This window comes from Bradyrhizobium sp. LVM 105, assembly GCF_003957705.1.
Lineage (GTDB): Bacteria > Pseudomonadota > Alphaproteobacteria > Rhizobiales > Xanthobacteraceae > Bradyrhizobium > Bradyrhizobium frederickii.
This window is the reverse complement of the sequence record NZ_QZMV01000014.1, coordinates 57,672-115,342: the sequence shown is the minus strand read 5'-3', so window position 1 is coordinate 115,342 and position 57,671 is coordinate 57,672. Positions and strand designations below refer to the sequence as shown.

Here is a 57,671-nt window from a genome sequence, read left to right as displayed (position 1 = left end):
AACTGAAGCCGATGCTCGATACGCTGATGGTGTCAATCGACCTTTCCGACTTCCGATTCGGCTGAGGCAGCGGCTACTTTGCAGCCTCGTCCAGCACTTCGCGTGCGGCCTTCAGGTCGGCCGTTTCGAAGCCTTCTGTGAAGCGGGCGTAGGTTTCGGCCAGTCCGTCCAGCGGCTTCCCCTTACGTTGCTTGCGCTGAAAGCGCGCCAGCGACGTTTCCGTTCGCAGCCGCCATGACAACGCACCCTGCTTTTCGGACAGCGCGATCGAGGCCGCAAAGCTTGCTTCCGCCGCCTTCAGGTCTCCGCCGCGCGCCTCGAGTTCACCGCGCAGGCGCAGAAGCTCCGGTCCGTCGAAAGCTTCGCCGGCGGGCTCAATGCGGGCGATTGCCTCGTGCAAGACGCGCAGCCCCGCCGCCAATTGACCGAGGCTAGCCAACCCCTGCGACAGGTCGGAAATGAAAGCGGAGGCATACAGTTCGTAACGGTCCGCGTGCAGCCTTGGCAGCGCGGCCTGAAGCAATTCGATACCTTCCTTGACCTCTCCACGCGCGATCATGGTCTGTGCGCGGAAGCCAGCGGCCACGGCCTGATAGGGCGCCAGCGCGTGGTTCGCCGCGTGAGCCGACAGACGACCGGCCATCTGTTCGACCGTGGACCAGTCACCGATCCAACCATAGAGCGACGCAGACCAGCACAGAGCAATGCAGTGCATCACGGCATCCCGCGGCGCAGCCGACCCCGTCAGGGGCCGTGCGCATTCAACCGCCTGATCCGGGAATCCTCGTAACCAAAGCACGCGAGCGAGCGGGATTTGCGGCGTGCGTGCATAAGCAAAATGGCCCGGCTGCATGCGGCGCAGAGCTTCACCGCCCGCAACTCCTTCCTCAAGATGCAGCTGCGCCGCGCGTTGGTCTCCCATCAGGTGATAGGAAACCCCGACCAAGCCTTTGCCGCCGGCAATCCCTGCCGGATCACCGATCGCCTGCGCGGTCCGTTCGGCTTCGAGGGCCAGCGGCAACAAAAGCCTATAGTCGCCAGTCCTGCGATAGAACATGTTCAGCCGCGCCAGCAGCTTGAATCGGCTCGCGCCGTCGCCGATGGCTTCAGCGATCTCGAGACCACGCCGCAGCGCCGTTTCGGCCTGATCGCTGTTGCGCTCGGTGAACATGAAAGCGTGTCCGAGGGTCGCCTGCAGCTCCAGCTCCCATGCACTGCAGCGGCTCGAATCGTCGAGCATCGTAAGCGCGCGGCTCGACCACAAGCGTGCTTCGTCCAGTAAGTTGAGCTCGACAAACAGCTTGGAGCACGCTGCGGCCAGCGGCACGCGCAGTCCAGCGCCCTCATCATTGGCGAAAGCCCACTTCAACGCGGCACGCGCGTCGGAAAACAGCAGCGTCCGAGCTCGCGAACGTAAGGCCTGGTCGCCGCTGTCAGAATCTGCCGCCGTCGTCTCCAGCGCGTGCTGGACATAATGGGCATGCCGGCGCGCCGTACCTGTCGCTTCACCGCTATCGGCGAGTTTTTGCGTCGCATAGGTCCTGGTGGTATCGAGAAGCCGATAGCGTGTCACCGCGCCGTCAGGCCGCACCGCGATCAGCGATTTGGCGACGAGTTGCTCCAACGAATCCACAATGCGCTCTGCCGGACCCTCCTCCTCGCCTGCGACCATGGCCGCGCCCTGCAACGTGAAGGGGGCAGCAAAGATGGCAAGGCGACGGAGAAGGATCCGCTCGCTCTCGCTGATCAGACCATAGCTCCAGTCCAGCGTTGCACCGAGGGTTTGCTGTCGCGGAGGCGCGGTCCGCCGGCCACGCCACTCCAGCTTGAGCCGGCCGTCGAGCAGCGTCACCATCTCGCGCAGCCCATGTGTGCCGACCCGTACGGCGGCGAGCTCGATCGCCAGCGCAATACCATCGAGTTTGCTGCATATCTCAGCGAGGACCTCTGCGTCTTCGTCGGCAATTTCCGAGCGATGGCCCGCCGCGGCAGCCCGTTCAGTAAACAGGCGCGCAGCCGGATAGGCCAACATCTCGCTTGCGCTCAGCCCCGCGCCCTGCGGTGGCCCCTCAAGCGGACCGAGCTCGAAGATCTGCTCGCCTTCCACAAGCAGCGACTCTCGGCTGGTAACCAGTACGCTGACCCCGGGCGCCTGCTGGTGAATACGCTCCGCCATCCCGGCAATTACCTCGACGACATGCTCACAGCTGTCGAGCACCAGCAGCAGGCGACGGTTGCGCAGGTAGCCGACGATGCTGTCGGTCGGATCAGAATGGTGCACCACGAGCCCGAGAGCCCAGGCGATCGTGCCGGCGACAAGCGCCGCATCCTTGACCATGCTGAAGTCGAGAAAGCGAACCTGACCGTCGAATTGCGCCGAGAGCTCGTGGGCCAGCGCGATCGCAACTGTGGTCTTGCCGATTCCACCCGGCCCCCTGAGGGTGATGAAGCGTTCGCGCAGCAAACGCTGCGACACTTCCCGCACAACGTCATCCCGTCCGATCATCCGCTCCAGGCGGTGAGGCAGCACAGGCGAAGGCGTCTCAGGAACGCCCGGGGCCTGCACGGGAAGCGAAACCGCCGGAGGCGCGTCTGCGATGCGCTGCACCGGCGCGACGAAACAATAACCGCGGCTTGGTATGTTCGTGATGTACCGTGCGCCCTCCTTGCCGTCACCGAGTGCCTTGCGGACCTCGGCGATGTGAACCCGCAAATTGATCTCTTCGACGACAAGGCCCGGCCACGCGTGAGCCAGCAGCTCATTCTTCGATACGACATCGCCAGCACGGCTGACCAACAGCCAAAGGATATCCAGCGCGCGGCTACCTAGCTTGACTGGAACTCCATCCCGTTCAAGCAGCCGCGCCTTGTCGTGAAGGGAAAACGGTCCGAAGGAAGCGATGTCTGCATCGTGCGGTGCCCTCAGCTGGCTCGCGCGAGAACCGTTTGATGTTTCAAGTTCGGTCACCTGCGTGCACCCTTATCGATGCTGGCCGACGAAACTGCTGTACCGCGTTTTCCGCCAAAAGGCTCTGCAATGCGAGAAGTAGCCGCACTTATTGCGGCCTGTAAAGTCGGTAGTGGAGGATTAGAGGGCTGTGAAAAGGGCGAAATTGCTACGTTCGACTAAGCTCAATTTCGCTGCCCGGTCCGATCCCGCATCCTGCTTTCGCAGGTACGTTGCTGGCGCGCGGCGAATTTCTCCAGCGTAAGCAATCGGTAACAGCGCTTAACAACACCTAACGAGCATTTTTTAGGCTGTCAGGCGACATTCAAGCCACAGGCGGTGCGCGAACCAGATTGGTCGGTGCCCGCTCAGGCAAGGGAGAGCCAAATGCACGGGCCGCAGGTTTCCGAATTTATCGACCAGGATCGGCGCGCTCTGCTGGGCAGCGTCGCGATGGGCATCGCGATCGCCGGCACGGCTGGCCTGTTTCCTCTTCACCGCGCTCTGGCTGGCCCGAATGACGCAATTCGGCCGTTTCGTATCGACTTCCCAAAGGAGGCGCTGGTCGACCTTCGCCGGCGCGTCGCTACAACGCGCTTGCCCGACCGGGAGACGGTCGATGATGGATCGCAAGGCCTGCAGCTCGCCACGTTTAGCGAACTTCTGCGACACTGGGCCACGGGCTACGACTGGCGCAAGGCTGAAGCCAGGCTCAACGCCCTGCCGCAGTTCACAACGACGATAGACGGCATCGACATCCACTTCATCCACGTTCGCTCACGTCATGCCAACGCCCTGCCGCTGATCATGACGCACGGCTGGCCGGGCTCGGTGTTCGAGTTGCTCAAGACCGTCGGTCCTCTGACCGATCCGACAGACCACGGTGGACGCGCAGAAGACGCATTCGATCTTGTTCTGCCGTCGATCCCCGGCTTCGGCTTTTCCGGCAAGCCCGCAGGCACCGGATGGGGGCCGGAGCGCATCGCACGAGCCTGGGCCGAACTGATGAACCGCCTCGGCTACAGCCGCTACGTGGCTCAAGGCGGCGACTGGGGCTCGCCAATCTCCAGTGCAATGGCGCGACAGGCTCCGGCAGGATTGCTCGGTATTCACATCAACCTCCCCGCGGCTGTGCCGTCCGAGATCGCGTCGCTGCTCGCCACCGGCGCGCCGGCTCCGCAGGATCTTTCGCCAAAGGAACGTGCAGCGTTCGACGCGCTTTCCACCTTCTACAAGAGGTACCGGGCCTACGCCGCAATGATGGGCACCCGGCCCCAGACCATCGGATACGCTTTGACTGACTCCCCAGCCGGGCTCGCGGCCTGGATGTTCGATTACAACAACGCCGAGCCGCTGCGCCTGCTTACCCGCGATGAGATGCTGGACGATGTCACCCTGTACTGGCTAACGAACACCGCCACTTCCTCGGGCCGCATATATTGGGAAACCAGCGGCCAGAGCGTCATTCTCTCCGCCGCGCAGAAGACCGCGGAAATCTCGCTTCCCGTCGCGATCTCCGTCTTCCCGGACGAAGTGTATCGCGCTCCGGAGAGCTGGGCGCGCCGCGCTTATCGCAACCTCAGCTACTTCAACGAGGTCGAGAAGGGTGGGCACTTCGCAGCCTGGGAACAGCCCGAACTTTTCTCCCGGGAAGTCGCTGCGGCGTTTCGGCCGCTACGTCAACACTGACCTGAACCAGACACATCAATCGCTGCAAATTCAAACCTGAAGAAGGACAAGACTCAAATGAAAACGCTCCGCATTATCGCCGCAGCTGCGGCATTTCTCATCGCCACCGGCTCGACCTTGCCTGTGGCACAGGCCCACGAAGTCAGCCTGGGCGATATCAAACGAACCAATCTGCTTCGCAACGATCTCAGTGCCGCCGGACGCGAGGTTATCCAGGTACTCGTTGAGTTCGGTCCGGGCGTCAGCGCCGTCAGGCACTCGCATCCCGGTGAAGAGCTCGTCTACGTCACTGAAGGCGCGCTGGAGTATCACCTCGACGGCAGGCCGCCGCGGACCGTCAAAGCTGGCGAAGTGCTCTTCATTCCGCATGGAACGCCGCATGCGGTGAAGAACGTCGGCTCTGTCAAGGCCGCCGAGATTGCGACCTACATCGTCGAGAAAGGCAAACCTCTCCTGGTGCTGGGCGAGTAAGCAGCATCGAGAACGCCACGCAAGCGGCATCACAAATGAAAGAACGCGACTTTCGAGTTCGGGAGATTAGTCATGAGCAATAGCTCGGATAAAATCAAGGTTCGGCGCCGATGTCACGGCGGCGTGGCGATCGCAATCGCCGCTGCCACGGTACTCGCCGCGCCGGTATCCGGATCTTTCAGTGGGCCGGCACACGGCCAAACGCTATCGGCACAAGAGCACAACGCCGAAGTCAGCTTCCTTGAGATCGATAAGGACATAACGCTCCGGAGAATGGTGGTCCGCAATGCGAACCCGAAGGGGACCGTTCTCTTCCTGCACGGATTTCCGGAGACGATGTACGCCTGGAAAGATATCGCTCTTACTCTCGCCGGCGACTACGAAGTCCACGCTTTCGACTGGCCGGGCTTCGGGCTTTCGTCGCGGCCGACAGTCGCAATGTTCTCCTACGCTCCCAAAGACTACGCACGCGTTCTGTACGACTACATACGCAAAGCGGGCATCGACACGTCGAAGCTCACCATCTACGCAACCGACATCGGCGCTCTGCCGGCCCTTCTTCTGGCCCAGGAGAAGCCCGGCATCGCGACGTCGATCATCGTCGGCGATTTCGCCCCCTTCGACAGGCCTCAGCATATGTACGAGAGCCTGCAGAGATTGAAAGCCGGGCCTTCGATGGAACAGGCCCGCGACCAGCTGAACAAGAATCGCGATGACATCCTGGAAAACGCGTTCAGAAGAGGATTGCCCAAGGAAGCACAATTCGATGTGCCGCGCCCGCTCAAGGACGACATGTCACGCGCTTGGAGTCACGGCGCAATAACGACGGCGGATGCCTTTTCGCACTACTACGCGCACTTTACGCGGGACCAGAACCACTTCGAATCGAATCTGGAGCGGCTGGCAATCCCGGTGACGGTCGTGTGGGGCGAGAAAGATCTCTACATCAAAAAGGAAATGGGGATCGAATTCGCCGATAGAATTGGCGCCGAGCTAACGCTACTTCCCGGTATCGGGCACTACCCTCACCTACAGAATCCCCAGCAGATCATCGACGAGGTTCGCGCTGCATTTCGGTGACCAGGCAAAAGTATCCACCCCCGCGCCAATGGCGCAAGAAAAGGAGAAGTGCAATGTCCGTCTCTCACAAAGGTGTCGCAGTCATCACAGGTGCCTCTGCCGGAATCGGTGCGGTTTACGCTGACCGGCTGGCTCGCCGTGGCTACGACCTCATCCTCGTCGCACGCAACCAGGCCCGGCTCGACCAACTGGCGGCACGCATCGCCGGCGCCACGGGCCGCATGGTCAAGACTGTTGCCGCGGACCTGAACAACAAGGGTGACCTGAAGCGGATCGAGGCGATCGTGGCCACGGACCCCGGCGTCACACTGCTGGTTAACAACGCAGGCGTCGGCGGCCTGGAGCCGCTGTTGCAGTCCGATGTGGATGCCATGGAGGAGATGGTCAATCTCAACGTGACGGCGCTGATGCGACTTACCTACGCCGCGGCTCCTGCGCTCGTCGCCCGTGGAGGCGGGGCGATCATCAACATTGCCTCGGTGGTCGCCATCGCGCCGGAAGTCCTGAACGGCGTCTATGGCGGAACCAAAGCCTTCGTGCTCGCCCTGGGCCAGTCGCTTCACAAGGAATTGGCAGACAAGAACGTGCGTATCCAGACCGTCCTGCCCGGCGCAACGGCGACCAACTTCTGGGACGCAGCCGGTGGCGCCGTCGAGAATCTGCCGTCCAATATCGTCATGAGGTCGGATGACCTCGTTGACGCGGCCCTCGCCGGCTTCGATCAGGGTGAAGTAATCACGATCCCCTCGCTTCCAGATGCAGCGGACTGGGCCGACTACGAATTGGCGCGACAGAAGCTCATGCCAAACCTTTCCCTCAGCTCAGTGCCGGCGCGATACCGAAGTGCAGCTGCAGCGTAGCACATTTCCAACCGTACGGAGGCTACCATGTCACTCTTCATTATTCCGACCTCTACGCCGGTTCTCGCGCCGGTCGCCACTGCCGATTGGCGCGATCACGTGAGGTATGTGCTCGTCTACGCCGAGCCACTCAGCCGGTTCTGGCTCTACGCCTCGCTCGCGATCATCTACGCTTGGTTCGGTGGCATGAAATTCACCGAGTACGAGGCACAAGGCCTGGTGCCGCTGGTGGAGAACAGTCCGCTGCTGAGCTGGTTCTACACTCTGTTTTCGGTGCGCGGCTTCTCGACCTTCCTTGGCTTCGTCGAACTCAGCATCGCGCTGCTGATTGCCCTTAGATTAGCTAGCCCGATCTTCTCTTCAGCCGGTGGACTTCTCTCGGCCGGACTCTTCGTTACGACACTCAGCTTCATGATCTCGACGCCGGGCGTCGTCGTGCCGGAGCTCGGGGCGCCCGCGATCACCGTCGCGCCGGGCCAGTTCCTCCTCAAGGATGTCGGCCTGTTCGCCGCCTCCTTCTGGGTGTTCGTCGACTCGTTGAAGACTGTGGTTCGCCGGTGAGCAAGCCATTTTCGGACAACAGCATCAGCATCCCATGCAACCAAAGCCGAACACGATCATGAAAATGCAATCTGAACGTTGCAGACGTTAGCTGCTATTGGGCTTCCGACCAGGCCGGGACAGGCCTTAGGTCCGGCATGTCCGGGCAAGGGTCATTCGCCGATCCAATGTTATGGAATAACTAGATCTTTGAGTGTATCGCCGAGGCCTTGTAAATCGCGCGTGTGAGCGCGCGGCGTCCGCTTGACCTCGGAAAGCAATGTCAGCGCCGCTTACGATGGATCGGCTTCAGCAATGTGCAGCGTACCCTCTCAGTGACAGGGGGCGGCTCATTGCATCTGCTCTACAAAACTGCTCAGAACTCGTCATCTGACAAGGTGTACGTCTGCATGTTGCCGTTCCGTACCTTGTACAGCGTCAACGACAAATCGCTGTAGCGTACCCCCTCATAAGTGCGCGTTTCGGTCAGGGAGAACTGCTCAGATCGGGCCCCTCGGATCACGCTTGTTCATTGTCGTGCCCTCCGCCGTCTAGCGTCGGACCTTTGCCGCGACCATCCTGACGCCGCAGCAAAACCGGGGAATCCCAATCTGATTGGGCCTATGTTCGCAGGTTCGAGAATCCGATAAATTGCGACGGTGGTCGCAGAAGGTTGTCATAAGGCAGGAGGACGCCAATGCAAGGCTCCGATACTATGAAGATATTTTTTCGCAACCCTGGGACAAGCGCAAGTGGTCTATCTCTGCGGATTGTTCGGCAGCTTTCTCACGTCGTGAGACCGATCCATCAACAATCGGATCGTTGCGCCATTGGCTGTCGCATTCTCTGCTCCTGAAGCCACCCGCTCCGGGGTGCACATCGTCGATGGCGGGTTTCCGCATTGACGAGCGAGCGCTTCCCAGCCGACACACTTTCCCGTCTGATTGCGATAGCCCGGACCGCCATTGTCGCCGCAGGCTGCGTGAGCGGAAGCGCTCAATAGCGCGAGGAGAAATGATAGTCCTATGACATTATGGGCCGACATAGGCTCGCCGCTCCTTCATCGCGGGCGCTCAACTCGAGATCCCACAAATTGAACAATCTCTTGGGCGGAGTAGACGCCTTGAGGCGTGGGACCGGGTGGCAGTTTAAGCACGCGCACATAGACGTCTTGTCCGGGCCTGATCACCGTATCGACGCTGCCGGGTGAGGTGGTCGTGAAAGCTTGATTGCCAACGAACGTTGTATTGCTCGTTCCAGGAGTCACGATTGTCGAGGCCCGACTCGCATCGGATGCACTGATAATCTGAAAGTGCGTACCGCCGGCGGCTTGAGTAGTTTCTGCGGCCTTTAGGAGGACGTAGTCCTGTACTGTGGCAGAGTTCGTGTAGGCATTGCCTCGCGACTGAATGCGCCATGTGTCCGCAGTCATCTGCTGCGCGGCGACACCGCCTGTAAATCCCATTTCTTGATATTTTGTGCCGCAGCCGCCCAACGCAAGGCAGACCCCAGCGATAACAATCCAACGCATTTCCGCGCCCCCTCCTGTTATCCAAGCGCAACTAGGAGGAGAGATCAATGCGACGTTCGCCGAACCAGTAGAAATACGGACGAGAGGTCAAGGGCGCGCCGCAATAAGCGATGAAATGACACCGTTGATCCTTTGGCCCGCGCGACTCCAGAGCGGCCCCACGAGCGTTTCTGTTTTGAGCAAGGAGGACAAGTTTAATCTCAGGAGCAAACACCGTCGCGTGTGCCCTTGTGGTACGCCACGTCCATTTAAGGGGGTGCAGCGCTGGCCTTTCAGGTCGGCAGCCCCACGGGTAGCTAACATGCCATTAAGCCTAACGTAGACCCGGGTACAATGCTGCCGGCTACGCAGTTCAGATGTTATGGAAGAAGCCGGCCAAAGGCCGGCGTTTTGATGCGCTTAGCGGATCGCTATCAATCTGGGTAAGAACGTCAGCGATGGGCCACAAGCCTCAGCGGGCATGGCCGTGACAGTCCGCTAGGGGCCATAAGCTGCCCTTCACTTGCAATCAGCCCGTGGTGTTTCCCGGTGCCCTCCCGGCCATTTTGCAGTAGGCTTGAGCACGTGGTGCTCTGAACACGAGAGCCGGGAGGAGCCCATGGACGTCGCGGCCTGGCTGTGTGGTCTGGGGCTGGGACAGTACCAACAGGCGTTCCGGGAGAACGACATCGACGCCGAGGTCCTCATCGATCTTACGGCCGAGGATTTGATTGGGCTCGGCGTCGCCTCGATCGGCCATCGCCGCAAACTGCTCGCCGCCATTGCCGCCCTGCGCGCCGGCTCAATGTCGGCGACCACCCCTGCCACGGCCGCACCCGCCGCTATCCTGGAGAAAACCTCGCTCGCACCCGAGGCCGAGCGCCGCCAGCTCACCGTGATGTTTGTCGACCTGGTCGACTCGACCGCGCTCGCAGCACGGCTCGATCCGGAGGAGATGGCCCAAGTCCTGCGGATCTATCAGAACGCAGTGGCGGGCGCGATCGCGCGGTTCGAAGGGCACGTGGCGAAGTACATGGGGGATGGTGTGCTGGCCTATTTCGGCTATCCGCGCGCCCATGAGGATGAGGCCGAACGCGCGGTACGGGCCGGCCTCGCCGCGGTCGCGGCGGTTCGCAGCCTGGGATCGGCGCATGGCGAGACGTTAGCGGCCCGTGTCGGCATTGCGACCGGCCCGGTGGTTGTCGGCGAGTTGATCGGCGAAGGCGCGGCGCGCGAGGAAACTGTGGTCGGCGACACGCCGAACCTCGCGGCGCGGCTGCAAAGCCTGGCCGAGCCGGGCACGGCGGTGATCTCCGCCCGCACCCGGGAGCTCATTGGCGGGCTGTTCGAACTCGCCGAGCTCGGCATGCAGATCTTGAAGGGATTTCCCGTTCCGGTGCGGGCGTGGCGCGTGATCGGGGAAGGCGCGGCCGAGAGCCGTTTCGAGGCGTTGCACGGGGCAGGCCTGACACCGCTGGTCGGTCGCGAGAATGAGATGGGCCTGCTGCTCGAGCACTGGGAGCGAGCCAAGGAGGGTGATGGCCAGGTGGTGCTGCTGGCGGGCGAGCCTGGCATCGGCAAGTCGCGCCTCGTGCGGGCGCTCCGCGGGCGACTTGAAAATGAGCCGCATACGGCCCTGAGCCACTACTGCTCACCGCACCATCAGACCAGCCCGCTTTATCCGGTGATCGGCCTGCTGGAGCGGGCAGCAGGCTTCACCGCGGACGATTCTGCCGCAACGAGGCTCGACAAGCTCGAGGAACTGCTTGCGCTCTCGACCGATCACGTTGCAGTGGTAGCCCCGCTGCTCGCGGCATTGCTGTCGCTCGAGACGGCCGCGCGCTATCCACCGCTCGACATGAGCCCGCATCGGCAGAAGGAACGGACGCTCGAGGAGCTGGTGGATCAGGTCCTAGGGCTCGCAAGACGCCGGCCCGTCCTCGTCCTGTACGAGGACGTGCACTGGGCAGATCCCACCTCGCTCGAGCTGCTCGATCTTCTGGTCGACCGGGTGCAAGGCGCCCCCGTGCTCGTCCTCATCACCTTCCGACCCGAGTTCGAACCGCCCTGGATGCGCCACGCCTACGTTGCCGCGCTGACCCTCAGCCGGTTAAGCCGCCGACAAGGTGCGGCCATGGTCGCGCGGCTGAGCGGCGGCAAGGCATTGCCTGCGGCGGTGCTCGACCAGATCGTCGCCAAGACGGACGGCGTGCCGCTTTTCGTCGAGGAGCTGACGCGGACCGTGCTGGAGACCAATCTGCTCCGCGATGAGGGCGACCACTACGCGCTCGCGGGGCCGCTGCCGCCCATGGCGATCCCGACGACGCTCCAGGAGTCGCTGTTGGCCCGGCTCGATCGACTGGCCCCAGCCCGTGAGATAGCCCAGGTCGCGGCCGCGATTGGCCGGGAATTCTCGCACGAACTGCTCGCTCTCACGACGGCGCTGCCGGAGAGCGAACTGCACATGGCGTTAGACGACCTCGTCGGCTCGGGCTTGGTGTTCCGGCGCGGGACGCCACCTCAAGCGACTTACAGTTTCAAGCATGCGCTCGTGCAGGATGCGGCCTATGCGACCCTGGTCCGCGCGAAGCGGCAGCGCTTGCACGCCCGGATCGCCGCCGCGCTCGAACAGCATTTTCCGGAGACAGTGCAGGCACAGCCCGAGCTTCTGGCCCATCATTTGACGGCGGCCGGGCTGGCCGAACCGGCGATCGATTATTGGCTGAGGGCCGGACAAGCAGAGATCGCGCGCTCGGCCACAGCAGAGGCGATCACGCAATTGACCAAAGGGCTCGAGCTGATTCCTGCCCTCCCAGACGACGTCGCTCGATGGCGGCAGGAACTCGAACTGCAAGTCGCCCTCGGTGTCGCCCTGATGGCTGCGAAGGGCTGGGCGGCGCCGGAGGTCGGCCGGGCCAACGCACGGGCCCGAGACTTGTGCGAGCGCCTCGGCGACACGTCGCGGCTGTTCCCCGTTCTCTATGGGGAGTGGGTTTTTCACGTCGTCAGGGCGGAGCTCGACGCCGGTCGAACTGCAGGCGAGGATTTACTCCGCCGTGCCCAGGAGCAGAACGATGCTGCTGCCGAAACCATTGGCAACCGCATCGTCGGAACCGCTGAATTGCTTCGCGGCGAGTTAGTGGCTGCTCGCGCCCATCTGGAGCGGACGCTCGCTCTCTACGATCCGGCCGCCCATCGGTCGCTTGCCTTCCTGTTTGCGCAGGATCCAAGCGTGGCGGGACTGTCCGTTCTATCCTGGGGACTGTTCGCCCTCGGCTATCCCGAGCAGGCCCAGGCGAGAAGCGAAGAGGCATTGACAGACGCGAAGGAATTGTCCCATCGCAACACCCTCGGCTATGCCCTGCTTTACGGCTGCATCCTGTCGCAGCTCCGTCAGGACCAAGACGAGGCGCGAGATCGGGCGAATGCGCTGATCGCACTTGCAGCCGAGCAGGACTCCCCGCACTTCCTCGGAGCCGGCATCATCATTCGCGGCTGGACGTTGGGTGAGGCTGGGGATTTTGGGGCTGGTATGGCGCAGATTCGAGATGGGCTGACGAGATGGCAGGCCACGGGAGCGGGTTTCCTGGTGCCCTATTTCCTAAGCCTGCTCGCTGAGCTTCACGGCGATGCCGGCGCGGTGAGCGAAGGCTTGGATCTTCTCACCGAGGCGCTGGACCGAGTGGAAGAAACCGGCGAGCGGTGGTTCGAGGCCGAGCTCCATCGGATGATCGGCGAGCTGATGCTTCGGCTGCCAAGGCCCGACGCGGCCGCCGCAGAAGCACGGTTTGCCCATGCCGTTGCGACGGCGCGCCAGCAAGGCGCCAAGCTGTGGGAGTTACGCGCGGCGGCACGCCTTGCACGATTGTGGGGAGAACAGAGTCGGCGCAGCGAGGCACACGACCTGCTCGCCCCGCTCTATGGCCAGTTCACTGAGGGCTTTGGGGCACCTGATCTGCAGGCTGCCGACGCAATACTTCAAGGGACTACCTCGAGCTCCGGGCCGAAGATGGTTCCCACCAGTAGTGGATGCGGCATACGAGCATGGCAGGTCTCTTGACCACGTCGCCTGGATGGATCTCGCCGGCTTTCAGTAGTGGCATGAAGCCGCCCGCATCTGAATGGCGGCTCAGGGTCACGAGCGCCGCTTGGAGGAACAGTCGGTTGCTTCCGGTGTAGCTTGATGAGCCGACAATTGAAGGCCCCACCCTAACTTCGCATTTGGGCCAACAGTTGACATCGGAAGAGCGAAAAAGCGTATGACGATTGGATGATGTAAGGATTGCAGCGAGCCGGGCACTGTCAGCGGCCGGTGCCCCAGGTTTTTTCCAGAAACGCGAAGATTCGTCGCCGCGCCTCGTGGGTTGCGCTTGGGTCGTATCGGTAGATCACTTTCGTGCCACGAAAATCGGTCTTTGAGAACCCGTTCAGGTGCTGACAGTCCCAACAATGCGTAGCATTCGGGAAGGTGTACCACTCAACGGGTGCACCTGCGTTCTTGGCCGCTTGAAGTTTGGGAATACATTCTTCAGGCGGCGTTTCGGTATCCTTATCGCCCATCAAGACCAGAGTAGGACGGTCAATCTTAGTCTGAACGATTTCATATGGAGGGCCTGCTTTGGGTTGGATTGAGAAGCAACCCGGATATATCGCCACAGCTGCTGTAAATGCTTCACTCCCTGGCGCAGCTGCTCGCCAATTGCTGCTGCTGCCCAGCAGCGCGACCATTGCACCCCAGGAAAACCCTACATGGGCGACTCGTTGCTTGTCGACGAATGGAAAGGCTCGTAGGTGATCAGCAGCCTGAAGAGCATCGCGTACGCCGCGCGGAAAGTTAACGCCCTTCTTTGCTTCCAAACACACCATATCGACATCGCGAGGTCCCAGGGAATCTATCAAAAGCACTACGAAGCCTTGCTGAACCGCAGCTTGCGCCCAGGCGCCCATCGACCTGTTCGGGCCGCCTTTGGTGCGCAGACCGGCGCATTGGTGGTGCAGGACCATAGCAGGAAACGGTCCCGCTCCCTTCGGTTTGAGCAAGATCATACGTGAACCGTCTGGTGGGCTAGCGGACGGCGAATCGGGAAACGTCAGATCCTTTGCGCCTGTAGCGGCAGCAAACAACCCTTGAGCGCTGGCATAATGTTGATTCAGCCAAACAACGGCGGCAATCACGCCGAGCCACTTGGCTAGCGTACGTACTCTCTTGGGGTAAGATTGAATGAAATAATCCATCCTCGCTGGGATCAAAAATTCCCGCCGCCTCATGCCCATTTCCCCCGCTCGAACCGAGATCATAGCGGGTCAGACTAGCGCTTTGATAGGGGCTGAAAGTGCTCGCGCATTCAAGATGATGGCTCGGCCATGTCGGCTTTGGGTCAGAAGCGGGCCCCAGTCCGCATCACCGTTAGGGTCCGCTACGGGCCAACAGCGGAAGTCGCGCAAATTCGATCAGCTCGTTGCCGCAGAAGTCCTTGGCTCCGATTTCATTTCGGCAGCTCGGGGCCAATGTGCCAGCACCCCCCGTTTGTTGGAAACACTGTTCGGGGATGAGAAAAAAGGAGCTTCCGATTTCGCGCAGCGGAGTTGATACTTCGCGGTCACCACGTGGTGCCCTGACCTTCCGCCGCCACTGTGGAGCCAAGTCGCTCGGGCGGTGGTCGCATGATGGTCGGCGCACGAGACGGAAAGTTCCACTCCGGCGGCCTGCCTGTGACTGCGCCCGTATAGGCAAATCGCGGAGCGACGCTCCGGCGTCGGCTTTCGGGGAGCACAAGTGTCATGGATGAAATCCTGCGTTGGGTGGCGACAGTCGGCACGATCGGCGCCGGGCTGATCCTAGCTGCCCGGGCGCGGCCACTCATTACCGGCTGGGCCTTCGTCGTGCTGAGCGGTGCATCGGTGATCTGGATCGTCGTCGGCTATCTAACAGCGGAATATGCGCTGATGGTGCAAAACGTGGTGGTGACACTTATCAACGTGTTCGGCGTCTACCGATGGCTGATCTGGAAAGGAAATGTATGAAAGCGCTCTGCCTGCGCGCTCTGCCGCCCTCGCGCGCACAGGTCAAGCTCAGCTCGGCGGCCTCTGTCCGGTCTACCTCGCACAGCCGACACGGCGACGGCTCACTCGGTGTTCGGCTCAGGGCTAATAGGCGACTTGAACCAAATGGATTCGAAAGCCTGCTACCGTCTGGCAACGGCATTGGTTCACTCCCTTCAGGTCAGCGAACAACGCCGGCAGCGTCGTCCTTGCTGGGGACCAGCCAATCGACCACGAGCAGCCAAGCTTCGACGACGAGAAAAGCAACTGGACCGCCGATCCAACCGAAGAAGACGATGGAAAAGGTTAGGAGCAAGGCCGCGCAAAAGACGTCGGCGAGCACTTTAGCGATGCGCTCGCCGCGGTCCTGGTCAGATGTGAAGTAAGGCATTCTGGGGCCTCCTCGAAGCGCTCGACCCTAGCTTTCCGGTTGAGGACCGTCCACTCCCTTCAAGAGGGCCCTAACGCCATCGAAAGGATCGTGAGGAGACCGATGGCAGCTATTGCCAAAGCCAATAGATGCATCATCCACGTAGGGCGATTACTGAACATTCCCTACTCCTCCGGTGCCGCTCAACGTAGGCAACTGCGTGGGTCGAGAGGCTGTTTGATCTAGATCAAAGTCCATGTGTCGCCGTTAAACCCGGTGTTCCGTCCACTCCCTTCAGGCCAGTACATCGATTACTCGAAGAGGTTGACGCGGACCTGGACGTTAGCCTCAGGGATTTTCCGGCTGTTGATCTCGACCATGCACCCATTCCATTGGGTGTAGGTTGTCGATAGACCGGCGTCTTTCCAGGGGTCAGCGCATCTTCGTTCGGACAATTCCGGGTAAATCTGGATGTCGAAGACGAAGAACACGGCGGAGGGGTGGTTCGAGGCTGACAAGTTTCACTCCCTTCAAGGCAGTGAAAGCGGCCTTAAGGTCAGCTAAGGGTCAAAAGCTGCCTTGGACAGCTCGAATTGCGCGGTCAGCTTGCCTCCCGAAACCAGACCTAGCGGCACTCTGCTTTCACGTCAGCTACGAGCCAGAAGGAGAACCTTATCGGGTTTCGTTTTCGATCAGTTTGACGACTTCATCGAACTCGTTACGTGCTGCAGCATCGCCATCAAAATAGCGCTCCCAGAAGTCGCCCCGAAACGCTGCCGGGGAGAAAAGCAGCCAATTAGGCTTGAAGGTCGCGACCCAACATTTCGGGATCGTATCAGATACCGCTTCAAATTCGGACGATCGGGCTAGTATAGGCGTGCCAGCGTCGTCGCCAATGACCCGAATCTATTTCCGTTTTGCTCGTCAACAACAACCTCCAGAACAAGGTACTCTTTCCCAAGGGTCAGCCACCCGCTGGTGCGCACAGGCTCTCCATGCGCATTCAACAGCTTAATACATCGGACCTTCATCGCTTGGTCTCCGTCAACCCCGGCGAGCTTTCATTCATAGTCCTCTCTGCGACTACATGGCAGACCATTAAGTTCGGCTACGAGTCACGGCGCACGATGCAACCGACCCGCGGCGCGTCCGCCTTCTCACCAGCACCTGACGGCATTCGGATATGAGATCTTATGGAAGAAATCGGCCAGTGACCGATCGAGCTAAATTAGATGAGCAGCGATACAAGTCCGATGAAAACTAAAGAAGGAATTTGCGTAGTTCTTCTTGAAATATTGGCGCGCCGGGATCCTGTGGTAGCAGCATATGGTTTTTCCCAGGGAGTGCTACAAACCTCGCTCCGGGAATTTCCGCAGCTAAGTCGCGGCCAGAGGCGACCGGCACTCTGCGTTCATCGCGAACATGCATAACAAGCGTTGGCGCCTTCACGTGTTTGAGTAAAGGCCGAACATCAAAGTCGGACACCGTTTCGATATAGCGCACGGCGCACTCGGCTGAGGCGCTTAGACGTTGAAGCTCATTGAAGGCGTCTACTTGTTCCTTCGTGGCATCCGGCAACATCGAGGCGGTGAACAGTTGCCGGAAAGTCGGGTCATCTGCGCCCCACCCAAGTTTCATCAGCGTTTTCATTGCGGCAAACCGTTCTCGATCAGCGGCCGAGAAGTTAGGGTTTTTGTTCGCACCAACGGCGAATCCACCGTAAAGAACTAGGTGCGAGACGCGTTCGGGATGCCGCGCTGCAAATGCGATCGAAACCGCGCAGCCCTGCGAAAACCCGAGCAGCGGAAACCTGTCGAGACCGGCCGCGTCGGCTACGCTCTCCATGTCCTTGACCCAGGCATCAAGGGAGAGCTCTCCGACATCCCAGTCAGACAAACCGTTGCCACGCGCGTCGTACCTTACGAGGGTAAATGACGAAGCAAGTCCAAGCAGGAAATCGCGCTGGAGCGGAAAATCCCAGTCATATTCGAGATGGCCAAGCCAATGCGCCGATTTCAACAGACCAGGTCCTGTACCCACTTTAGCATAGGCTAACCGCACACCATCCGTGGCTCTGCAATAGCGAATTTCCTGTTTGAGGTTGGCTGCCGACAGAACTCGCGTTGCGGGCGATCCTTCCTCGTTCAGGTCAATCGCATAGACTTCGATTGGCCGCGCGATGTTCTTTAGATTCTGCCGGCCTAACTCGCGCAAAGGGAAGTTAAGCTTGCCATCGATCTGGTCAAGGACTTGGCGAGAGATGCATATTCCACCGCGCATCGCGATGCCTTCAAGTCGGGCAGCTACGTTGACGCCATCCCCAAATATATCACCCTCGTCCTCAATGATGTCGCCGACGTTGATCCCAACCCGGAATTCAATACGCCGGGCCTGAGGTACGTTTGCGTTCCTATCGACCATTCCGCGTTGAACTTCGACCGCACATTTCACAGCTTCGACGGCGCTTGAAAACTCCACCAACATGCCATCGCCGGTTGTCTTGATCAGGCGCCCTCGATGGGATTTGAGTTTGTGATCAACGAGCTCTCGGCGATGCGCTTTCAATCCAGCAAGCGTGCCTTCCTCATCTTCGCCCATCAGCCGTGAATAGCCGGCGACGTCAGCCGCCAAAATTGCCGCTAGCCGGCGCTCGACCTGAACGTCTACCACGGATAATCCTCAGTTACGTCAGTGATCAAACAATTGTTCGAATGGTGAGGGCACCCGATTGCCCGTCAAAAACTTGCCTAGACTAGGCGCAGTTTGGGCAGGTCTGCAATGGTCCAAAATGGAACCGCTGCAATGTGCGCTTCGACTTCCGCTAATTTGGAGGCCAGCAAATCATCTGCTGTCCGCAAACTGCCAGGCAGACCCTTCGATTCGTCGATCCGCGCTCGGAGAACTTGAGATCCGTCCGTGCGACCAAGTCGGTTACGACCCGAGAGACAAGCACTTCGCTACTAGCGGACCGACATGACGCGGGCCGCGGCGTGAACCGCGATGCCACAAATATCACCGCCCCTGGCTTCCGCTTCGCCGCAATGCAAACCTGCTCGCACGGGCAAGCCGATGCTCTTGGCTTCCTCGCTCAGGGCGAGCGCACAACGGAGAGCTCGTCCCGGCCGTCGAACCCAGAACCTCGCCCCCCGTGCTCTTGATCAGAGTACCCCGATGCTTGCTGATAAGACGGCCGGAAACGTCATCGTGTGTATCCAACAAGCGCGCCAGCGCTAATCACCAATCTGAGCAGCCCGATTGGTGGGTTCGACGATGTCCGTGAAGAGAACCGTGGCCTGGATGCGACCTGCCTGGCGAGGCGAGTCCTAATAGCAAGAACAAACCATTTCAGTCCCCTCGCCTGCCATTTTGTGGGCTATGCCGCAGGTAGGCACTGATCTGGTTGCGGGAAATAAATAGCGAAAATCCGCCACTGCTCTGGCGATTGGCGGCGAGACGTCAAGTCGTGCGCCTGCTAAATGACGGAAGCACAACGTCGTTTTGTCGACGTCTCACTACATAGTTTGGTCGACCTTCGAAGGCAGTCGCCAAAAACAGGGGCAACCGGGAAAAAAAATCCGTATATGAGAGTGAGGCCGGTCCAACGGAGCACGGGCTTCGGAGGATTTGACCACCCCCACCCCCTTTGCTCCACATTCAGAGAGCAGCCGAGGCTCACCTCATCGGTGGGGCTGTTGTTCTCCCTCTGGAGGATTGGCCGTCAGATATGACGTTGCCATCGTGAGCAAGTGCACCGCTGCGGTCCCCAGCTTTTGCAAATCTGTCTCCATGACGTAAGCCCCAGCGGCGCGACGATATGCAATGGCGACGGTGGCATAGGCATCCGTAATAAAACCGGCAGTACTATCACCCACGTCGGCTCCACGCTCGTCCCGCGCTCTGACCACCTTGAGTGCAGCCGCGGCGGTCGACTGAGCGATCTGGGCATCTTCAGCTGTCGAGTCTGCGATCCCCGGATGACAAGCGGCTGATGCGCCTTCGACCGCTTCGTAGAAGCGCTGCTTTCGCACGGAGTCTGCGGCCAAGTAGGCCTTGAGAAAACGTCGTGCTCTTGCCTCAAGATAAATCCGGTCCTGGCGGATCTTCTTTCGCTGCCTGCTAGCCTTCAGAAACCCAAACACTAGACTCTCTTAGGTTTGAAGAGCTTGTCTATCCTGCCTGCGGGGAGAAGGCTGGCGTACACCCGGCCTTCGCGCACCGGCGCTCTAACGTCATTACAAATTGCCAAGACCGCCGTCCTTTCAAATAACTGCCGGGGCGAAAGGGTTGTAATGCTCCAAAGATGCTGTCCTGTGTTCGTTTAAGTTCGGCCGGGAGTTTTTTGTTCCCGCAGCTCCGAGGCCTGAAAGCCGCAATCTTTGCATCTCAACGGCCTTAATCGGCGCCTCGGTCAAATGCTACGCCCATCTACCCGCCTAAAACGGGAATGACTCCGACTTTAGATCCCAGTGGCTTTTTGTATTTATTTCTGAACTTTTTGCGTGCGAACCAGGGAGACCGGTCCCGAGGTCTCCCCTCTAGACTTTTGACCACCCCCTCCCCTGTCAACCTGGCTGTCAACCACGTCAACCTTGTCAACCTAACTTTTCAGTTCCTTCAGCTACCGCGCAGGCGCGGTGCGAATTACCCGCGAGCCGTTCTGATACCAGAAGGACCCATGCCTCGCTTTCGCGAGATATCTCCTGACGTTCGCTAGCAAGGTTCACCTACAATTCTCTCTAATTCTCCCATGTCGACTGGTGGGCGTTGTTGGAAGGTCATAGGAACGACACGCCCCCAGCAGAACTGGGTGCGGCGTTCCTAGACCGAAACAGTCATGCCGACCGGAGCCGCGCCGCCGTTTAGGCCCGCATGCTACGCTGGTCGCGCATGCGTCAGCACCTACTTCCGACGATATCCAGTTCGCCGCTCGTCGCCCTCGTGCCTTTCGGACCGGGCTTTGCGCTTGACGAGGCCCCATAGCTCGCAAAGTGATCCATCGTCGCTACCGTCGTGCTCGACCGACCGACGATGGATGCAAGCGAGCTAAACTGAACGATTAGACTTGAATGGTTTCGAACACACACGAGCCCGCTGCGAGATCCCTATTAGGGGGTCCTTTTCGAGCTTGCAGATCAACTACCTCCTTTAAATCTAGGAGGCTTCTTACCTAGCTTGAGGTCCAAGATATGCTGCTGCAGGAATGCAATCCTGTAGACTACGATGGAGAGCTTCTTCTCAAGCGTTTTCCGCTCATTAGGATCGAGTGCGTTCTTGAATTGGCAAAAGAGCTGAGTTCGCTGGGCGAGTAGCTCGTCTAGTTCGCGAAGGGGACGAGCGAGCGCATGCACCCAGCTTGTCACTCCGGAATACGTCTCCGCGTCGCGGCGGGTGGCATAGGAATAGACATCTCGCAGAAAATTATGGAAATCGCTTTTTTCTCCACCCTTTGCCTCATTCGGCCTAAAGCGTTGAAAGAGGCTCCAACCCTGAACGACCAACTGGTATTCCGCGGAAGTGCGGTACTCTTTGAACAGGTTTGTATTGCCACCTTTGTCGATTGATCCTCTCGGGAGACCTCTAACCTCCAGGAAACGGTCCGAAGCAGCGCACGCCGCTCGCTCCAATAACGTAAGACTTTGATTCCACTCGCGGCTGCCATCATAAAACTCGAGCCCTTTCCCAGGCCTGGAGCGATCTGGGGCTTCACGCTCATGGAGAGAAGCAAAGCCACCGACGTCACTGAATGCCAAGCGGGTGAAGTCGTTCACAGAGGAAATTGCATTCCGTAACACTTCGACGGCAGCTCGGATATCCTCGATTTCGCGAAGGACGTCTGCCGCCCGCGGAGCATCTTTGCTGCGAATAACATCCTTGTTGTAGACAAATGCCAGCTCTTTGACGCCGGCTTTCGCGCAGTCCTGACAGGTGCATTGCTCTTCGTTGTCCTGATGACGGCCCTTTGGGCTGAGACCATTTACGGCCCGCTCCAAAAACTCAGGCAATCCGCGCGGCGCCGCATCAGCAGGGTTGCTGAGATCCAACGACCAGGGCTTAGGCAGATTCATTTGGACCTTCCCTGAGGACGTACCTGATCGAATTCGGCCAGGTTATTCATCTGACAGATGGAGAGAACGGCGCTCACTAAGGCATGTTCGATTTACCATCTGATTCGACCTCCAGCGAAGGACTTGCTGAGCTTTCGAGCCTCCTGTCGGCCGGGCTCCAGCGTCTTTTGGCGCGCAAGTCCAGTCATTTTTCGCAGTGTAATCAACATATTCCTCTCGACTGTCAGGAGGTCCTGCAACGTCATGTCGGGAAAAACGGCCGGAAATTGTCCCCATGAAACCTCACGTTCTCTCGCAGTTGGCGGCCCTGAAGGGCGCCTCCGCGCCTGTGTTGAAGGCCCGCTGGCGCGAACTTTTCGATACCGAGCCACCTGCCTATAACCGTCGCTTCCTGGAGAGCCGGCTGGCCTACCGCATTCAGGAATTGGTCTATGGCGGCCTGTCTCGCGAAACCACCGAGCGTCTCAAGGCCATGGCCAAGCAATATGCCGACCAGAAGCCGGCCGAGCGCAAGGCCCGCCCGCTGTTGCGGCCCGTCGCCGGGACCAAGCTGATCCGCGAATGGGAGGGCGTGGAGCACTGCGTCACCGTTCGCCACGGCGACTTCGAATACCTCGGCCGTCCCTACAAATCCCTGTCCTCGGTCGCCCGCCAGATCACGGGCACCAAATGGAATGGCTGGGTCTTCTTCGGCCTCAAAAACTCGCTGGGCAAATGACCTCCCGAGCATCGCAAAAGCGGCGAGCCACCCCATTTGCCAGCTCTTTTGAGCGGGCAAATCCCGGCGGCTCCGCAGTCCGCAAAGTCCGCTGCGCGGTGTACACCCGCAAATCGAGCGAAGAAGGCCTCGACATGGACTTCAACTCGCTCGATGCGCAAAGAGAGTCTTGTGAGGCTTACATCGTGAGCCAGCGGGCTGAGGGTTGGACCGCCGTTTCCGATCGGTACGATGATGGCGGTTTCTCGGGCGGCACCCTCGAGCGACCCGCCCTGAAACGCCTCCTCGCTGCTGTCCAGGCCGGCAAGATCGATGTCATTGTCGTCTACAAGATTGACCGACTTTCGCGGTCGATGCTCGACTTCCTCAACCTCGTGGAGCTTTTTGAACGCCATGGGGTGACGTTTGTCTCAGTCACCCAATCGTTTAACACCAAGGATGCCATGGGCCGCATGGCGCTGAACATCCTGGTGACCTTCGCCCAGTTCGAGCGCGAGCTGATCGGAGAGCGCATTCGCGACAAGGTCGCGGCCTCTCGCAAGCGCGGCAAATGGATGGGCGGCTGGACGCCGCTCGGCTATGAAGTCCGCGACCGCAAATTGCTCATTCACGAGGCCGATGCAGGTCGAGTTCGGTCCATTTTTCGGCGCTTCGTACAGCTCAAGTCCGCTACCCTGCTGGCTCGCGAGCTCGTTGCAGCGAACGAGCGCACTCGATACGGACACCTGTTGGACAAGGGGGTGCTCTACAAGATCCTGCACAACCGGGTCTATCTAGGCGAGGCTGTTCACAAGGGCACGTCATATCCAGGCGAGCACGAAGCGATCATCGATCGCAAACTCTGGGACCAGGTCCACGCCATCCTTAAGGAAAGCCCGCGCAAGCGCGCGAACAACAGCCGCGCGCAAACCCCTGCCCTGCTGAAAGGCTTGCTGTTCGGGCCGGACGGCGCCGCGATGTCGCCGACACACACTCGAAAGTCCGGCCGCCTCTATCGCTATTACATCAGCCAGACTGCGTTGAAGCAGGGCAGATCAGACTGTCCCGTCAAGTTGGTGCCTGCGGCCGAGTTAGAGCGGATCATCATCGATCAGGTTCGTCTGCTCCTGCAGACCCCTGAAGTGATCGTTCAGACCTGGCGCGCTCTGCGCAAACAATCCGCTGAGGTCAGCGAGGCCGAAGTCCGAAGCGCGCTGCTCGGCTTCGACGAGCTCTGGGACGAGCTGTTTCCGGCCGAACAGGCACGCATTGTCGAGCTGCTCATTGAGCGCATCGACATGCATGCCGAGCGGATGGACATTACATTGAAGGTCCAGGGCCTGACCTCGCTCTCTTCGGAACTGCAGCCCCAGCCCTTGCAGCAGGCCGCCGAATGAACCGACCGACTACCCTCACCCTCGGCCCCATCAGTCGACCCAAGCTCAGTCGCGATAGCCGAACCATGCTCGTGAGCATCCCGATCTCGTTCCGCCGGCAGGGCGGGCGCAAGCGCGTCGTAACTCCCGCGAATGCGGAGGCTTGGTCCCCGCCGAAGCCGCAGGTGGACAACACGCTGATTAAGGCCGTGGTGAGGGCCCATCGCTGGCGCCACATGCTGGAATCAAACCTGTTCGGTTCGGTGCGAGAGCTCGCCAAGGCTGAGAAGATCAACGAGTCCTATCTCTGCCGGGTGCTTCGCCTCACCCTGCTCTCCCCCACCATCACCGAGGCCATCCTGAACGGATTGCAGCCGGAGGGGCTTGAGCTGGCGCAGCTGTTGAAATCCATCCCGGCCGAGTGGGACAAGCAAGACTCCATGCTTCGCCAGCCACAGCTTTAGGCCTACCTGTTCCTTGAGAGGACAGGTAGGGAGGCGATCAGCCGGATGCAGAGGCGCCGGGCGCGGAATTCGCACATCGAATGTTATGAAATTTTCCGACTGATTGCGACCGTGGACCAATTACGCCAGCATTGACCCTGGGCCGGCCGGAGAGCCTGAGAAGCAGCTTCTCGGATTCTTAAACTTGTTTATCAAGCGGCCGCTCGGACGGACCTCGACAAGTCGGGGCGCCCCCCCAACACTCCGCGCGCCATCCCCATTCAACAGCGGCGGCGAGATTAAGCCACCTTATTCAGGCTAGCCAGCACCGCGCGGAAACTGCTCAGACCCGCCTCAAGATTTTCGATAATCTCCTCGGCAAGGTCGTCCGGCTCAGGCAGGTTGTCGAGGTCCGTGAGGCTCTTGTCCTTGAGCCAGAATAGGTCGAGGCTTGTCTTGTCGCGCGCCACCAGCTCTTCATATGAAAACTTGCGCCAGCGGCCCTCAGGGTTCTTATCGGCGTCCCAAGTCGCTTTACGCTTGTGCCGGTTCTTTGGGTTATAGCATTCGACAAATTCCATGAGGTTCTCGAAGCGCAACGGCTTCTTCTTCAGTGTGTGATGAATGTTCGTTCGATAATCATAGTACCACACTTCCTTCGTCCACGGCTTCTTGCTGGCCTCATGGTTGTCGAAGAAGATGACATTCGCCTTCACGCCATTGGCATAGAAAATGCCGGTGGGTAAACGCAGGATGGTGTGCAACTCGGTAGTTTTAAGAAGGTTCTGGCGAACGATCTCACCAGCTCCTCCTTCAAACAAGACGTTGTCGGGGACGACTACGGCCGCACGGCCGGTGGTTTTCAGCATCGTGCGGATGTGCTGCACGAAATTGAGCTGCTTGTTCGACGTGGTGGCCCAGAAATCTTGCCGATTGTAGGTGAGGTCGTCCTCTTCCTCCTCACCTTCCTCATTCGTAAAGCTCATAGAGCTTTTCTTACCGAAGGGTGGATTGGCCAGCACGTAATCGAAGCTCTGCCCGCTGGCGGCGACCAGAGCATCATTGGGAGAGATCATGACCTCGCCATCGATCTCACCAATATTGTGCAGGTACATGTTCATCAGACAGAGTCGGCGCGTCCCGGCAACGATCTCGTTGCCATGGAAGGTCTTGTTCTTAAGAGCAGCTTTTTGAGCCTTGTCGAGATCGCAATTCGCCGTATTCGTCAGGAAATCGTAGCAGGCGAGGAAGAAACCACCTGTGCCGCACGCCGGGTCCGCGATCGTCTTGCCCGGCTCGGGGCGTACGCACTCGACTATTGCCTTGATCAGGGTGCGGGGCGTGAAATATTGACCTGCGCCAGACTTAGTATCCTCGGCGTTCTTTTCCAACAATCCTTCATATATGTCGCCTTTGACATCCGCGCCCATCGTTACCCACTGCACTTCATCGATCATGTCGATGAGGCGGTAGAGTTTCGCCGGATCTTGAATCTTGTTCTGCGACTTCGTGAATATCTGTCCGAGAACGTCCTTCCGCTGACCAAGCTCGCGCAGCAGTTCGATGTAGTGACCCTCCAGCTCCGCACCACGCTTGGCCTTTAGAATCGGCCACGTGTACTTTGCGGGTATCCCAATGTCGCGCTTGTAGGGCGGGTTGGAATACTCGTCAGCCATCTTTAGAAAGATTAGATACGTCAGTTGTTCCAGATAGTCGCCATAACCGACACCGTCATCGCGCAACGTGTTGCAGAAGCTCCAAACCTTCGAAACGATAGGCGCGGTGCTCATGCTACTTCCTTCTTCTTATCGGTCCGTGACAACTTTGCGGTAGGTTTAGCTCTCTCGGAGCGTAGTCTCTCGAACAGCATCGAAGCAGGTTGATCGCCTTGGTCCTGCATGACGAGCTGGCCAGAAAAGGCTTTCTTCAGAATCGATTGACGCAGCGAAGCAGCGTGAGAAATTTGATCCGCGATTACTGATTCAGCATTATCGATTAGAGATAGGCGCTCTCGCACCTGGGACACAATAAATTCCTGGTGGTGTTTGTTGAACGGCACTGGAACCGGTAGCGATTCAAGCTTCCCGTGGTTCAAACTTATGCCACTTTCGCTGATTCCTGATTTTCGTGAGTTAATTTCCTCAACTACGCGCGGCGAGTTGAGCGCCAACTCGAGGTACTCGGGCAGAATAAGATCTTCATTACAGCGGAATCTGTAGACCGTGTCGCACAGCATCGATCGAGGGCGCGCCTTTTTGACGTAACATACGACGCCTGTCCGGGGGCGGGGCCCCTTGCGAGTCATGAGGAGGTCGCCGTCATTGATCTCGATGTTGGGCCGCGGTTTCAAATCTAGCGGAAGTGGCTTGCACTCCGTGCCATCATATTTCATTGGCTGAACTGCCGTGGTTTTTATAATCGCCCATTCAGAATCGTTGGGTTGGCGATTCAGTTCGCACTTAGGGCTCCAGCCCTGATTGATCGGCCCTATTAGTTCGCTCAGTAACTTGGTGGGAAATTGCCTGCCAGTGTCATCTTGCATCGCTCGATTCAATACAACGAGCCTAAAAAGGGCCAGTTGAGAACGCGCGCGCAAGAGGTTGTCCAATCCCTTGTCTATTTCGGAGAACAGTTCTTCGATCTTCGCAACGATGCGAAGTTGTTCATTTGTTGGAGGTAGTTCAAATGGCTGTGCACGTACCTGATCTTCCTTCACAGCTGGATAGCTCACGCCGTACTGTTCACCGGTAAGCGCAGCGACGAAATCCCGAGAGATTGACTTGTAGAACAGGTAGCTAGGGTTCACCCCGTCGACGGCCCGTAGTACAGCGAAGCCGGTAGACGCAATTTCTCCATCTAGACTTTCAGGAACCTGGGCGATGTTTCGCAAGTAAGGTCGAACGGTAGCGAATAGAACATCGCCTGACTTTAATATCTGGCGTGCCCGCGACGGTGCTGATGAAAGACGCAGGTGCTTTGGTTCGGCAATCCTATTCCTGATGTTATCGATACTTGAAATATCAACGTACCGTATATCTCTGTCTTGAGACTCCGCTGCGTCAATCATTTCGACGGGAGCTGTTACATCAGCAATGGTGCACAGTACCCAAGTTGCAGGCAGATTGTTCATGCCGCCAGCGCCTCATTTAGTGCGGCAATGACGCCATCCATGTTCTCGCCGAATAGCTGGTACATTTTGCCCAGGCCACCTTTTGCATTGAACGGGGCCAGATCGAGATCCTCGCGTTCCATATGGATTGAGGTGGTAATGTGGTCTCGGATCATATGCAACCATTCAAGCTGCTCGCCGGTGAACTTCTCGCCAGCGCCACTGTGGCGCTTCAGAATCCAGCTCTGGAAGTTCCGACGTACTGTATCCCCATAGGGTGCGATCTTTTCGTCGATACCACAGGTGCGGCGAATGAGAGCGACAAGGGCCGTAAGCTCATTGACGGGATCGCTGCCCTTGTACTCGTCGAGCAGGGCGTAGGCGCGCCAGACGCGCAGCGGCGCGAGCTTTGGACGATCGGCCTTGAGTGCGTCGAACAGCACCTTGATCATCGCGTAGGTGACGGTCGATCGGCGCGCCGATTGAGTGTAGAAGATCGTAAGGGCTTCGATCTGATCCTTGTTCTCATTGAGATAATCCGCAAAGCCTTTTGCCATCGCTGCGGCGTTTTCTTTAGCGTCGCCACTCCATCCCGATTCGATGAGCTTGTCGAGATTGTCGTGATCGATTGTTTGCTCCTTCTCGCGACGGATGCCGTCGAGAAGGTTTATCAAGGGACCAGTAAAGACATTGGCGGCCTGGCCAACGAGCTTGTCACGCGCTTGGTTGCGCTGTGCGTCCGTCGGCTCCGTGCCGCCAGCTGCTAGCTTTGCGGTTTCTTCGATCCGGTCACCATCGATCGCATCGAACAATCCGCGCACAATGTCTGTCAGTGTTGCTCCTCCGGCGGCCTCCTTAATGCGGACCTGGTCTTTTTCGTCGAGTTCGTTGTTGAGGCGCGCCAGACGCCCAGCAAGAGAGCTGACGGTATCTTCGTCGCGTGCGCCCATCATAACCCCGGTCGCCAGGTCCTTGAGTGGGACTGACGGCTTGGTTATGAGAGGCTGGCTTGCGGTTTTGAGTGATTTCGTGACGCCTACGGCGTCCACAATGACGTAGTGGGTTTTGGCCATTGTTGCGGAGGGGGTAACCTTCTTCAGGTTATCGGCGTCTAATGTGCGCGTGCCGCGTCCCTTCATCTGCTCAAAGTAGTTCGAGCTTTTCACGTCCCGCATGAAGAGCAAGCATTCAAGTGGTCTAACGTCCGTGCCAGTCGCGATCATATCGACCGTAACGGCAATTCGAGGATTGTAGCCATTGCGGAACTGGGCGAGCACAGACTTGGGGTCTTCACTCGACTGATAGGTGATCTTCTTGCAGAAATCATTGCCCTCCGCGAACTCCTCGCGGATTATCTGAATGATATCGTCCGCGTGACTGTCGGTCTTGGCAAAGACGAGTGTCTTGGGGACTTCCTTACGTCCGGGAAAGATATCGGGGAGCTTGTCCCTAAACGCACGAACGACGGTTCGTATCTGGTCGGGATTGACTACGGCGCGATCGAGCTGCGTGGCGGCGTACCGTTCGTCCTCATCTTGACGTTCCCAGCGCTTTTGACGGGTAATGCGCTCGCGCTTCTGTACCTGCTGATTGGCCTTGATCGTTCCGCCCTCCTTTGTGACCTCAGTGTCGATTATGTAGATTTCGTTGCCGACATTAACTTTATCGGCAACGGCGCGCTCGTGACCGTACTCACTGACGACGTTCTTGCGAAAGAACCCGTAAGTGCGATTGTCAGGTGTGGCCGTCAGCCCGATAAGAAAGGCGTCAAAATACTCAATCACCTGCCGCCAGAGATTATAAATGGATCGGTGGCACTCATCGATGATGATGAAATCGAAGAATTCGGGAGGAATCTTCTTGTTATAAACGACAGGAAGCGCTTGTTTAGGTCTCACGAGCAACTCGGCAGGGTTGGTCTCCTCAGCAGACTCATCCAACGGTTCATCCTTGAGCAGGGAATACATGCGTTGGACAGTGCTGATGCAAACCTGGCTGCTACCGGCGATGAAAGGGGATCTCAGGCGCTGAACGTTATAGAGCTCGGTGAACTTCCTGTTGTCATCGTTTGGGCGGTAAGACATGAATTCCTGTTCGGCCTGTTCGCCCAGGTTCTTCGTGTCTACGAGAAAGAGAATACGCTTGGCGTCGGCAAATTTCAGTAGTCGGTAGACCGACGTGATTGCCGTGAACGTCTTGCCGGAGCCGGTCGCCATTTGGACGAGAGCGCGAGGCCGGTCTTCGCAGAATGACTGCTCAAGGTTTTGCAGTGCAGTAATCTGGCAATCGCGTAAACCTGCTGGGTCCAGCGGAGGTATATCGTAGAGGCGAGCGCGGAGCGACTTGGGCTTGGAAAGCCAATCGGCCATCGTTTCGGGTCGATGGAAAGTGAATACTTCGCGAGAGCGAGGTTTGGGGTCGCGTCCGTCGGTGAAGCGCGTAATGACGCCGGTACTCTCATAGACGAAGGGGAGAGGCTCCTTATTGTTTACCCACTTGAGCTTGGCAGCCGCATAGCCCGCAGACTGCTCTTCGACCGTTGTAATCTTCTGTCCCCAATCTTTGGGCTTAGCTTCGATCACGCCTACCGCAAGTCGGTCGACGAATAGTACGTAATCAGCCGGGCCAGCATCGGTCTGATACTCGCGTATAGCGATGCCTAGGCTCACATTGAAGTCGATGGCCTTCTTATTCTGAACGGCCCAGCCGGCCTCGATCAGGCTCCTATCGATCTGATCACGGGCAATCTGTTCAGGGTTTTGGTTGGACATCGCTGCAGATTACCTCTCCGGCACAGCCTTCAGTCTGGTCGGCCCGCTATGCCTTTGAATAAATGGCTTGTTCGCTACTTGCGTGTACCAGCGGAGAACGTATAGCGACTGAACCGTTTTCAGCCAAGAACCCTCATAGTTTCAGAGATTCCTCGATGGCCTGTGTGAAAGCATGCCATCTCTTTGTCTTGGCGCCGAAGCGAGGGATATTCGAAGCAATTGCAGTCATCTAACGATGGATCGCCGGCGGTAGATGATGGCAAAGCCCGCATCAACTGCTCTCGCCGGCCATCACCGAAGCCATCCTGAATGGGCTGCAGCCGGAAGGGCTTGAACTGGCGCAGCTGTTGAAATCCATTTCCCCTGAGTGGGACAAGCAGAAAGCTCTGCTCACTTATCGGCCCGCAAAGCTGGCAGCCGCTAAGACCCTTCCAAGCCGGAAGCGGTTTCGCGGCTCAGAGAGAGCGCTCGGATAGATCGAACGCTCAACACTTCGAAAGCGCCGATAACGGGATAGACACACCCAATTGGCTTTTAAGCTGTTAGTCGGCTCTCTGGTCAGCCGCCGCCCGATGGAGCTTCGACGGATGGCGTCGCGAGCCAGTGGGGGCAGAAAGGCGACACTCGCGACCTGAAGCGATCAAAACTTTGGGACGATGCAGCCACTCGTCCAGGGTCAATTTGACAGAACAAATCAACACCCACGCTTACCTCGTGGTATGTGATTTTCTTTGTGAGCATAAGGCGGCGAATTTCGCGCTTGCCGTGCAAGCCTTCGCAGCAGCTCGATATCTTTATGTCGTACACCTCGTCGAAATATCTCTCGTCGCCGAGCATCCAGTTCTCAATCATTCTATCGGGGCATGAGATGATGATGTCTTTCGTGGACACTCCCAAGCCTTTGAGTAGAGCCGCGAGTTCTTCCTCCATCTCAAGAGCGGATTGAGGACGCTTCTCACGGTCAACTATTAGCACAATAGGATAGTGCCGCCCTTTAAGCAGTGCAATCAAAGAGTGCGCGGCTTTTGCAATCGCCTCAAGGGCAACGTCTTTTCCGTTCAATCCGGTTAATCGTACAGTGGCGCCGTTACATAGGCGCTGGACAATCTTCTTCTCAGTCAAGCCATCGACCAAAAACGCCGGCGCCATTACTCGATTGCTCCAGCCAAATAGTAATAGCCGGCACCAAATCCGGTCTGATGGATCTCCCTTCGAATGTCTTCTGAGTTAGTCGGTCGCTTGGCGACGGTTCGCCCACTCTCCATATGCACTAACACCATCTCATCGGGGTCCACGCAATTGAGAATGGTTTCACTGTGAGTTGTCATAATAGCAAATCCGTCTCTACCGCCTGTTAGGAATGTGTCTCTAACGATGCTTACAATTTGCTTCTGCATCAATGGGTGCAGAAAGTTCTCAGGCTCTTCAATTGAGAAGACGGCAGCGCTCGTGACAATCGCAGTTACCAACGTGAACCATTTGGCTGTACCATCGGATACCAGGCTGAAGGGTAGCGCCAGCGAACCATCGCCGTAGTCGACCTTCAAGAATATGCGAAGCTGATTTTCAATGGTGTCAGGTTCGACTGTGATGTCTTGAATTGCGTCGTTCACAATCTTGGAATACCCAAGGACTTTACTTAGTGTCTCTTCTGGTGCTCGGAAAAACGGGCGGAGACCATAGTAAAAATCGTCAAAGTATGGCTCGCGGCGAGATCGGGTGAGCGCAAACAGAACAGCAGCGAGACCTGTACCGTCTTCTTCTATTGTAGGGTCGTTCGCAATATCTTCTGCCCGCCTGACCAGCGACGGCGATATGTTGAACGATTTGGCGCCGAACAGGTCCTGGACCAGCAGTTCGGAGCCCTGTACGTAACGCGTCAGCAATCGAAACAGGGTAGTTGCAGAAGAATTCCTAACGAGAATGTCAATCAACGCGACTCTAAGTTCTGCTGCGTTGGCTTTTGTTGGTCGCGGCATATAATATTCTTCAAGGTATTCCTCGATTTTCTTCGAGAGGACCGCCTCCATTTTGTCAGTGCCGGCCGCATATACGACTATCTCAACCGGCCAATCAGCTGAGACGGGCTCCTCGAACGCGAGTTTGAGGTACTGCCTGGAATAGGCAAGCGATCCGCTTCGGCCTGAAAGAGTTATTTCAGCACCGTACTCGTAGAAGACGTGGATCGACTTTTTTCGGGGGTAGGCCTGATGGCTGCCGTCGCCCCGAATGATGAAGTTGATGCTCTTGCCAAGAGCGCCGGAAGTATCACGGCGAAAAATCCGGCCGGCACCTCCGCTGCGGCTAACTGCTTCCAGCAGCTGATAGCGCGACAGATGACCGAGAAATTCTATGAAGCTCAGAACATTTGTTTTGCCGCTTCCGTTCGGCCCAATCAGAACGTTCAACCCTTTGTGGAAATCCAGCGTGAAATTCTCAAGGGATTTGAACCCTGAGACTGAAATGCTCTTTAGCAACGCCTGCTCCTCAATCTGAACGGGAACAAATGAACAGCTTTTCGCTGAAGCGATCAAGGCCCTGATGTTCGGGTACTAAACCGATAGAAGCGACCTCTACGCGGCGAGCGCAGAGTGATGCAAAATGGAATGCACTGCCTAATTCCTAAATGGACGTTGGGCGGTGAACGCCCCTGATCGACGCCTGCAGGGAGAATGGGCCGGCGCCTTTAAGATCGGGCGGTACGCGCCGGAAATTCAGGGCTCGTCTATGACCCCAGACTTGATTGGTTCAGCGAGAGGAATCCAAACCACTCCCCCAATTATCGCTCGGTTTGCTGAAAAATGCCGTACTAGACCGATTCGTGGGGCACTAAGATTCGGAGAAAATTCGGTTCTCCGGGCCTATCGAACGCCTATTTGATCGACAGCGGGATTTCTCTGGCGGGCAAAATGCAGGGAAATAGCCGAATTTTTTGACCTGTTTCCACATCGCAGTGCGAAATGACTTTGGCTTGCTGGCGGAGAGAGTGGGATTCGAACCCACGGTACGGTTTCCCGCACACACGCTTTCCAAGCGTGCGCCTTAAGCCACTCGGCCATCTCTCCGGAGCGCCCTCTCTTGAAGGGGCGCCGACGATTTTGCAAGGGATCGCTGGGAAAACCGGCGAATTTTCCGCAAGCCATTGTATTTAAAGGATAATATTCTGCGACGCAGATGCTCTGATCGGCCTGCGGGCTGAACCCGTGACGGGTTTGGCGCGACGATTCAGTTGAGGATACCGAGCGCGACCGGGGGAGCCATGACCATCCGCAAGACCATCTTCGCCCTTGGCCTGATTTCGGCCCTTGGCTCCGCCCTGGCGGCGCCCGCTGCTGCCCAGGTCTGCACGCGTCAAGGCGTCGATGTCAGCTGCGACGACGGGCGGCGCGGGGTGCTGTCGGGCGATGCCATCATGTGGCCGGACGGGACGCGCTCGAGCTCGGCGCCGCATCCAAGCGTGATCATCGGCAACAAGAGCTCGGTGCATGTCGGCACCGGCGTGTTCGTCGGCCAGGGCAAGGGCATGGTGCCGATGGACGATCCCAACGCGCCGAACAAGCGGCAGTGCGCGGTTCTGGACGGGGTCTCGTATTGCTATTGAAGGGAAACCTCGCCCCGCTTGCGGGGAGAGGCCGGATTGCATCGAAGATGCAATCCGGGTGAGGGGGCTCTCCGCGAATCCGACTATCACCTCTCTTGCGAAAAGCCGGCCCCTCACCCCAACCCTCTCCCCGTAAGAACGGGGCGAGGGAGAAGAAAGCTAAATCAGCCTTACGCCTGAGATCGCCGATTTCAGCCAGCGCAGCGCTTGCGGCGGTTGCGCGGCCAGCGGGGCGACGGCGGCCTTCTCGGTGCGGCACTTCTCAAGCGCGGCGACGAAATCGGCCGACCATTGCTGGATGGTGTGGCCGCGCAGCTTCTTCATCATCGCGTCCCAGCGCATCTTGCGCTCGGTGAGCGGCATCGATGCGGCGACCGCGATCGCGCGCGCCATGCCGTCGATATCGTGCGGATTGACGAGCAAGGCGGTATCGAGCTCGTTGGCTGCGCCCGCGAACTTCGACAGCACCAGCACGCCGGGATCGGCCGGGTTCTGGGCTGCGACATATTCCTTGGCGACGAGGTTCATGCCGTCATGCAGCGGCGTCACCACGCCGATCTGCGCTGTGCGGTAGAGACCCGCCAGCACGGCCTGGCTGAAGCCCTTGTTCAAATAGCGGATCGGCGTCCAGTCGACCTCGCCGTGGCGGCCGTTGACGTCGGTGACGAGGCGCGCGACCTCGTTCTGGAGATTGCCATAGGCCTCGATCGCACCGCGCGAGGGATTGGCGATCTGGAGCAGCGAGATGCTGCGCGCAAATTGCGGCTGCTCGGTCCAGAGCCGGTCGAACGCGCTGATGCGGTTGACGAGGCCTTTCGAATAGTCGAGGCGGTCGACGCCGATCGCGAGCCGCTCGCCGTTGAGGCTGCGCCGCAGCCGCGACACGTCCGGATGCGAGGCCGACTTGGCGGCATAGGCTGCGAACTTCTCCGCATCGATGCCGATCGGAAACACTTCACAGCGCGTGCGGCCATGCTGCGAGATCGCAACGCCGTCATCGATGGCAAGGCCAAGCTCGCCGCCGACATAACCAAGGAAGTTATGGCGATCCTCCTCGGTCTGGAAACCGAGCAGATCGTAGGCCAGCATCGCCGTGATCAGTTCGCGGTGGTTGGGAACGCCTTGCATCACCGCAGCGACGGGCCACGGCGTATGCAGGAAGAAGCCGATCGGATCGTCGACGCCGAGATCACGCAGCTCGGCGCCGAGCGCGAGGAAATGATAATCCTGCACCCAGAACGCGGTCTTTGTTTTTCGGAAGCGCATTAAGGCGCGCGCCATGAAGGCGTTGACCTCGCGATAGCTGACATAGTCTTCGCGCGAGACGCGGATCAGGTCGCTGCGTGAATGCAGCGCCGGCCACAGCGCCGAATTGGCAAAGCCCTCGTAATAGCCGCCGTAATGCGCCGCCGGCAGATCCAGTGTCGCGATAGCGCCCGCGCCGAGCGCTTCGATCTCAGCGAACGGTTCCTTCTGATGGCCGTCCCGTACCCGGCCTGAAGACCCCACCCAGATCGCACCCGAATGTTCCACAACCGGCAGCAGCGCCGCCGCGAGGCCGCCCGTCATGGGCTCGTTAGGTTTGCCGCGCGCGACGCGATTTGAAACGACGACTAGATTCACAGGTCGTCCCCTCCTGTTTCATTCCACCCGTTTAACTGCCGTTCATCAATATGGTTCCTGATCATCGTTTCAACCAATTGAAACCAAAATCGGGCGCGGGCGTTGGAACTGGTTTCGCTTGCGGAACCCGGGTGATTTCGTTGCAAAGACACCTTGTGCGATCGGGTTGCGCAACAGGTTTTGCCGCGCCGCGACGCCGATCCGCTTCTCATTATACCTGCGAGATGGCGCGGGCTTTGTTTCACCTCGGATCGAGCAGGCGCGCGAGGAAGGCACGCACGTCGCTCGGCGTGTCGAAATGGCCATTTACGCCCATGGCACGGCGACCGACCGAGAAGGCGAGCCCGTTCATGTCGGGCATGATCGCGAATACGGTTTCATCGGTGACGTCATCGCCGATGAAGATCGGACGCCGTCCCTTGAACGGCTCCCGATTCATCAATTCGCGCACGCCGGTCGCCTTGGTGAATCCGGAATGCTTGATCTCGCAGACGAACTTGCCGGGCAGCACCTCGATTGGCGCGTTGGGCAGATCGGCGCGGATCACCGAGACGGCTTCGTAGATCGCCTTCTCCGCGTGCGGCGCGAGGCGGTAATGCAGCGCGAGCGAATAGCCCTTGTCCTCGAGCAGAATGCCCGGGCTGAGCTTGGCGATGGCGGCGAGCCGCCGCTTCAGCTCCTTGTCCAGCGGCGGCGCGTGCACGGCATCGGCCTCATTGTCCACCGACAGCCGCATCTCGGCGCCGTGGCCGGCGACCGCGCGAAACACCTCGGGCGCGAAGATCAGGTCGATGTCGTTGAGCGAGCGGCCGCTGACCAGCGCCAGCGCGCCGGAAGTGCGCTCGGTCAACCGGTTCAGCGTCTCCGAGAGGCCCGGCGGCACCCATACCTCACGCGGCGTCGGCATCAGGTCGAGCAGGGTCCCGTCGATGTCGAGCAGAATTGCGGTCTCGTCGAGATGGGGCACCAGCGCATGCGGCACCGGCACCGTTTCGGGCGTGTCGTCGTCGAATATTGTGGGCTGCTGGTCCATCGCCATTTCTGCAAGTTCAGATTTCATCAGTCTACTCCATAAAGGCCAGCGGCCGCGCGATTTGTTCGAGCGATTTGCGCTCCGCCGAGACGGCATAGCGCCACGCCACGATCGCGGCCGCGAGCATCAGGACGGCCCCCAGCAAATAGCCGGCGAACACGCTGGTGCGCGATCCCGTGTCGATCAGCGCGCCGAACAGCGCCGGGCCGATCACGCCGCCGATGCCGGTGCCGACGGCGTAGAACACTGCGATCGCCAGCGCGCGGACTTCGAGCGGAAAGGTCTCGCTGACGGTGAGATAGGCCGCGCTGGCGGCCGGTGAGGCAAAGAAGAAGATCACCATCCAGGCGACGGTCTGTCCCTGCGCACTGAGCGCGCCGATGGAGAACAGATAGCCCGACAGCGCCAGCAGCAGGCCCGACATGCCATAGGTGAACATGATCATGGTGCGGCGTCCCAGCGTATCGAACAGCCGGCCAAGCAGGAGCGGCCCGAGGAAATTGCCGGCGGCAAAGGGCAGCAGGTACCAGCCGACGTGATCGGCCCTGATGCCGTAGAAATCGGTCAGCACCAGCGCGAAGGTGAAGAAGATGGCATTGTAGAAGAACGCCTGCGCGCTCATCAGCACGAGGCCGACCACCGCGCGCTGGCGATACGCCGAGAACAGCGTGTGCACGACCTCGCGGATCGGCGTGTGATCGCGCATCTTCAGCCGGATCTTGGGGAAGCGCGCCTCGCTGATATCCTGATCATGCCCGATCACGGAGCGTTCGATCTCGTCGACGATCGCATGGGCCTGATCGGGACGACCGTGGATCATCAGCCAGCGCGGACTTTCCGGAATCCACATGCGCATCAGGAGCACGACGAGGCCGAGGATCGCGCCTATGAGAAACGCCAGGCGCCAGCCGAGCTCGGGATCGATCACGGCAGGATCGAGCAGCACGATGGCCGCGACCGCGCCCATCGCGGCGCCGATCCAGAAGCTGCCGTTGATGACGAGATCGGTCCAGCCGCGATAGCGCGCCGGCACCAGCTCCTGGATCGTCGAGTTGATCGCGGTATATTCGCCGCCGATGCCGGCGCCGGTGAGGAAACGAAACAGTGCGTAGCTCGCGACATCCCAGGACAGCGCGGTCGCGGCCGTTGCCGAGAGGTAGAGTGCCAGCGTGATGAAGAACAGCTTCTTGCGACCGATGCGGTCGGTGAGCCAGCCGAAGCCGAGCGCGCCGAGCACGGCTCCGGCGAGATAGGCGGAATTGGCGATGCCGAGATCGAGATTGGAGAACTGCAGCGACGGACTCTGCTTAAGCGCCCCCGAGAGCGCACCGGCCAACGTCACCTCGAGCCCGTCGAGGATCCAGGTGATGCCGAGCGCGAGCACGACGCGGGTGTGAAAGCCGCTCCAGGGCAGCGCGTCGAGCCGCGAGGGAATGCTGGTCTCGATGATGCGGTCGGTCGCGGCCGCCGAGACCATTGGTGTGTAGTTCAGCGCTGGACTTTGCTGCAATTCCATCAGGCTGTTGCGCTCGATCAATGGCAGCGGCCCCGGTTCACAGGATGCGAACGGGGTCGATCCGATCATCGGGGTGCGGCATTCCGCCTGCCCCTGCGACAACGTCTGCGGCGAGGTCGGGTTCCCGCGGGAACGGCTCCCCGACCCGCTCGTTTTCGAAGCAGCTGCAAGGAGTTGACGCATGGCTCATGCCAGAAAGACGACACATTCTCGAAACAGCGGCACAGGCAAGTCCGGCCGTCGGAAGACGAGCACGCGGCGCAGCACGGTTGCGCGCAAGAGCACCAGGCGCGCCGCGCCGAAACGCTGGTCGCAACGTGTGACGAAAGAGAGCGACGCGCTCGACCTCAGGCAGGGCGTGTTCAAGCTGACCAGCCCGAAGAAGATCGCAATCTCGTTGAAGCAATCGGCCGAGCACAGCTCACGGCGCAAGACCGGCGCCTATCGTTCGGCGCTGTCGATGCTGGCCTTCTACATCAACCGCGCCGGCAAGACCTTGCCGAAAACGCAGCGCGCGCGTCTGGAGAAGGCGAAGGTCGAGCTGAAGCGGGCGTTCGGGCGGGAGTGAGATCAGTAGGGTGGGTTAGGCGAAGCCGTAACCCACCACTCAACTCTCGACGCTCGATTCGAGGTGGTGGATTACGCTTCGCTAATCCACCCTACGCGTTCCTTTCGCAGCCTCTACGCCGCGCGGATATTGGCCATGAAGCGATCGAGCTCGGCGCGCAGGCGGGTGCTTTCGGATGACAGCGTCTTGGCCGAGTGCAGCACCTCCTCCGAGGCCGAGCCGGTCTCGGCGGCGCCGCGGTTGACCTGGCCGATATCGGTGGCCGCGGTCTGGGTGCCCTGCGCCACGGTCTGAACGCTGCGCGCGATCTCCTGCGTCGCCGCGCCCTGCTGCTCGACCGCGCTGGCGATCGAGGTCGAGATCGACGAGATCTGGCCGATGGTCGCCCCGATCTCCTTGATCGCGACAACCGATTCCGCCGTGGCGCCCTGCATGCCCGCGATGTGCGAGGAAATCTCGTCGGTCGCCTTCGCGGTCTGGCTCGCCAGCGACTTCACCTCGCTGGCAACCACGGCAAAGCCGCGGCCGGCCTCGCCGGCGCGCGCCGCCTCGATGGTGGCATTGAGCGCCAGAAGGTTGGTCTGCTCGGCAATCGCCGTGATCAGCTTGACCACTTCGCCGATCTGCTGGGCCGCATGCGACAGCTTTCCGATGCGCCCGTCGGTTTCCTTGGCCTGGACCACGGCGGCCTCCGCGATGCGGCTGGAGTCGCGGACCTGGCGGCCGATCTCCTCGACCGAGGCGGACAGCTCCTCGGTCGCGGTGGCGACCGACTGCATGTTGGAGGAGGCCTGCTCGGAGACGCCGGCGACCTGGCTCGACAGGCTCTGGGTGGTCTCGGCGGTGCGGGTCAGCGTCGAGGCCGCCGATTCCAGCTGCACGGCCGAAGCCGAGACGTTGGAGACGATGGCACCGACCGCGCTCTCGAAATCGTCGGCGAAGCGGATCAGCTCGGCGCGGCGGCTTGCGGCCTGCTCCCGGTTCTGGACCTCGCTGGCGGCAGCGTCGCGCTCGGCCTTGGCCACGGCTTGAACCTTGAACTCCTCGACCGCGCCGGCCATCTCGCCGATCTCGTCCTTGCGGCCGAGGCCCGGCAGCACGACGTCGAAATTGCCCGAGGCAAGCTCCCGCATCGCCTTGCACATCGCGATCATCGGACGCGAGATGCCGTTGCCGAGCATCAGGGCGAGGACAGCTCCGATGGCAAGGCCGCCGAGCGCCAGCATCATCATCAGTCGCTCGGTATCCAGGATCGTCGCATTGGCGCTCGCTTCGATGCGCTGCTGATCCGCAGTCAGCTCCGACCGCAGCTCGCCCGAGAGCTTGAGGATGGTCGCCGCGGTCTTGGTCATCTCGCCGTTCAGCTTGACGATGATCTTCACATTCTCCGACAGCTTGGTGAAGGAGGTGCGGTATTGCTTCAGGAGATTGCCGATCTCGGTCACGCGGTCGGTGATCTTCTGGTCGCTGGCATAGATCGAGACCAGCAGGGTCTCCAGGAATTTGACGCGGGCGATCACGCCATCGGCGGTCTTGGGCTCCGGCTTGGCGACGAAGGCGCTGACCGAGGTGGAGACCGCCAGATATTGCGAGGTGATGTCCTTGGCCGTGGTCTGGACCGATGCCAGCCCCGCCAGCGCGGCAGTATCGGCGAGATCGTCGAACTTGAACCGGATCTTGTTGCCGACGCTGTTGAGCTCATCGGCCGCGATCTTGTTGTTCTCGCGCGTCAGCGTGATGATCTCCCCGAACACCTTCGTGAAGCGCTGGAACTCAGCCTCGAGCTTGCCGACCTGCTCGCGGCGCGCGGCGCCGGTCGTGGCGGCCACCGACTTGGCGATGGCGCCCTTCAGATTTTCTTCGGCGGCCTTGGCTGCGGTCTCGTCGTCCGCCGCCCCGGTCAGGGTGTAGGCCCGTGCCAATCCTTGATAGGCGATCAGTTCGCGGTCGACCGTCCGCGCGAGGTCGGCTTCCGAGACGCTGGTGCGATAGGAGGCCACGGCGTCGGCAATCCGCTCGAAGCCGAAATAGGCGAAGGCCATGCTGACGGCGAGGATGGCCAGCACCGCCACGAAGCCGAGGATGATTTTTGCGCGAAACCGCAGAGTTGGCAGCTTCGATTGGTTCGACTTGGACTTGACCGACATTCCCCCACCCCATTCCATTCGCGGAAAACCAGGCGCAGCCCGAGAGCAGCCCGCCCTCCGACTCGTCCGCACGGTAATTGGCAAAGGATAAGCTGTGGTAAATTTGTGGCGCCGCAACTGGCGTTAGATGACGCAAGGGAATTGTTAAGGTGTGCTTTCCGGCGCTGTTACAATTCAGTACCGCGCCAATCTCTCGCTGTCGTGCCGGACAAGCGTAGCGCAGTAAGATCCGTAGGGTGGGTTAGGCGAAGCCGTAACCCACCACTCAACTCTCGACGCTCGATTCGAGGTGGTGGATTACGCTTCGCTAATCCACCCTACGCGTTCCTTTCGCAGCCTCTACGCCGCGCGGATATTGGCCATGAAGCGATCGAGCTCGGCGCGCAGGCGGGTGCTTTCGGATGACAGCGTCTTGGCCGAGTGCAGCACCTCCTCCGAGGCCGAGCCGGTCTCGGCGGCGCCGCGGTTGACCTGGCCGATATCGGTGGCCGCGGTCTGGGTGCCCTGCGCCACGGTCTGAACGCTGCGCGCGATCTCCTGCGTCGCCGCGCCCTGCTGCTCGACCGCGCTGGCGATCGAGGTCGAGATCGACGAGATCTGGCCGATGGTCGCCCCGATCTCCTTGATCGCGACAACCGATTCCGCCGTGGCGCCCTGCATGCCCGCGATGTGCGAGGAAATCTCGTCGGTCGCCTTCGCGGTCTGGCTCGCCAGCGACTTCACCTCGCTGGCAACCACGGCAAAGCCGCGGCCGGCCTCGCCGGCGCGCGCCGCCTCGATGGTGGCATTGAGCGCCAGAAGGTTGGTCTGCTCGGCAATCGCCGTGATCAGCTTGACCACTTCGCCGATCTGCTGGGCCGCATGCGACAGCTTTCCGATGCGCCCGTCGGTTTCCTTGGCCTGGACCACGGCGGCCTCCGCGATGCGGCTGGAGTCGCGGACCTGGCGGCCGATCTCCTCGACCGAGGCGGACAGCTCCTCGGTCGCGGTGGCGACCGACTGCATGTTGGAGGAGGCCTGCTCGGAGACGCCGGCGACCTGGCTCGACAGGCTCTGGGTGGTCTCGGCGGTGCGGGTCAGCGTCGAGGCCGCCGATTCCAGCTGCACGGCCGAAGCCGAGACGTTGGAGACGATGGCACCGACCGCGCTCTCGAAATCGTCGGCGAAGCGGATCAGCTCGGCGCGGCGGCTTGCGGCCTGCTCCCGGTTCTGGACCTCGCTGGCGGCAGCGTCGCGCTCGGCCTTGGCCACGGCTTGAACCTTGAACTCCTCGACCGCGCCGGCCATCTCGCCGATCTCGTCCTTGCGGCCGAGGCCCGGCAGCACGACGTCGAAATTGCCCGAGGCAAGCTCCCGCATCGCCTTGCACATCGCAATCATCGGGCGCGAGATGCCCGTGCCCAGCACGAAGGCGAGAAGCGCGCCAAGCAGCGTGCCGCCAACGGCGAGGATCAGAACCAGCCGCTCGGTCCGCCCGATGGTCGCTTCCGACTCCGAGTCCAACCGTTGCTGTTCGGCGACGAGGTCCGCCTTCATGGCGGTGGCGCCTTGCAGAATCGCACCGGCCGAGCCGCTCATCTCGGTGACGAGGTCGTCGACCAACTTGGCTTTCGCGATCAGCTTTTCCAGCGCATCGCGATAGGCGCCGAGCAGCGCCTTGGCCTCCTTCAGGCCGGCGAGGACCTTGTCGTCCATGGAATAGACCGCGCCGAGCGAGTTCTCGACGAATTTCAGCCGCGCCATCGCACTTGCCCCGACGGCCTGGTCCGAGTTGAGAATGAAGTTGCTCGCGGCTGCACTCGCGGTCTGGAATTGGGCGTTGACCTGCTTGGTGCCGAATTCGATCGCCTGCGCCTCGGAGTCGGAGGCGTTGTTACCGATGTCGTCGAGCTTGTATTTCAGCAGGTTGGCGTTGCGCTGAAGCTGATTCTGGACCAGAAGCGCGCTGTCGCGCTTGGCCTCCAAGATCTTGGCGAAGGTCGCCGAGAAGTTTGAAAACTCCTTCGCGAGCTTGTTGAGGCTCTCCAGCCGCGCCGGCTTCCTGGCATTCTTGATCGCCTGATCGATCGCATTCTTCAGGCCGGCCTCGGCTTCCAGCGCCGCCTTGGCGTCGTCTTCCTTGCCGGTCACCACGAAATAACGGGCGGCCGAACGATAGCCGAGCAGTTCGCGATCGATATTGCGGGCGAGATCGGCCTCCGAGACGCTGCTACGGTAGGATTCTACGCCTTCAGAAACGCGCTCGAAGCCGAAATAGGCGAAGGCGAGGCTCACCGCGGAGATGGCGAGCACAATCGCAAAGCCCAGGATGATCTTGGCGCGGAACCTAAGCGTGGGAAATAGCGTGCGCTTTGACGGCGAATTGATACGCCCGGACATTCCCCACCCCCAGATCGGCTTTTGCAAAGTGCAGCACGGCCGGGAGCAGCCCCGCCCGACCCGCGATGAAAATTAGGGCAGAATCGTCAAGGGGCGGTAAATTCGTGCCCGAACGCCGCCGGTCACGGAACACACCTTCCGCGGATCCGGCCGCTATGTTGCGACCAGACGAAAAAGGCCATACTCTTTGGGCACTTGTCAGGCACTCGGCATAAGACCGAGCGGATCCTTGAGGGAGAAGCGGAGTGGGGCAAACCGACTTTCGGTTTGGCGGTGCGTCAGGCGTTGCCGTCGCGAAGTCGAAGGCCGCGGGCGTCGCGCCGGCCGTTGCCGATCTCGCCGCTCAGCTCCCATCCGACGAGCTGGCTCTCATCCTGCTCTTCGTCTCTCCATGCTACGATCCGCACCAATTCATCGCAGAGATCAGCCGGCAATTCGACGGGACCCAGGTCTGCGGTTGCACCACTGCCGGCGAGCTGGCTCCTGACGGCTGGGACGAGAACAGCGTCGTTGCCCTGGCCTTCAGCCGCGCCGACTTCTCGGCCGTGGTGCGGCCGATTCTCAATCTCGACAATTTTCGCGTCGAGGACGGCCGCAGGATCGGCACCGAGCTCCGGCAGGAATTGCTGCGGGTATCGTCGCAAGGCGAGCGCGGAAATCCGTTCGGCCTGGTTCTGATCGACGGCCTGTGCCGCCGCGAGGAAGCCGTGATGTCCGCGATCTATGCCTCCTTGGACGACATTCCCATCGTCGGGGGATCTGCGGGCGACGGCATGCGCTTCGAGCGGACCTGGGTGTTTCTCGACGGCAAGGCCCACACCAATGCCGCCCTGCTGATCCTCTTGAGCACGTCGCTGCCGTTCCGGGTCTTCAAATGTGACAATTTCGAACCGCGGCCCCGGAAGATGGTGGTCACCGAGGCCGACACCGAGAATCGAACCGTCAGGGAGCTGAACGCCGAGCCCGCGGCCCAGGAATATTCCCGCGTCGTCGGGATCATGGACGCCAAGCTCGACCCGTTCTCGTTCGCCTCGCATCCCGTTCTGGTCCGGGTCGGCGGCTCCTACTACGCCCGGTCGATCCAGCGCGTCGAACCGGACGGCTCGCTGCACTTCTTCTGCGCCATCGACGAAGGCATGGTGCTGACCGCAGCGACGTCGCGCAGCCTCGTCGGCACGACGCGCGAGGCCTTCGCGGAGACGCGCGACCAGATCGGCGAAGTCTCGCTCTATATCGGCTTCGAATGCCTGCTGCGCCGGCTCGACGCCGAGCAGCACCAGCTCGCCCGCGACATGTCCGAGCTCTACCGGCAGAATCGCGTCGTCGGCTTTCATACCTACGGCGAGCAGTTCGGCTCGATGCACGTGAACCAGACCTTCACGGGCGTCGCCATCGGCAGGCGTCCCGCGTGACCAGGCTGTGGCAGGACCCTGATGAGGTCGAGCAGCTGCAGCGGGAAACCGCGAAGCTGAAGAAGATCAATGCCGCGCTGATGTCCCGCGTCGAGCGCTCGATGGACCAGCAGCTCAACGCCTTCTCGCTGTTCGAGACCGCCATCGCGCTCGACCGGCAGGTCCGGGACCGGACCTACCAATTGCGCGAGGCGCTGCATTCGATCGAGCGCGCCAATGAGGGTCTGTATCGCGCCAAGCAGCAGGCCGAGGCCGCCAGCTCGCTCAAATCGTCCGTCCTGATCTCGGTCACCCACGATCTGCTGCAGCCGCTGAACGCGGCGCGCCTGACGCTCTCGGCGCTGGCCGAGATGATGGAAACGCAGGAGGCGGGTCTGCTGATCGACCAAGTCGACCGCTCGCTGGTGACGCTGGAGGATCTGTTGCGCTCGCTGCTGGAGATCGCCAAGCTCGACGCCGGCGCGCTCAGGCCCGACGTGCGTCCGCTGGCGCTGGCGCCGCTGTTCGAGCAGCTTCGCAACGAATTCGCCCCGCTCGCTGCGCGGCAAGGCCTGTCCCTGCGCATCCGCAGCTCGCCGGTCGCGGTGTCGTCGGACGCGATGATGCTCCGACGCATCCTGCAAAATCTGCTCGCCAATGCCATCCGCTACACCCGCAGCGGCGGCGTCGTGATGGGATGCAGGCGCCGAGGCAACCGCATCTGCGTCCAGGTCTCCGATACCGGACCGGGAATCGCGCAGACGCAACAGGAGGCCATCTTTCGCGAATTCCAGCGCGGCGAAGCCAGCGCAACCGACCAGGCCGGGTTCGGGCTCGGTCTCTCCATCGTTCGCCGCTTCGCGACCGTGCTCGGACACGAGGTGCGGCTGTCGTCGCAGGTCGGCAAGGGATCGACGTTCGTCCTCGAGCTCGAGCCGGCCGATCTCGCCGAGGTCAGCGACGAGGTGCACGAGCCCAAGCTCAGTGAACGTCAATATGGCGGCCTCGAAGGCGCCAAGATCCTGCTGGTCGAGAATGATCCGTCCGGCTCCGAGGCCATGGCCGCCCTGCTGGAAGGATGGGGCTGCGACGTCGCGACCACGCCCTCGGCTGCGGACGCGCTGCTGCGTCTCAGCGAGCTGGGCGGAGCGCCCGACGCGGTCATCGCCGATCTTCATCTCGATCACGGCGAGAGCGGATTGTCGGCGATCGCCGACATCCGGGAGCACCTCAAGCTCGACGTCCCCGCGATGATCATCACCGCCGATTATTCCGAGAAGGCCGCCAAGCAAGCGAGCCTCGTCGGCCTCGAAGTCCTGAAGAAGCCGGTCAAGCCCGCCGAGATGCGCGCGCTGTTGTCGTTCCTGCTGAGCTAGCTAGCGCACGATCCGGAAAAATGCGCAGCGGTTTTACTGCTGATCCGGTTGGGCACGATCGCCCCTCGGCACGGGGCCCTCGCCTGCCAGCGTCGCGAAATCGATTCTGGACATCTCGACGATCGCCTTGGTGCGGCTGACGACGTTCAGCTTGCGCAGGATGTCCGAGACATGGACCTTCACGGTGGTCTCGGAAATCTTCAGCTCATAGGCGATCTGCTTGTTCTGAAGGCCGCGCTTGAGCATTTCGAGGACACGCAATTGCTGCGGCGTCAAATCGTGCAGCCGCTTCAGCAGATCATGGGCGGGACTTGGAGCCCGCTGCGGCCGCAATGCGCGATAGGCATTGGGAAGGCAGACGAGACCCCGCAGCGCCTCGCCGATCGACTGGGCGAGCTCCTGCTTGGAGCAGGATTTGAAGATGTAACCGGCGACGCCCAGCGACAAGGCGCCTGAGATGATCCTGGGATCCTGATGTCCCGACACGATGACGACGGGGACCTTCGGGAAGGCCTTACGGATGCGAACGATGCCCGAGAGGCCGGTCGTGCCCGGCATCGACAGATCGAGCAGCAGGAGATCGAGCTCGGCGCCCGCGGACAGCTGCGCGAGCGCGCCGTCGACCGACGTCGCCTGCAGGATCACGGCCCCGGGCGCCACCATTTGCAGCGCGCCTTCGAGCGCCTCGCGAAACAACGGATGGTCTTCCACAATCAGAAATCGGGTCACGCGTCAGCCATCCCCAAATCGTTGCCGGATGTCGAGCTTGACCGGAGGATGTATCAGCTGGCGCGAGCCGGCTTGATCGAAGTCAACAACGGCAAGGCCGATCATTGCGGCCTGCCGCGGTCGGCCCGCGCATAGGGGCGGTTCCTGGGATCGGGCAGGTCCATCTTGCCGATCTCGATGATCGCCTTGTTGCGGCTGAACAGGCCGAGCTTGCGCAGGATCTCGGTGATGTGCGCCTTGACCGTGGATTCGGCGAGCTGGAGCTCCTGCGCGATCTGCCGGTTCGGGTAGCCGCGGCGCAGCAGGTCCAGAACCCTGATCTGTTGCGGCGTGAGCTCGCGGAGCTTGACCTCGAGGGCCTTGCTGGTCTCGGCCTTTCGCCGCTGCGGCGTCGCCACGAAATCCCGCGGCACCGACACCGATCCGGACAGCACGCCCTCGATCGAGGCGGCCAGCTCGCGCTTCGACGTCGACTTCGGCAGATAACCGGCCGCGCCGAGCGCCAGCGCTTCGCGGACCACGTGCTGGTCCTCCTCGCTCGATACGATGGCGACCGGCAGGCGCGGATAGGTTTCGCGCAAGCGGAGGAAACCGGAGAAGCCGGTCGCATCCGGCAGCGACAGATCGAGCAGCGCGAGGTCGATCCCCTGCTCGGCCGACAGGATGTCCAGCGCGTCCTCGATCGACATCGCCTCCAGGATGCGGGCCTCCGGCAAGGCCAGCCGCACGGCGTTGCCCAGAGCTTCGCGAAACAGCGGATGATCGTCGATGATCAGGAAGCTGGTCATGGCGCCTTCCAAAGGATCCACCGCACTTCGCGGCAGCAGCGCACCCATCCGTGCCGGTCCGGCGTCGGAAAGATGCAGCATGGATGCTACCACATCTTGCCGGTTCCGTCCGTTCAGTCGTTCGATTCGACCTGGACCGTCAGCAGGAAGGAATAGATGCTGTCGAACTGGTTGTCGGTGAAGACCTCCTTCCACGCCGGCATGCCCTTGGCCGGTCGCCCGTCATGCACGGTCTTCAAGTAGGTGTCGCGCATGTCGTCGCCGTAGCGGTGACGCAGGAGCCGCAGGTCGATCTTGCGCTCGCTCTGGATGGCGTCGGGGCCGTGGCAATGCGCGCAGGTGCCGTTGAAGATCTCCTTGCCTGCACGCGCGATCTCCGCATTCGGCGCCGCCGCATCGCCCTTGGTCTCGGTCGCCACCACATTTGCGACCTGTCCTACGGCCGCGCCGGGACCCGCTCCGGTCGTGGTTCCCGCCGGCATGGCCTCGGCCGTGCCGAAGCGGACGGGCTGCCCGTCCGGCAAGCCGTATTTCACCGCGAGACCAGCGATCGTCTTCTGAAGTGTCGGCAGGATCGCATCGACGCGATCGCGGAGCTCGGCCGATCCCCTCGCGAAGCCGATGGCGGCATCCCATGACAGGCCTTCGCCTTCGGTGAGCCGGATCTGATAGCGATCGTTATAGGCGGTCATGTTCAACCAGCCGGCGACGGGCCCCCAGATGAAGGCGACGTCCGCCCTGCCCTGGTCGAGCGCCTGCATGGCCTCCTCGGGCGACAGCACCGTCACCTTCTGGATGTCGTCACGTGTCGCGAGAAGGTTTTGCGGTGTGCTGGCGAACTGGACGGCGACGCGCTTGCCTCTGAGGTCGTCGACGCCGCCGATCGCCTGAGCTTTCGCCGCGACCAGGGCATAGCCCTCCTTCGCGATGGTGTCGGAGAAGATCACGGCCGGTCCCATGAAATCCTCGGACCGCGGCAGGCCGATCATGGCGTCGCATTGCTTGCCCAGCAGCGTGACCCGCACGGTCCGCTTGCCGAAATAGGATTTGTACCAATCATACGTGATCGGTTGGCCGAGCGCCTGTGCCAGCGCCTGGCCGATTTCGACATAGAAGCCCGGCTGCGACGGATTATCGCTCGAGAACGGCAGATTGGTCGGATCGGCGCACAGGCGAAATGGCTTGGTCTCGTCGGCATGAACGGCTGAGGCCGATGCGATCGCCGCGGCCATTGCGGCCCATGCGAGCCGTCCCGCGATGCTGTGATGTCGGCGCTTGCCTTTCCCTGGAATGATCGGACGCATCCTCGTCTCCGGCAGTTGGGAATTGGTGGACCAGGCGTTGCGGCACGGGGTCTGAGCCAAGATCAGGCCTGTGCCGTCGCCGCGCGATGTCGAGAAAGCACGCGCGTATCCCGTCTCCTTCGGGATACGCGCGCGAGTCGTCACTGGACGGAGAACACGAAGAGCGAGCCGCCCTCGGGGGCTGCGGCCGTCATCTTCTTTCCAACCTCGCCCAGGAACGCGGGCAATGCCGCCGTGCGGCCGACGACGATGGCAACGTATTGCTTGCCGTCGACGCTGTAGGTCACCGGGCCCGCGCCGATGCCGGAGCCGAGATTCTTGCTCCACAGCACCTTGCCGGACTTCGCATCGATGGCGCGGAAGTCACCATGGATGTTGCCGGCGAACACGAGGCCGCCGCCGGTGGTCAGCGTGCCGCCGTTGAACGGCAGGTCTTCCTTGATCGACCAGACCTTCTTCTGGGCGATCGGATCCCAGGCCACGAGTTCGCCGAGGAAGCCGCCGGGGCCTTCCTTGGTGGGGAATTCGGCGCCGAGATAGAACACGCCGCGCTTGTAGGCGACGTCGGAGACCGACCAGTCCATGCAGACATTGTTCGAGGGGATGTAGACGAGCCCGGTCTGCGGATTGAAGGACATCGGCTGCCAGTTCTTGCCGCCGATCAGGTTCGGGCAGATGTCCTTGGCGGGATGGCCCGGTCCCGGACGCTTGTCCGGATCTTCGACCGCGCGCATGGTGTTGACGTCCCACTTCTTCGCCCAGTTGGAGAAGACGTATTTCTCCGCAGAGAGCACCTTGCCGGTCTCACGGTTGGCGACGAAGAAGTAGCCGTTGCGGTCCGCCTTCATCAGCGCCGGAACGGTGTTGCCGCCGATCTTCAGGTCCGCGAGCACGGCCTCGTTGACGCCGTCATAGTCCCAGGCGTCGGCCGGCGTGGTCTGGATGTGCCACTTGATCTTGCCGGTGTTGGGATCGAGCGCGAGCGTCGAGGCGGTGTAGAGGTTGGTCAGCTTGCCGAAATTGCCGTCGCCGGTCGATCGGACGCCGGTGTTCCACGGACCGGGATTGCTGGTGCCCCAATAGACGGTGTCGGTCTTGGGATCGTAGGAGCCGACCAGCCAGGCCGCACCGCCGCCGTGCTGGGCGGAATCGCCCTTCCAGGTGTCGCCGCCGGGCTCGTCCGGACTGGGCACCGTGAAGGTCTGCCACAGCTGCTTGCCGGTGTTGATGTCGAAGGCCTGGAGCGAGCCGCGCACGCCGTATTCGCCGCCACCGAACCCGGTGATGACCTTGTCGCGCACGACCAGCGGAGGCGAGGTGATGACCGAGCCCTGCTTGTAGTCGACGACCTTCGTGGTCCACAGCGACTTGCCGGTCGCGGCATCGAGCGCCGTCAGCTTGCCGTCGAGACGGCCGATGAAGATCTTTCCGTCCGCATAGGAGACGCCGCGATTGTTCACGTCGCAGCAGGCATATTGCAGCACGTCCTCGGGAATTTCGGGCTCCCAGGTCCACTTGCGCGCGCCGGTCGCGGCATCGAGCGCATAGACGTATTTCGGGCCCCAGGAGCTCGACACGTACAGCGTGTTGCCAATGACGATCGGCGAGGATTCGTTCGAGCGCAGCGACGCCAGCGAGAACGAATAAGCGAGCGTCAGCTTGCCGGCGTTCTCGGTGTTGATCTGCTTGAGCGGGCTGTAGCGCGTATTGGCGTAGTCGTGGCCGGCAACGGCCCACTGGTTTGCATCCGATTGCGCCTTGATCAACGAGTCGTTGGCGCGAACGCCTGAGTTCACGGCGGCCAGCACCGCAATCATCGAGATGCCAGCCAAGAATCCCTTCGTTCCAAAGGTCATGTATTCCCTCCACGATGTTGTTGTGCACGCCACGTTGGACGCCTGAGCGCGTTGCGCTCGCGATGCGCAGTTCGTCTGCGAACCATCGTTGGAAATTACAGCATCGGCTTGTGGCGCTTAGTATAGGCGGAAGGTAGTAGTGCAAATCATTGGCGACTTTCGCCGCTCATCTCGTTGTCCCGCCTCGTGTCTTGCCCTTATTTTGCAGCTCGAAATGCGCCATCGAATTCAGGCAGCATCGCGCCGCGATCGCGCATCGGTCACGATGACGGCGCTACCAATGTGGCGAAGTTGTCGAAGAAGTTCGCGGCGAGTTTTCGCGACGTCGAATCGATCAACCGCGCGCCGAGCTGCGCGAGCTTGCCGCCGATCTGCGCCTCGGCTTCGTAATGCAGGATGGTGACGTCCGGTGTCTCTTCGGCGAGCCTGACCTTCGCGCCGCCCTTGGCAAAGCCGGCGACGCCGCCGGCGCCCTCGCCGACGATGCGATAGCCGTTGGGCGCATCGATATCGGTCAGCGTGACCTTGCCGCTGAACGTCGCCTTCACCGGGCCGACCTTCAGCACCACAATGGCCGTCATCTCCGTGGGCGACGCCATCTCGAGCGATTGGCAGCCGGGAATGCAGCGCCTCAGAATCTCGGGATCGTTGAGCGCGGCCCAGACTTTCGCTTTCGACGCCGGGATGCGCTGGCTCTCGTTCATCTGCATCGTTCCACCCTCCGTTGTGCTTGGTCAGCGCGGATAGGGCGGCAGCCGCCGTCGATCAATCGCCAGGAAGTAGGAGGCGAGCGGATTCGGCGCCCATCACCTCAGAAGACCCACAGTAAAATCAACTACTTAGCGTTCCGCCGCATACTACCAAGATCGCGATTACAAAGCCGCGGGCACGTGCTCCTATTCACGCCAAGGAACAAGACATCCAGGGGAGAACAACGTGCGACAGGGCTGAACTCGCGCGCGAGCGGCGGCGATACGCGGCGTCGACGCTGCGACGTTGCCCGCGGAAGCGATGCCGAACTTTCCACACCTGCCTTGCGGCCGCGCCACGTGTTGGTGACGGCTCGGAGCGTCATGACCGAATTGCGCGCCGTAACGACTGCCACGATGACCTTTCCATGACGCGAGGTCACCAAAATGCCAGTTGCAAAGTTCCGTTGCGCTGTCTCTAATTAGAACCAATCAAAATCACTTTGGGAGGACGTCACGTGTCTACAGTCAAACTGACGGTGAACGGCAAGGCCGTTGCCGTCGATGTCGAGGACCGCACGCTGCTGGTCCAGCTTCTGCGCGATCACCTCAACCTCACCGGGACCCATGTCGGCTGCGACACCAGCCAGTGCGGGGCCTGCGTGGTCCATATGGACGGCAAGGCGGTGAAATCCTGCACCATGCTGGCGGGCCAGGCCGACGGCTCCACCATCACCACCATCGAGGGCATCGCCAAGGGCGACGAGCTGCACCCGATGCAAGCCGCCTTCCGCGACAATCATGGTCTTCAATGCGGCTATTGCACGCCGGGCATGATCATGTCGGCGATCGACATCGTGCATCGCCATGGTGGTCAGCTCGACGAGGCGACCGTCCGCAGCGAGCTGGAAGGCAATATCTGCCGCTGCACCGGCTACCACAACATCGTCAAGGCCGTGCTGGATGCAGCCGGGCGCATGAAGGTCTCGCAGGCGGCCGAGTAAATCGGCGCGCCTCGAAAGAAGAATCACCGCCTGCTGCTTTCGAAGGAAAGCGCAGCCATAAAATTTCCGGTCGGGAGGACCAGACATGGGTGTTGAAGGTATCGGCGCGCGCGTCGTGCGCAAGGAAGACAAGCGTTTCATCACCGGCAAGGGCCGCTACGTCGACGACATCAAGCTGACGGGCATGACCCATGCCCATTTCATCCGCAGCCCGCACGCCCACGCCAAGGTGAAGAAGATCGATTCGTCGGCCGCGCTGAAGATGCCGGGCGTGGTCGCGGTGCTCACGGGCCAGCAGATCGTCGACGACAAGGTCGGCAACCTGATCTGCGGCTGGGCCATCACCTCCAAGGACGGCAGCCCGATGAAGATGGGCGCCTGGCCGGCGATGGCGCCGGAGACGGTGCGCTTCGTCGGGCAGGCCGTCGCGGTCGTGATCGCCGAAAGCAAGAATCTGGCGCGCGATGCCGCGGAAGCGGTCGTCGTCGACTACGAAGAACTTCCCGCGGTCGCCGACGTCCAGGCCGCGATCAAATCAGGCGCGCCGCAGCTTCATCCCGAAGCGCCCGGCAACCAGGTCTATGACTGGGTGATCGGCGACGAGGGCGCCGTAAATGCGGCCTTCGCCAAGGCCGCCAACGTCGTCAAGCTCGACGTCACCAACAACCGCCTCGCCCCCAATGCAATGGAGCCGCGGGCGGCGATCGCCGATTACGATGCGGCGGAAGAGCACTTCACGCTCTACACGACCTCGCAGAACCCGCACGTCGCCCGCCTCGTGCTGTCGGCGTTCTACAATATCGCGCCCGAGCACAAGCTGCGCGTGATCGCCCCTGATGTCGGCGGCGGCTTCGGCTCCAAAATCTTCATCTATCCCGAGGAGATGGTGGCGCTGTGGGCTTCGAAGAAGGTTGGCCGGCCCGTGAAATGGACCGGCGACCGCACCGAGGCTTTCCTCACCGACGCGCATGGCCGCGACCATGTGACCCATGCCGAGATGGCGTTCGACGCCAACAACAAGATCACCGGCTTCAAGGTGAAGACCTACGCCAATTTCGGCGCCTACATGTCGCTGTTCTCGTCCTCGGTGCCGACCTATCTCTACGCGACGCTGCTGTCGGGCCAGTACAACATCCCGGCGATCCATGCCGAGGTGATCGGGGTCTACACCAACACCACGCCGGTCGACGCCTATCGTGGCGCAGGCCGTCCCGAGGCCAGCTATCTGATCGAACGTCTGATGGAAACGGCGGCGCGGCAGCTCAAGGTCGATCCGGCCGAACTGCGGCGGAGCAACTTCATCACCCAGTTCCCGCACCAGACGCCTGTGATCATGGCGTACGACACCGGCGACTTCAACGCTTCGCTCGATGCCGCGATGAAGGCGATCGACTATGCCGGCTTCCCCGCCCGCAAGGCCAAGGCGAAAGCCGACGGCAAGCTGCGCGGCATCGGCGTGTCCTGCTACATCGAGGCCTGCGGCATCGCGCCGTCGAAGGCGGTCGGCAGCCTGGGCGCCGGCGTCGGCCTGTGGGAATCGGCCGAGGTGCGCGTCAATCCGGTCGGCACCATCGAGATCCTCACGGGGTCGCACAGCCACGGCCAGGGTCATGAGACCACATTCTGCCAGCTCGTCGCGGAGCGCCTCGGCGTTCCCATCAGCCAGGTCTCGATCGTCCATGGCGACACCGACAAGGTGCAGTTCGGCATGGGCACCTACGGCTCGCGCTCGGCGGCCGTCGGCCTCACCGCGATCCTGAAGGCGATGGAGAAGATGGAAGCGAAGGCCAAGAAGATTGCAGCCCATGCGCTGGAAGCTTCCGAGGCCGACATCGTCATCGAGAACGGCGAGTTCAAGGTGACCGGCACCGACAAGGCGATCGCCCTGCCGATGGTGGCGCTCGCGGCCTACACCGCGCACAATCTGCCTGACGGGATGGAGCCGGGCCTGAAGGAAAGCGCCTTCTACGACCCGACCAACTTCACCTTCCCGGCCGGCACCTATATCTGCGAGCTCGAGGTCGATCCCGGCACCGGCAAGACCTCCTTCGTCAACTTCGTCGCGGCCGACGATTTCGGCCGGCTGATCAACCCGATGATCGTCGAGGGCCAGGTCCATGGCGGCCTTGTTCAAGGCATCGGACAGGCCCTGCTCGAGCATGCGATCTACGATGCCAACGGCCAGCCGGTCACGGCCTCGTTCATGGACTACGCCATGCCGCGCGCCGACGACGTGCCCTCCTTCAACCTCTCCCACACCACGACGCTGTGCCCGGGCAATCCGTTGGGCATCAAGGGTTGCGGTGAGGCCGGCGCGATCGGGGCGTCAGCGGCCGTGATCAACGCGATCACGGATGCGATCGGCAAGAACAATCTGGAAATGCCCGCGACCCCTGACCGGGTCTGGCGCACCATCCACGCGGCTTAAGAGGGAGCAACCAAGATGTATCAGACCACCTATCATCGCGCTTCCTCGGTCGACGAGGCCGTCAGCCTGTTCGGCAAGAGCAGCGAAGCGAAGTTCCTGGCCGGTGGCCAGACGCTGCTGCCTGTGATGAAGCAGCGCCTCGCAAGCCCCTCCGACGTCATCGACCTCGGCAAGATCAAGGAGCTGCAGGGCGTCGAATTGTCGGGCGACACGCTGACCATCAAGGCCGCCACGACCTATTACGACATCATGACGAATGCCGATGTGAAGAAGGCGATTTCCGCGATCGCCCATCTCACCTCGGTGCTGGGCGACCCTGCCGTGCGCTATCGCGGCACGATCGGCGGCTCGATTGCCAACAACGATCCCGCCGCGGACTTCCCGGCCGCGCTGCTCGCGCTCGGCGCCACCGTCAAGACCAACAAGCGGTCAATTGCGGCGGAGGATTTCTTCCAGGGCCTGTTCTCGACGGCGCTCGAAGACGGCGAGCTCATTACCGCCGTATCATTCCCCGTGCCGGCGAAGGCAGGCTATGAGAAGATGCGCCATCCGGCCTCGCGCTTCGCGCTGACCGGGGTGTTCGTGGCCCAGACCAAGTCGGGCGAGGTTCGCGTCGCCGCCACAGGCGCCTCGCAGAGCGGCGTGATGCGGGTTCCCGCCATCGAAGCCGCGCTGAAGGCGAACTGGTCGCCGGCGGCGATCGACGGCGTCAGCATTTCGGCAAACGGATTGCTGGCCGATATCCACGGCACCGCGGAGTATCGCGCCAATCTCATCAAGGTGATGGCGCAACGCGCGGTTTCTGCTGCGGGCTGATCCCGCGGCCAGCGCCTCGACACAAATTTTCCGCGGCGCGCACTTCGGTGCGCGCCGTTTTATTTTGGCCATGCGGCATGAAAACCGCTTGCCTCGCTGGCGTGAAGGCGAGAAAAGTTAATCGGCCGATTAACTCGCCCCACAAAAGAATGTCAGAGACGGCTGCCGGATCGCCGGCATCCGCCCGCGACCCGAGGAAACGACAACGTGCTCGATCAATCAGCCCAAGAAAAATCAGAAGCCTCGTCCGCCCGCAGCTCCGGCCCGCTTGCGGGCTTCCGCATCGTTGAATTCGCCGGCATCGGGCCCGGCCCGTTCGCCTGCATGATGCTCGCGGACATGGGCGCCGACGTCGTCACGCTCGACCGCGTCGGTGCGAAGAAGAACATGAAGTCGGTGGCCGGGCGCGGCCGCAAGGTGATCGAGCTCGACCTCAAGGACAAGGCGGCGATCGCGCAGGTGCTGGATCTGCTCGCGAGCGCCGATGCGCTGGTCGAGGGTTTTCGTCCCGGCGTGATGGAGCGGCTCGGCCTCGGGCCGGACGTCGTGCTCGCGCGCAATCCCAAGCTGGTCTATGGCCGCATGACCGGCTGGGGCCAGCAAGGCCCGCTCGCCAATGCCGCCGGCCACGACATCAATTACATCTCCATCACCGGCGCGCTCGCCGCCATCGGACCGAAGGAAGCGCCGGTGCCGCCGCTCAATCTGGTCGGCGATTTCGGCGGCGGCGCGCTCTATCTCGTCGTCGGCGTGCTCGCCGCGCTCCTGGAAGCGCAGAGATCCGGCAAGGGCCAGGTCGTCGACGCCGCGATGTGCGACGGCGCGGCATCGCTGATGTCGTTCTTCTTCGACATGACCAATATGGGGCGCTGGACCGAAGGGCGCGACCAGAACTTCCTCGACGGCGGCGCGCATTTCTACGGCGTCTATGAATGCGCCTGCGGTCATTTCATCTCGATCGGCTCGATCGAGCCGCAATTCTACGCGCTGCTGCGCCAGCATGCCGGCCTGACCGATGCCGATTTCGACGCGCAGATGAACCCCAAGGCCTGGCCGGCGCTGAAGGAGAAGCTCAAGGCGGTGTTCAAGAGCAAGACGCGCGAGGATTGGTGCAAGATCATGGAAGGCACCGACATCTGCTTCGCGCCCGTGCTGACCATGTCGGAGGCGACAAAGCATCCGCACATGGTCGCGCGCAACGTGTTCATCGAGCGCCACGGCGTGAAGCAGCCCGGTCCCGCGCCACGTTTCTCGCGCACGCCCTCGGCGGTGCGCGAGCCGGAGCCGGCGGAGATCGCCGCGGTGACGACGGCCTGGAAGAGATAGCGCGGAATGGGTTTAGGTTAAATCGACTGCCGCGGGTCGTTCACCTCTCCCGCTTGCGGGAGAGGTCGGCGCGGAGCGCCGGGAGAGGGCTTTCTCCTCTTGGGGATTGTCCCTTTGAGGATACAGCCCTCTCCCCGACCCTCTCCCGCAAGCGGGAGAGGGAGCGCACCTGCCTTGGAGCAATCAAATCTGATCCCATCACGCCTTAGGATCTCTTCTGCCGCACGGCCATCAGGCCGGCTGAAATCGAGGGAACTACGTCGTTCGCACCGCGGGCGCGATCTGCGATGATCGCGGTCGCTCCGGGAGATTTGCCATGGCCCTCCAGCTTCGGCCGAACTGCGAATATTGCGACCGCGACCTGCCGCCAGACGCAACGGACGCGCGGATCTGCTCCTACGAATGCACGTTCTGCGCGGACTGCGTCGAGACCAAGCTGTTCAACGTCTGCCCGAACTGCGGCGGTGGCTTTGCGCCGCGCCCGATCCGCCCCACCAGGGAATGGCGGCCGGGGATCTGCACGGCGAAGCAGGCACCGTCCGACAAGCGGGTGCATTTGAAATACAGCCTTGAGGACGTCGCCGCCCATTGCGCGCGGATCAAGGGCGTGCCGCCCGAGAGGCGGTAGGCCTTTCCACGCCGTCATTGCGAGCGCAGCGAAGCAATCCAGAAATGCATCCGCTGAAGCAGTCTGGATTGCTTCGTCGCAAGAGCTCCTCGCAATGACGGAGAATGTGGAGAGGGCGGCCTACTCCGCCGGCAAGATCGTCCCCTCGACCTCGCCGAAGCCGATGCGGTAGCCGTTGCCCTGGCACCAGCCGCGCATGACGAGGCTATCACCGTCTTCCAGGAACGAGCGCTTGGTGCCGCCGGGAAGCTCGACCGGCTCGCTGCCGTTCCAGCTGATCTCGAGCAGGCTGCCGCGCTGGTTCTTCTCCGGGCCGGAGATGGTGCCGCTGCCGAGGAGATCGCCGACATTCATGGCGCAGCCTGAGGAAGCGTGGTGCATCAGCTGCTGCACCGAGGACCAGTACATGTACTTGAAATTGGTGCGGCTGATGCTGGCGGGAGCGTTGGCGCCGGCGGCGCGCAAGGAGACGTCGAGCTCGACATCGTAGTTCTGCGGC

General features: G+C 61.0%; 43 protein-coding genes and 1 tRNA gene (2 of these 44 cut by a window edge). 20 read left to right on the top strand and 24 right to left on the bottom strand.

Annotation, left to right across the window (positions count from 1 at the left end; all coding sequences use genetic code 11):
• Positions 1 to 65, top strand: the 3' portion of a protein-coding gene (locus D6B98_RS30130; protein WP_126260658.1) for a hypothetical protein. 652 nt of this gene lie to the left of the window's left edge; the window shows 65 of its 717 coding nt (coding positions 653-717); its start codon lies beyond the left edge, outside the window; the stop codon is at positions 63 to 65.
• An 8-nt stretch (positions 66 to 73) separates the two neighbouring features.
• Here the strand turns inward: D6B98_RS30130 and D6B98_RS30125 are convergent, their stop codons facing one another.
• Positions 74 to 2,968, bottom strand: a complete 2,895-nt coding sequence (locus tag D6B98_RS30125; RefSeq protein WP_126260657.1) for an ATP-binding protein — start codon at positions 2,966 to 2,968, stop codon at positions 74 to 76.
• A gap of 366 nt (positions 2,969 to 3,334) precedes the next feature.
• Here D6B98_RS30125 and D6B98_RS30120 point away from each other — a divergent pair, with 366 nt between their 5' ends.
• From D6B98_RS30120 to D6B98_RS30100, 5 genes are all read left to right on the top strand, one after another.
• Positions 3,335 to 4,636 carry an epoxide hydrolase family protein gene (locus tag D6B98_RS30120; RefSeq protein WP_126260656.1) on the top strand — a complete coding sequence of 434 codons (1,302 nt, stop codon included), beginning with the start codon at positions 3,335 to 3,337 and terminating at the stop codon, positions 4,634 to 4,636.
• A gap of 57 nt (positions 4,637 to 4,693) precedes the next feature.
• Positions 4,694 to 5,107, top strand: a complete 414-nt coding sequence (locus tag D6B98_RS30115) for a cupin domain-containing protein (protein ID WP_126260655.1) — start codon at positions 4,694 to 4,696, stop codon at positions 5,105 to 5,107.
• A 72-nt stretch (positions 5,108 to 5,179) separates the two neighbouring features.
• A complete protein-coding gene (locus tag D6B98_RS30110) occupies positions 5,180 to 6,187 on the top strand; it encodes an alpha/beta fold hydrolase (RefSeq protein ID WP_126260654.1) in 1,008 nt (335 codons plus the stop codon).
• Between the two features lie 53 nt (positions 6,188 to 6,240).
• Positions 6,241 to 7,047, top strand: a complete 807-nt coding sequence (locus tag D6B98_RS30105) for an SDR family NAD(P)-dependent oxidoreductase (RefSeq protein WP_126260653.1) — start codon at positions 6,241 to 6,243, stop codon at positions 7,045 to 7,047.
• Positions 7,048 to 7,074: 27 nt separating this feature from the next.
• Positions 7,075 to 7,608 (top strand): YkgB family protein, encoded by a 534-nt coding sequence (locus D6B98_RS30100; protein ID WP_126260652.1) that lies wholly within the window; start codon positions 7,075 to 7,077, stop codon positions 7,606 to 7,608.
• 1,039 nt (positions 7,609 to 8,647) lie between these two features.
• On the opposite strand, the gene D6B98_RS30095 is transcribed toward D6B98_RS30100, so the two are convergent.
• A complete protein-coding gene (locus D6B98_RS30095) occupies positions 8,648 to 9,118 on the bottom strand; it encodes a CC0125/CC1285 family lipoprotein (RefSeq protein ID WP_126260651.1) in 471 nt (156 codons plus the stop codon).
• A 598-nt stretch (positions 9,119 to 9,716) separates the two neighbouring features.
• Here D6B98_RS30095 and D6B98_RS30090 point away from each other — a divergent pair.
• Positions 9,717 to 13,157: an adenylate/guanylate cyclase domain-containing protein gene (locus D6B98_RS30090; protein WP_126260650.1), complete on the top strand. Its 3,441-nt coding sequence runs from the start codon at positions 9,717 to 9,719 to the stop codon at positions 13,155 to 13,157.
• 242 nt (positions 13,158 to 13,399) lie between these two features.
• Here D6B98_RS30090 and D6B98_RS30085 read toward each other — a convergent pair whose 3' ends face one another.
• Complete coding sequence (locus tag D6B98_RS30085; RefSeq protein ID WP_164718957.1) at positions 13,400 to 14,332, bottom strand: dienelactone hydrolase family protein; 933 nt, start codon at positions 14,330 to 14,332, stop codon at positions 13,400 to 13,402.
• 546 nt (positions 14,333 to 14,878) lie between these two features.
• Between D6B98_RS30085 and D6B98_RS30080 the strand changes: the two genes are divergently transcribed.
• The gene (locus D6B98_RS30080) at positions 14,879 to 15,121 is read left to right on the top strand and encodes a hypothetical protein (protein ID WP_051056887.1); all 243 of its coding nucleotides are present in this window, start codon (positions 14,879 to 14,881) and stop codon (positions 15,119 to 15,121) included.
• A gap of 199 nt (positions 15,122 to 15,320) precedes the next feature.
• Here D6B98_RS30080 and D6B98_RS30075 read toward each other — a convergent pair whose 3' ends face one another.
• The 4 genes from D6B98_RS30075 to D6B98_RS30055 form a co-directional block, all read right to left on the bottom strand.
• Entirely contained in the window at positions 15,321 to 15,530 is a 210-nt protein-coding gene (locus D6B98_RS30075) for a hypothetical protein (protein WP_126260648.1), read from the bottom strand.
• Positions 15,531 to 16,769: 1,239 nt separating this feature from the next.
• A complete protein-coding gene (locus D6B98_RS30070) occupies positions 16,770 to 18,179 on the bottom strand; it encodes an alpha/beta fold hydrolase (RefSeq protein ID WP_245481488.1) in 1,410 nt (469 codons plus the stop codon).
• Positions 18,180 to 19,186: 1,007 nt separating this feature from the next.
• Complete coding sequence (locus tag D6B98_RS30060; protein ID WP_126260647.1) at positions 19,187 to 19,648, bottom strand: hypothetical protein; 462 nt, start codon at positions 19,646 to 19,648, stop codon at positions 19,187 to 19,189.
• A gap of 993 nt (positions 19,649 to 20,641) precedes the next feature.
• Positions 20,642 to 21,574 (bottom strand): hypothetical protein, encoded by a 933-nt coding sequence (locus D6B98_RS30055; RefSeq protein WP_126260646.1) that lies wholly within the window; start codon positions 21,572 to 21,574, stop codon positions 20,642 to 20,644.
• 274 nt (positions 21,575 to 21,848) lie between these two features.
• Between D6B98_RS30055 and D6B98_RS30050 the strand changes: the two genes are divergently transcribed.
• The 3 genes from D6B98_RS30050 to D6B98_RS30040 all read left to right on the top strand — a co-directional run bounded on the left by D6B98_RS30050 (position 21,849) and on the right by D6B98_RS30040 (position 24,111).
• Positions 21,849 to 22,292, top strand: coding sequence for a DUF2924 domain-containing protein (locus tag D6B98_RS30050; protein ID WP_126260645.1), 444 nt, complete (start codon positions 21,849 to 21,851; stop codon positions 22,290 to 22,292).
• Entirely contained in the window at positions 22,289 to 23,668 is a 1,380-nt protein-coding gene (locus D6B98_RS30045; RefSeq protein ID WP_245481487.1) for a recombinase family protein, read from the top strand. Before D6B98_RS30050 ends, D6B98_RS30045 begins: the two co-directional genes overlap by 4 nt.
• 65 nt (positions 23,669 to 23,733) lie before the next feature.
• Entirely contained in the window at positions 23,734 to 24,111 is a 378-nt protein-coding gene (locus tag D6B98_RS30040) for a hypothetical protein (RefSeq protein WP_245481486.1), read from the top strand.
• A gap of 278 nt (positions 24,112 to 24,389) precedes the next feature.
• Here the strand turns inward: D6B98_RS30040 and D6B98_RS30035 are convergent, their stop codons facing one another.
• The 6 genes from D6B98_RS30035 to D6B98_RS30010 form a co-directional block, all read right to left on the bottom strand.
• Positions 24,390 to 25,880: a class I SAM-dependent DNA methyltransferase gene (locus tag D6B98_RS30035; protein ID WP_126260643.1), complete on the bottom strand. Its 1,491-nt coding sequence runs from the start codon at positions 25,878 to 25,880 to the stop codon at positions 24,390 to 24,392.
• A complete protein-coding gene (locus D6B98_RS30030) occupies positions 25,877 to 27,220 on the bottom strand; it encodes a restriction endonuclease subunit S (protein ID WP_126260642.1) in 1,344 nt (447 codons plus the stop codon). Before D6B98_RS30030 ends, D6B98_RS30035 begins: the two co-directional genes overlap by 4 nt.
• The gene (locus D6B98_RS30025; protein ID WP_126260641.1) at positions 27,217 to 29,970 is read right to left on the bottom strand and encodes a type I restriction endonuclease subunit R; all 2,754 of its coding nucleotides are present in this window, start codon (positions 29,968 to 29,970) and stop codon (positions 27,217 to 27,219) included. Before D6B98_RS30025 ends, D6B98_RS30030 begins: the two co-directional genes overlap by 4 nt.
• A gap of 558 nt (positions 29,971 to 30,528) precedes the next feature.
• Positions 30,529 to 31,119 carry a DUF4276 family protein gene (locus D6B98_RS30020; protein WP_126260640.1) on the bottom strand — a complete coding sequence of 197 codons (591 nt, stop codon included), beginning with the start codon at positions 31,117 to 31,119 and terminating at the stop codon, positions 30,529 to 30,531.
• Positions 31,119 to 32,504, bottom strand: coding sequence for an AAA family ATPase (locus D6B98_RS30015; RefSeq protein ID WP_126260639.1), 1,386 nt, complete (start codon positions 32,502 to 32,504; stop codon positions 31,119 to 31,121). The genes D6B98_RS30020 and D6B98_RS30015 overlap by 1 nt, the downstream gene beginning before the upstream one ends.
• Positions 32,505 to 32,945: 441 nt before the next feature.
• A tRNA-Ser gene (locus D6B98_RS30010) sits at positions 32,946 to 33,035 on the bottom strand.
• 194 nt (positions 33,036 to 33,229) lie between these two features.
• Here D6B98_RS30010 and D6B98_RS30005 point away from each other — a divergent pair.
• Positions 33,230 to 33,571 (top strand): hypothetical protein, encoded by a 342-nt coding sequence (locus tag D6B98_RS30005; protein ID WP_164718956.1) that lies wholly within the window; start codon positions 33,230 to 33,232, stop codon positions 33,569 to 33,571.
• Between the two features lie 159 nt (positions 33,572 to 33,730).
• Here D6B98_RS30005 and D6B98_RS30000 read toward each other — a convergent pair whose 3' ends face one another.
• The 3 genes from D6B98_RS30000 to D6B98_RS29990 all read right to left on the bottom strand — a co-directional run bounded on the left by D6B98_RS30000 (position 33,731) and on the right by D6B98_RS29990 (position 37,743).
• The gene (locus D6B98_RS30000) at positions 33,731 to 35,194 is read right to left on the bottom strand and encodes a trehalose-6-phosphate synthase (protein ID WP_126260638.1); all 1,464 of its coding nucleotides are present in this window, start codon (positions 35,192 to 35,194) and stop codon (positions 33,731 to 33,733) included.
• Positions 35,195 to 35,435: 241 nt separating this feature from the next.
• Complete coding sequence (gene otsB / locus D6B98_RS29995; RefSeq protein WP_126260637.1) at positions 35,436 to 36,254, bottom strand: trehalose-phosphatase; 819 nt, start codon at positions 36,252 to 36,254, stop codon at positions 35,436 to 35,438.
• 4 nt (positions 36,255 to 36,258) lie between these two features.
• On the bottom strand, positions 36,259 to 37,743 hold the full coding sequence (locus D6B98_RS29990) for an MFS transporter (protein ID WP_164718970.1): 1,485 nt from the start codon (positions 37,741 to 37,743) through the stop codon (positions 36,259 to 36,261).
• Between the two features lie 181 nt (positions 37,744 to 37,924).
• Between D6B98_RS29990 and D6B98_RS29985 the strand changes: the two genes are divergently transcribed.
• Positions 37,925 to 38,311 (top strand): DUF3175 domain-containing protein, encoded by a 387-nt coding sequence (locus D6B98_RS29985; protein ID WP_126260635.1) that lies wholly within the window; start codon positions 37,925 to 37,927, stop codon positions 38,309 to 38,311.
• A gap of 113 nt (positions 38,312 to 38,424) precedes the next feature.
• Here D6B98_RS29985 and D6B98_RS29980 read toward each other — a convergent pair whose 3' ends face one another.
• On the bottom strand, positions 38,425 to 40,458 hold the full coding sequence (locus tag D6B98_RS29980; RefSeq protein ID WP_164718955.1) for a methyl-accepting chemotaxis protein: 2,034 nt from the start codon (positions 40,456 to 40,458) through the stop codon (positions 38,425 to 38,427).
• Between the two features lie 339 nt (positions 40,459 to 40,797).
• On the bottom strand, positions 40,798 to 42,837 hold the full coding sequence (locus D6B98_RS29975; protein ID WP_126260633.1) for a methyl-accepting chemotaxis protein: 2,040 nt from the start codon (positions 42,835 to 42,837) through the stop codon (positions 40,798 to 40,800).
• A gap of 245 nt (positions 42,838 to 43,082) precedes the next feature.
• On the opposite strand from D6B98_RS29975, the gene D6B98_RS29970 reads away from it, so the two are divergent.
• Both D6B98_RS29970 and D6B98_RS29965 read left to right on the top strand, forming a co-directional pair.
• A complete protein-coding gene (locus tag D6B98_RS29970; RefSeq protein WP_126260632.1) occupies positions 43,083 to 44,249 on the top strand; it encodes an FIST N-terminal domain-containing protein in 1,167 nt (388 codons plus the stop codon).
• Positions 44,246 to 45,604, top strand: coding sequence for a hybrid sensor histidine kinase/response regulator (locus D6B98_RS29965; RefSeq protein WP_126260631.1), 1,359 nt, complete (start codon positions 44,246 to 44,248; stop codon positions 45,602 to 45,604). Before D6B98_RS29970 ends, D6B98_RS29965 begins: the two co-directional genes overlap by 4 nt.
• A 33-nt stretch (positions 45,605 to 45,637) precedes the next feature.
• Here D6B98_RS29965 and D6B98_RS29960 read toward each other — a convergent pair whose 3' ends face one another.
• From D6B98_RS29960 to D6B98_RS29940, 5 genes are all read right to left on the bottom strand, one after another.
• Positions 45,638 to 46,333 carry a response regulator gene (locus D6B98_RS29960; RefSeq protein ID WP_126260630.1) on the bottom strand — a complete coding sequence of 232 codons (696 nt, stop codon included), beginning with the start codon at positions 46,331 to 46,333 and terminating at the stop codon, positions 45,638 to 45,640.
• Positions 46,334 to 46,434: 101 nt separating this feature from the next.
• Positions 46,435 to 47,121 (bottom strand): response regulator, encoded by a 687-nt coding sequence (locus tag D6B98_RS29955; RefSeq protein ID WP_126260742.1) that lies wholly within the window; start codon positions 47,119 to 47,121, stop codon positions 46,435 to 46,437.
• Positions 47,122 to 47,234: 113 nt separating this feature from the next.
• A complete protein-coding gene (locus D6B98_RS29950; protein WP_245481485.1) occupies positions 47,235 to 48,425 on the bottom strand; it encodes a c-type cytochrome in 1,191 nt (396 codons plus the stop codon).
• A gap of 140 nt (positions 48,426 to 48,565) precedes the next feature.
• On the bottom strand, positions 48,566 to 50,281 hold the full coding sequence (locus D6B98_RS29945; RefSeq protein WP_205680533.1) for a PQQ-dependent methanol/ethanol family dehydrogenase: 1,716 nt from the start codon (positions 50,279 to 50,281) through the stop codon (positions 48,566 to 48,568).
• Between the two features lie 260 nt (positions 50,282 to 50,541).
• The gene (locus tag D6B98_RS29940) at positions 50,542 to 50,991 is read right to left on the bottom strand and encodes an SRPBCC family protein (protein ID WP_126260627.1); all 450 of its coding nucleotides are present in this window, start codon (positions 50,989 to 50,991) and stop codon (positions 50,542 to 50,544) included.
• 497 nt (positions 50,992 to 51,488) lie between these two features.
• On the opposite strand from D6B98_RS29940, the gene D6B98_RS29935 reads away from it, so the two are divergent.
• The 5 genes from D6B98_RS29935 to D6B98_RS29915 all read left to right on the top strand — a co-directional run bounded on the left by D6B98_RS29935 (position 51,489) and on the right by D6B98_RS29915 (position 57,172).
• Positions 51,489 to 51,974 (top strand): (2Fe-2S)-binding protein, encoded by a 486-nt coding sequence (locus D6B98_RS29935; RefSeq protein WP_126260626.1) that lies wholly within the window; start codon positions 51,489 to 51,491, stop codon positions 51,972 to 51,974.
• An 85-nt stretch (positions 51,975 to 52,059) separates the two neighbouring features.
• Positions 52,060 to 54,402 (top strand): xanthine dehydrogenase family protein molybdopterin-binding subunit, encoded by a 2,343-nt coding sequence (locus D6B98_RS29930; RefSeq protein WP_126260625.1) that lies wholly within the window; start codon positions 52,060 to 52,062, stop codon positions 54,400 to 54,402.
• Between the two features lie 15 nt (positions 54,403 to 54,417).
• Entirely contained in the window at positions 54,418 to 55,218 is an 801-nt protein-coding gene (locus D6B98_RS29925; RefSeq protein WP_126260624.1) for an FAD binding domain-containing protein, read from the top strand.
• Between the two features lie 207 nt (positions 55,219 to 55,425).
• Positions 55,426 to 56,544, top strand: a complete 1,119-nt coding sequence (locus tag D6B98_RS29920; protein WP_126260623.1) for a CaiB/BaiF CoA transferase family protein — start codon at positions 55,426 to 55,428, stop codon at positions 56,542 to 56,544.
• Between the two features lie 316 nt (positions 56,545 to 56,860).
• Positions 56,861 to 57,172: a DUF1272 domain-containing protein gene (locus D6B98_RS29915; protein ID WP_126260622.1), complete on the top strand. Its 312-nt coding sequence runs from the start codon at positions 56,861 to 56,863 to the stop codon at positions 57,170 to 57,172.
• Between the two features lie 120 nt (positions 57,173 to 57,292).
• Here the strand turns inward: D6B98_RS29915 and fahA are convergent, their stop codons facing one another.
• Positions 57,293 to 57,671, bottom strand: partial view of a fumarylacetoacetase gene (gene fahA, locus D6B98_RS29910; protein ID WP_126260621.1) — the end only. 893 nt of this gene lie beyond the right edge of the window; 379 of the gene's 1,272 nt are visible here — the last part of the coding sequence; its start codon lies off the right edge, out of view; the stop codon is at positions 57,293 to 57,295.

Coding starts and splice junctions, on each gene's coding strand:
- D6B98_RS30120 (WP_126260656.1), top strand. CDS start 3,335: ATGCACGGGCCGCAGGTTTCCGAATTTATCGACCAGGATCGGCGCGCT.
- D6B98_RS30115 (WP_126260655.1), top strand. CDS start 4,694: ATGAAAACGCTCCGCATTATCGCCGCAGCTGCGGCATTTCTCATCGCC.
- D6B98_RS30110 (WP_126260654.1), top strand. CDS start 5,180: ATGAGCAATAGCTCGGATAAAATCAAGGTTCGGCGCCGATGTCACGGC.
- D6B98_RS30105 (WP_126260653.1), top strand. CDS start 6,241: ATGTCCGTCTCTCACAAAGGTGTCGCAGTCATCACAGGTGCCTCTGCC.
- D6B98_RS30100 (WP_126260652.1), top strand. CDS start 7,075: ATGTCACTCTTCATTATTCCGACCTCTACGCCGGTTCTCGCGCCGGTC.
- D6B98_RS30095 (WP_126260651.1), bottom strand. CDS start 9,118: ATGCGTTGGATTGTTATCGCTGGGGTCTGCCTTGCGTTGGGCGGCTGC.
- D6B98_RS30090 (WP_126260650.1), top strand. CDS start 9,717: ATGGACGTCGCGGCCTGGCTGTGTGGTCTGGGGCTGGGACAGTACCAA.
- D6B98_RS30085 (WP_164718957.1), bottom strand. CDS start 14,332: ATGGATTATTTCATTCAATCTTACCCCAAGAGAGTACGTACGCTAGCC.
- D6B98_RS30080 (WP_051056887.1), top strand. CDS start 14,879: ATGGATGAAATCCTGCGTTGGGTGGCGACAGTCGGCACGATCGGCGCC.
- D6B98_RS30075 (WP_126260648.1), bottom strand. CDS start 15,530: ATGCCTTACTTCACATCTGACCAGGACCGCGGCGAGCGCATCGCTAAA.
- D6B98_RS30055 (WP_126260646.1), bottom strand. CDS start 21,574: ATGAATCTGCCTAAGCCCTGGTCGTTGGATCTCAGCAACCCTGCTGAT.
- D6B98_RS30050 (WP_126260645.1), top strand. CDS start 21,849: ATGAAACCTCACGTTCTCTCGCAGTTGGCGGCCCTGAAGGGCGCCTCC.
- D6B98_RS30045 (WP_245481487.1), top strand. CDS start 22,289: ATGACCTCCCGAGCATCGCAAAAGCGGCGAGCCACCCCATTTGCCAGC.
- D6B98_RS30040 (WP_245481486.1), top strand. CDS start 23,734: ATGCTCGTGAGCATCCCGATCTCGTTCCGCCGGCAGGGCGGGCGCAAG.
- D6B98_RS30035 (WP_126260643.1), bottom strand. CDS start 25,880: ATGAGCACCGCGCCTATCGTTTCGAAGGTTTGGAGCTTCTGCAACACG.
- D6B98_RS30030 (WP_126260642.1), bottom strand. CDS start 27,220: ATGAACAATCTGCCTGCAACTTGGGTACTGTGCACCATTGCTGATGTA.
- D6B98_RS30025 (WP_126260641.1), bottom strand. CDS start 29,970: ATGTCCAACCAAAACCCTGAACAGATTGCCCGTGATCAGATCGATAGG.
- D6B98_RS30020 (WP_126260640.1), bottom strand. CDS start 31,119: ATGGCGCCGGCGTTTTTGGTCGATGGCTTGACTGAGAAGAAGATTGTC.
- D6B98_RS30005 (WP_164718956.1), top strand. CDS start 33,230: ATGACCATCCGCAAGACCATCTTCGCCCTTGGCCTGATTTCGGCCCTT.
- otsB (WP_126260637.1), bottom strand. CDS start 36,254: ATGAAATCTGAACTTGCAGAAATGGCGATGGACCAGCAGCCCACAATA.
- D6B98_RS29990 (WP_164718970.1), bottom strand. CDS start 37,743: ATGGAATTGCAGCAAAGTCCAGCGCTGAACTACACACCAATGGTCTCG.
- D6B98_RS29985 (WP_126260635.1), top strand. CDS start 37,925: ATGGCTCATGCCAGAAAGACGACACATTCTCGAAACAGCGGCACAGGC.
- D6B98_RS29980 (WP_164718955.1), bottom strand. CDS start 40,458: ATGTCGGTCAAGTCCAAGTCGAACCAATCGAAGCTGCCAACTCTGCGG.
- D6B98_RS29975 (WP_126260633.1), bottom strand. CDS start 42,837: ATGTCCGGGCGTATCAATTCGCCGTCAAAGCGCACGCTATTTCCCACG.
- D6B98_RS29955 (WP_126260742.1), bottom strand. CDS start 47,121: ATGACCAGCTTCCTGATCATCGACGATCATCCGCTGTTTCGCGAAGCT.
- D6B98_RS29950 (WP_245481485.1), bottom strand. CDS start 48,425: ATGCGTCCGATCATTCCAGGGAAAGGCAAGCGCCGACATCACAGCATC.
- D6B98_RS29945 (WP_205680533.1), bottom strand. CDS start 50,281: ATGACCTTTGGAACGAAGGGATTCTTGGCTGGCATCTCGATGATTGCG.
- D6B98_RS29940 (WP_126260627.1), bottom strand. CDS start 50,991: ATGCAGATGAACGAGAGCCAGCGCATCCCGGCGTCGAAAGCGAAAGTC.
- D6B98_RS29930 (WP_126260625.1), top strand. CDS start 52,060: ATGGGTGTTGAAGGTATCGGCGCGCGCGTCGTGCGCAAGGAAGACAAG.
- D6B98_RS29925 (WP_126260624.1), top strand. CDS start 54,418: ATGTATCAGACCACCTATCATCGCGCTTCCTCGGTCGACGAGGCCGTC.
- D6B98_RS29915 (WP_126260622.1), top strand. CDS start 56,861: ATGGCCCTCCAGCTTCGGCCGAACTGCGAATATTGCGACCGCGACCTG.